Source organism: Candidatus Enterococcus huntleyi (assembly GCF_009933175.1).
GTDB classification, from domain to species: domain Bacteria; phylum Bacillota; class Bacilli; order Lactobacillales; family Enterococcaceae; genus Enterococcus_K; species Enterococcus_K huntleyi.
The window spans coordinates 173,015-225,017 of record NZ_MAEJ01000012.1; the positions used below are offsets into that span (position 1 = coordinate 173,015).

Below are 52,003 nucleotides of genomic sequence, written 5' to 3' on the forward strand. Positions count from 1 at the left end.
AGGCGATTCTTGATTTAGATAGTTAAGGAGACGATGATGTTAATTTCGGTAATCATACCAGTATATAATGCTGAAAAAACTTTGAGAAAAACATTAGAAAGTATTTTTAGACAGTCAGGAAAATTCGAAGTAGTCCTAGTAAATGATGGGAGTTCAGATGGTTCTGAGAGGCTCTGTATGGAATACTTAAATAAATACCCTGAAATAATCCGCTATAAGAAGACAAGAAATGCTGGAGCATCAAGTGCCAGAAATGCTGGGTTTTCAATGGTATCAAGTGAGAGTTCAATTATTACGTTTATTGATTCAGATGACGAGATAAGTGATAACTGCTTTCAAGAAGTCATTGCTTTTTTTGGCAAGCACAGAGAGATTTCCATGGCAGTTACTAAATTAATATATAAAACAGGTTCTTTAAAACGTGAGCATAATTTAAATTATCGTTTTACTGATAAACAGGAAGTCATCGATATTTTAAATCAGCCTGAAATGATTCATTTTCATATGGGGGGAGCTTTTTTCAGGAAACAACAACTGGATAAACAAAACTTGAGTTTTAAAAAAAATCTTCAATCATGGGAAGATGCTTATTTTATAAATGAATTATTACTAGATATTCGTTACTATGGTGTTGTTTCTAAAGCTGCCTATTATTATAATGTTATTGAGGGCTCTTTAACGAACCGTTCATGGCAAGAAAGCTATCGTTATGGCTTGCTTATAGAATATGGTTATCTTGCTCTGTGTGAACTGTCTAAAAAGATGTATGGAAAGGTAATTCCGTATATTCAGTATTTGGTAATCAACCACTACAGTTTATTTTTAACCAAGAATGCTTTGTGCGGTTTGGATAAATTATCAGAAGAAGAAAGAATTTATTTTTATGATAAATCAAATGAATTGTTCTCAGAAGTAGATGATAGTGCAATTACGACCCAACGGTTACCTGAGTTACGAGTAAATTATATGACGGCAATTAAAAAGTATAAAGTACCTTTTAAAACAAATTCCGGTTTGGAGAATAGCAAGGGGAATAAAGTAATAATTAAAGCCATTACTATTTCTGGATTGCAAATCAGACTTCAATTTGAACTATCCAATGATACGGGCTATTTGTATGAAGATACTGATATACAGGCGGCATCAAAATTGAATGGAAAACTAAAAATCATAGAGACAGTGGTTGTCAGAAACTTTTTTATCCAAGATGATAGGAGGATAAAGTTTGCTCAGTATAGTCTCACAACACCAGTGATTTTCCCGTTTTTTAAAATAAAAATCAGTGAAAAAAATCACAGTCACACTGAAAATATTCATTTATTGAAACGTATAGTTAAGCATCTACGCTGACTTGATTATCAAAATCGGAACTAAAAGTTTTTGTTTTATAACTAAATAAGAGAGGTGCTAAAGTATTACAAGCTATTTTATGATTCTTGTTCCCCTTTATTCGAGTTTCATGTATAATAGTTAAAGTTATAAACATGAAGGTAAGGAGGAGTTGTTTTGACTGATGAGCGAAAACAACATCCAGAAGAAGAATCATTTAAAGATAAAATTTTAAATTCTCTGCATGGCGCATATGAGCAATCACCTGAGGAGCCAGATGACTACGAAGAGAACGATTTTTCTAGATTTTCTACTGAAATAAATACACAAGATAATGGCGAACAGCCAATTGAAGAGCAGGACTCCGTTGGTTCACGGAGCCAACGGAATAATCTGAGAGCTCCGGAAGAGGATGCGTTTGTTCCATATGATCGTAAAGAAGAGGATATTTATCCCGTGGATACTAAAGTACGCCGACGCCAACAAAGAAAAAAAGAAGACAAGATTGTTAATAAGATTGTCTTGATCATTGTACTGGTTTTATTATTTGTAGGAGGCATCTTAGGATTTTCTGCCTACCGGTACGTTTCTAGCAGTTTGAAGCCGTTAAATGCGAAGAATGAACAATTAGTACAAGTTGAGATTCCAAGTGGCTCTTCAAACAAAGAGATTGGCGATGTTTTAGAAAAAAGTAAGATAATTAAGAGTGGCTTAGTGTTTAACTATTACACTAAATTTAAAAACTACACGGGATTTCAAGCAGGCTTTTATCAAATGGCACCGAATATGACGCTGGATGAGATTGGTAAGTTACTGGAGGAAGGTGGCTCACCAACGCCTGTTGATGTAGCGGATAAACGTTTAACCATTCCTGAAGGATATGATGTTGAGCAGGTCGCTAAGAAAGTTGCGAAGGTAACCGAATATAGTGAAAAAGAGTTTCTAGCATTAATGGAAGACGAAGCATTTTTTACTAAATTGAAAGAGCAGTACCCACAATTACTTGAGGGGGCAGCAAAAGCTGAGGGCGTTCGTTATCGACTAGAGGGTTATTTGTATCCAGCAACCTACGATTATTACAATAGCAACACACTTGAGGATATCGTCACTCAAATGGTTGATAAGAGTAACACAGTTCTCACTCCGTATTTGGAGCAAATTCAACAAAAGAATATGACTTTACATGAGGTCTTAACAATTGCCTCATTGGTTGAAAAAGAAGGCGTTAAAGAGGGCGATAGAAAGAATATTGCGCAGGTATTTGCTAATCGAGTAGCTGTTGATATGCCTTTACAATCGGATATTTCGATTCTTTATGCTTTAGGTGAACACAAGGAATTAGTGACTTATGAAGATACAGCTGTAGATTCACCGTACAATCTATATTTAAATACAGGATATGGTCCAGGACCGTTTGATAATCCTAGTGAAGAAGCGATTCAAGCTGTTTTAAATCCGACGGAAAATGATTATTACTATTTTGTAGCGGATATTGATACCGGTAAAGTTTATTTTGCAAAAACGTACGAAGAACACATGGAATATGTAGAAGAGTACGTCAATAAATAAAAGAAAATAAAATAAAGCATTTACATTTTGACGAAAGCATGGTAATCTTTTTTGGACAATTCCGTAAAAGATTACCTTTTGCGATTATTTTGAGACATATAAAAGGAGAAAATAACATGGTAGAAAAAGTATTTCCGATGACACTTGAAGGAAAAGAGAAATTAGAACAAGAATTAGAAGAATTAAAAACAGTCAAACGTGGCGAAATTATTGAGCGGATCAAAGTTGCTCGTAGTTTTGGAGACCTTTCCGAAAACTCAGAGTATGAGTCTGCAAAAGATGAACAAGCCTTTGTTGAAGGCCGTATCACTACTTTAGAAAATATGATTCGTTTTGCACAAATTATTAGTAATAATGGTGTCGCATCTGATGAAGTATCTATCGGTAAGACCGTTACATTCGTTGAATTACCTGATGATGAAGAAGAAAAATACACGATTGTAGGTAGTGCAGAAGCAGATCCGTTTTCTGGTAAAATCTCGAATGATTCACCAATTGCCCAAGCCTTGATTGGTAAAAAAGTTGGGGATGAAGTCACAATTGCTACTCCTGGTGGTGACATGCAGGTTAGAATTACAAAAGTTGAACAAGATTAATCTCTTGCTTTAAAAAATGAATCTACTTCTTTGTAAGATAGATAAATAGATGGAGGGTAGGACATTTGTTCTATTCTCCATTTTCTTAGGTTTAATGGGAGAAAAAATATTTTTTTTAATGAGAGATTTTTTTAGTGAATGATTATTCGGCCTTAAGACCTATAGTAATTTCATGCAGTAACCGTTAATATAAAGTGTACAATTAAATTTGATTATGCGAGGAGGAAGAACTATGAATAACCCATGGCGCTTATTTTTAGTAGGTGAAGCTTTATTATTCCTACTAGCATTGTGGCAAATTATGAGCAATCCGCCACTGCTTCTTCTACTCTTTTTTGGTATTTTTAATATAGTTTTAGTCGTATTGAAAAAGAAAAAAAGAACCCACTTCAATAATTTTCAGTTAGTTTTTGGAGGAGTCATTGTTTTTATCAGCTTACTTAGTAGTTCAGCTATGTGGATGATGCTTGTTTTAGCAATTGTTTTTATCGGCTTAAAAGGGGTTGAACTTTCAGGAATTGATTTGACCAAAAATACTTTTTGGCGGAAAAAACAGATGATTATGGTAGTCACAAAGGAAAATCAACCTCACAGTGGGGAACGGAAAAAGCATCATTGGTTTGGCAATGAGCGAATCGGTAACCAAGCGTATGAATGGGAAGATATTAATTTGGATTTAGTCTCAGGCGATACGATTGTCGATCTGGGAAATACCTTGCTACCTAAAAAAGATAGTGTCATTATTATTCGCAAAGGAATTGGTCGGACGAGAATATTGGTTCCTTTAGGAATAGCTGTTTCTTTAGATCACTCGGCACTTTTAGGAAATGTATTATTTGAAGGTGAAGAACAGATGCTAAAAAATGAACAAGTCAAGATGTATAGTAATGACTATGATGAGAATCCTCGTCGTCTGAAAATCATTACGAATACCTTGCTAGGAGACGTTGAGGTGATACGCATATGATGGGAAAAGTTTCTCGCCCGATGCTTGTCGCCTACTCTTTTCTAAGCACTTTTTTAGTAATTATCTTTACCCTATTTACGTATTTTTTTGGGAGTAACACAAAAAATTGGTGGGCTAAACTTTTTGAAATACGAATTTTCCATGTACCTATTCTTTTTCATATTTTTGTCCTTTCATTGGGGCTAAGTTTTATCACATTTTTACTTATTACAGTGATTCAAAAAGCTCAGTATGGAAAAATCGAAGAAAAACTTCGTTTGTTAGCGAATAATGATTATGAAAGTAAAAAATTGGAGCAACCAGTTCCTTACCCTAGTAATGATTTATATATTCAAGAAGTTGACAAAGATATTTTGAAAATAAAAGATAAGATGATGGAAATGTCTAAGGAATTGCAATTGTTAAATAGTCGTCCGCAAATTATGGATGGTGAAACAAAAGAAGAAATTCTGCAATTAGAACGACATCGATTAGCACGTGAGCTTCATGATTCTGTGTCTCAGCAATTATTTGCGGCTATGATGTTGATGTCTGCTCTTAATGAACAAGCCCAAAAATTGGATGCGTTAGAAGCCTATCGAAAACAATTGGCGATGGTAGCTGATATTATCAATGCTTCTCAATCAGAGATGCGGGCTCTCTTATTACATTTACGTCCGATTAGTTTAGAAGGAAAAAGCTTGAAACAAGGGATTGAACAACTTCTTGTCGAATTGAAGAGCAAAATTCAGATTAAGCTCAAATGGGACGTAGAAGATGTAACCTTAAATAGTTCAATGGAGGATCATTTATTCCGAGTGGTTCAAGAATTGCTGTCCAATACGTTGCGTCATGCGAAAGCGGATGAATTAGAAGTCTATCTCCATCAAGTCGATCAGAGTGTTTTATTACGCGCTGTTGATGATGGTGTCGGCTTTGATATGAATCAAAGTAAGACAGGTAGCTATGGCTTAACAAATATTCGAGAGCGTGTGACAGGGATGGGTGGTACGGTCAAGATTATTAGCTTTGTCGGAAAAGGAACCAGTGTTGAAATAAAGATTCCCCTGTTTAAGGAGGTAGAAAAAAATGATTAAAGTATTGTTAGTGGATGACCATGAGATGGTTCGTTTAGGTGTTTCTTCCTATCTTTCGATTCAAGATGATATTGAAGTGGTAGGCGAAGCTGAAAATGGGCGCATAGGGTATGAAAAAGCATTGGATTTACGTCCAGATGTTATTTTAATGGATTTAGTGATGGACGAAATGGATGGAATTGAATCAACGAAAGCTATTCTTACCGATTGGCCTGAAGCAAAAATTATTATTGTGACGAGTTTTATTGATGATGAAAAGGTCTATCCAGCGATTGAGGCTGGGGCAGCAGGCTATATGTTGAAAACATCGACAGCTCATGAAATTGCCGATGCGATTCGGGCAACGCAACGTGGAGAACGCGTGCTAGAACCTGAAGTAACTACCAAGATGATGGAAAAAATGAGCCGTCGGAATGAACCTATTCTTCACGATGAATTAACCAATCGTGAAAATGAAATTTTGATGCTAATTTCGCAAGGAAAGAGCAATCAAGAAATTGCGGATGAACTGTTTATTACATTGAAAACTGTGAAAACGCATGTCTCAAATATCCTTTCAAAACTTGAGGTAGAGGACCGAACGCAAGCAGCAATCTATGCTTTTAAACATGGATTAGTGAAATAAGAAGAAATGGTGCGCTTATTAAAGTAATAAGGCACTATTTTTTTTGAAATTTAAGTAAGAAAGATAGTCTGCTCTTATAGGGCTAAATTTGCTGTATGAGAGTGTACTTAAATAGGTTGCTCTTATTATTAATAATTTACTTGTAGCACTGTACATTCTGAATAAATAAGTGATAAAATTATCCTATTACGTGTTTAAAGCTTATTTGCTATACAAAATAATTATGCGAGTAGTCAAAAAGTAGAGTGAAAAGAGCAAAGTATCAAATCTGAATAGATATACTGATTGGCTTATGTTTTAGCGAGAGGAGTATATGGTAAATGGAATTAGTTGAGGAATATAAACAGCAAAAATTGGTAGGAACAAATAGAATAATAATCAATGACGCTGAAGGCGTAGATAGTGACCTAGTTTTAAAAAATACTAAAATAGCTTTTAAGGGAGAGCGGAATGTTGTTGTCGTCGACAAAGGAACTAATATAACAAATTCTTCAATCACTTTTGAAGGAAATGATTCTCTAGTATATATAAAAAAGTCTCGTAATCCAGTAAATATAAGAGCAAGTGTTTTTTCCGAAACTTGTTTATTTATTGACACAGGTGCTAGTTTTAATGGCGCCATTTCAATCAGTCTCTCTGAAAGAGAAAATGTCTTAATTGGAAAAGATTGTATGTTTTCGTTTGGTATTTGGCTAAGAACCTCTGATGTTCATTTAATCTATGACTTACAGGGCAATCGAATTAATAATTCTAAAGGAATCATTCTGGGAGATCATATATGGGTTGGTCAAGATGTCCACTTTACTAAAGGTTCTATGGTTGGTTCGGGGACTGTTGTAGGAGCAAAAAGTCTAGTTTCTGGAATATTATCGTCGAATTGTACATATGCTGGCATCCCCTGTAGAAAGATAAAAAGTGACACTTTTTGGGATAGACCTTCCACGCACAATTATTCGAGAGAACAAACGAAAGAATCACAGAAATACAAGGGAAATATAGCCAACTTCAACTTTGTGAAAAAAAATAAAGGGAATCTATCAGAAAAGATAGCCGTCTATAATGCCTTAAAAGAATTAAAATCTGTCCCAGAAAAGATTAAACTTATCGAAGAAAAAATAGTCAACGGGAAACCTTTAGTATGTGAGAACAAAGTAGATAAAATAACTAAAGTAAACAATATAGATAAAGTAAATGAAGCAACTAGCACAATTTATAAAAGGATTGGAAAAGTAGTGAAGAGGTATTTGAAAAAATAAATAATTATCTCATCTTATATTCAATAGAAGTCATAAATCTCTTTCGTAGTTATTTTTGGTTCCCTTTGTTATACTATATTTTGAACATGAGAATAGGAGAAGCGTATGAAACAAAATTTTGCAATAGTTGGTCTAGGGCGTTTTGGTGGGAGCATTTGTCGAACACTGATTGAAGCAGGACAAGAAGTGCTAGCAATAGATAATAATGAAGATCGTGTGAATGAATATATGAATATTGCGACCCATGCAGTTGTTGCTAATGCGCAAGATGAGATGACTTTGCGCTCGTTAGGTATTCGAAATTTCGATCATGTCATTGTGGCGATAGGTGAAGACATTCAGGCCAGTATTCTTGTAACCTTAATGGTTAAAGAGATGGGGGTCAAAAACGTTGTAGCTAAAGCCCAAAATTCGTATCATGCAAGAGTATTGGAGAAGATTGGTGCTGATCGTGTTGTCCATCCGGAAAGGGATATGGGCGTGAGAATCGCACATAACCTGGTCTCCAAAAATATTTTAGATTATCTAGAATTATCAGATGATTTTTCACTAGTAGAAATTCGAGTAGCTAATCCAAAATTCTTTAATAAATCATTATTAGAATTGAATTTCCGCCAGCGGTTTGGTTTGACAGTTGTCGCCATCAGACGTGCGAATGGAAAAGTGGTTGTTTCTCCTGATGCTAATGAATTCGTTCGTGAAAACGACAATTTATTAGTCATTGGTGAAACAGATGACGTGGATATTCTTGATGAAAAGATGAACATGTAGAAGGGGAGTATTAATATGCAATTAGAGATAACACCTAAAGCACAAAGCTGGTTTAAAGAAGAAATTTCTCTGGAACCTGGTATGGGTATCCGTTTCTATGGAAAGATTTATGGGAAGACTGATGTTCATGATGGCTTTTCAATAGGTATGTCAGCGGACAAACCTGTAGAACCTTTACTAAAGAAAGAAATCGATGGCGTTACTTATTTTATCGAAGAAACCGATGATTGGTTCTTTAAAGGCTATGACTTAACCGTTGATTTTGATGAGAAATTAGAGGAACCGAAGTATGTCTTTACTAAGAATCAAGAAGATGAAAAGCAATAATTTGTCGAGATTATTCAAAAATAATTGGTAGTAATATTTATTTTCTACTAAAGGAATTCAAAAGAATTCGATAAGGAAAATCGGTTTTTTTTGAATTTCTTTTTCCATAATGAAGGCTTTATGCTATAATTTTTATGTCATGATGGGAGTGAACGCAATGTTATCAATCGTAGTACCTTGTTACAATGAAGAAGAGTCTATTTTGCTCTTTTATAAAGAGATGGAACGTGTTCATCAAACGATTAATGAGGCATTTGAATATATATTTGTGAATGATGGCTCAACGGATCAGACGTTAAGTATCATACGCGAGTTAGCAAAAGATGATTCAGAACAAGTACGTTATATTTCTTTTTCGAGAAATTTTGGTAAGGAGGCAGGACTCTATGCGGGGCTTGAGGCTGCAAAGGGTGATTTGATTACTGTGATGGATGTTGACCTACAGGATCCACCAGAGTTGCTTCCTCAAATGATTGAACGAGTGCGCACAACTGATGCTGATTGTATCGGGACTAGAAGAATTAGCCGTGATGGTGAACCACCAATCAGGAGTTTTTTTGCACGTCTTTTTTATAAGCTTATTAACAAAATAGGGGATACCGAGATGGTGGAAGGTGCCCGAGATTTCCGTGTAATGAGTCGGCAGATGGTCGATGCTGTCTTGGAATTAAGTGAATACAATCGTTTTTCTAAAGGAATTTTTAGCTGGGTTGGTTTTAAGACGGAGTATTTAGAGTATGAAAATCGGGAGCGTGTCGCAGGCAATACTTCGTGGTCTTTTTGGAGCTTATTTAATTACTCAATTGATGGAATTGTTAATTTTTCGGACACTCCTTTGAATATCGCTTCTTTTGTGGGAGCATTTTCTTGTATTGCCTCAGGTATAGCATTAATCTTCATCGTTGTACGGGCCTTATTATTTGGTGATCCAACAAGCGGCTGGCCTTCACTAATTTCTGTTTTTCTTTTTGTGGGTGGTCTCCAATTATTATGTTTGGGTATCATTGGCAAATACATAGGAAAGATTTTTTTAGAGACCAAGAAACGGCCAATTTACATCGTCAAGGAAACTGAAGATACGAATAAATTAAATGTTTTAAGTTCCGATGACAAATAAAACAAAGGAGTAACTAATTGAGCTAATAATTAGTTACTCCTTTTTGTTCAAGTTAATAACCTTTATTTAAATTCACCTGATTAATAGCAATTTTTTGTTCTTTGTGATAACTTTTCAAATTTTCAAGAAATATCTGCATAAATTTTTCTTGGAAGTTCGGTGTCATCCCTGATAAATGTGGTGTGACTAACACATTGTCCATCATCCATAAGGGACTAGTATCAGGCAAGGGCTCCTCCTCAAAAACGTCAAGTGCGGCAAAACGAAATTGCTGTTTATTCAGCGCCGCAATCAAGTCTTCTGTGACGACTGACTTTCCTCTACCGACATTTATGAAAAGTGCCTCCGGATTCATTACTGAAAAAAGCTGAGCATTGAATAAACCAGTTGTTTCGGGAGTTAGAGGTAGGATATTGACGACAATATCCATATCAGGCAACACTTCATGTAGCTGTCCAATAGGATAGGTTTCTTTGAAATTCGGCAGCTTATGACCAGATGTATTAATACCAAAAATAGTTGGACCAAATGGTGTGGCTAATTCGGCCAAACGTTGACCAATTTTCCCAGTACCAATAATTAAGAGGTTGGCTTGTTCTAGCGTGCGATAAGTCATTGTAGAGTCTTTCCATAAATGCTGTTCTTGATTTAGAGCAGATTTATGAATTCCTCGATAATCACTAAGGATTACACCTAGAACATGCTGACTAATCGAATCGCGATGTAATCCACTAGCATTTGAGAGTAGCACATTATTCTTAGAAAGCTGCTCCAATGGCAGATAATCGACACCAGCAGAAATCGATTGTACCCACCGCAGATTAGAATCTTTTGTTAGCAATTCAGATTCTAATTCTCGATCCCAGCCAAGCATAATCTCAACATCTGATATTTGCGACTTTTTGAGAGTTGTTTGCCAGGAAAACTCAGGAGCGATAGTAGCAATTTGTGTAATAAATTCTTGACGAAAAGGTCTAGTTGAATAAATAATTTTTTTTGACATGGTCTCATCTCCTCATAATCAGTGTACCAAAAAAGAATAAAAACTCGAACGAAAGAGTCTTTCTATATATAATTACTATGAAAATATAATAAAAAGACCTAATCAGGCTGAAAAGGTCTAGTTTTTACGACTGGCTTACTTAATTTTAAAGAAATAACCTTAACGTAAAGGAGGCATTTCCTGTTTAGGGAAGCCTTTAGCTGCTTGTGTAAAGATGAATAGCGAGATAAAGGTAATGAGTAAGCTACTATCAAATGATGGAGAAAACACATAAATTAACGCTGAAAGAATGACTGGTAATGTTGCACAATAAATCATCGTTTTTAATGTTTCGAAAAAAGTAACCGTATAAAGTTTTAATTTAGCATAGAGGTTAGCACCGATTGTGGCAAAGAAAAGCGTAACTACTAAGCTAATAAAAGCTGGGTAAAGGGAAACAAGAAAAGCAATGACTTGTATCCACCAAGGAATATGTGAACTATCCAAAGAGGTTCGTAGATTTTCACCTGAAAGATTTTGTAGCACTTCATTCGTATACGGAATATTAAATTGATCATTTCCAAAAAGTGCAGTCATGACACCACCAGTGTTTGGCAGGCTCAACACTAATTCTTTCTCTAATAAACCGACACTTAGGAAATTACCAATCAGATCATTTGAGATATCATTTGGCTCACGTTTTCCAGTAGGGTCAAAAGTAAAAATAATTGAGTCAGTCTGATAAATGAAGCCTTCGACTTGAGCATCTGTTGATAATCGTCCCTCTTTAATGGTAAAATCAGGTATTTCAGCAGCAATGGCTTGACCATCCTGTTGAATATCTTGCATGACACCAAAGACTTTAAACGCGATTGGAATAGATAATAGAGCACTTAAAAAGAGTGTATATAAAATTGCTTTCCAAAACGGTGTTTGTTTTGCATCCTTCAATTTTTTGAAATGAAACAGTGAGCTGTAAAAAAGTTGCCAAGTTGTCATAGTCGTCTCCCTCGTATATCATATAAAGCATTGATAAAAGTATACTCTCAATTTTATAGGAGTAGTTAGTGAAATACAAGACATAGTTAAAGCAATCGTATAATAAGAATAATATTAAAAACAGATTGTTTACTCAGTTTGCCAATAGGTATCTGAAATATGTGTACTGATAGCATCACAAAAATTAGTCTGCAAAAATAATTTTAAATATTCTGGAAACTGTGTCTTTTTTTTGATAAAAAATGTAGGAGACTGGCAAATTAAATCGCCAGTTTCCTACATTTTATTTTTGTCAATTAATATACTTTATTTGTATAATTTACAAATATTATTTTTCTTTCCTTTGGAATATTAAATTGCTGTTTAAAGGTATTCTCTTGTACTGAATTTGGAAACGGTGATCCATGTTGAGTGTATTGTTCAAAAGGAAGTCTTTTAATAACTAAGGTATCATTGGATGCTGAATATTCAGCATCTTGTACACGGGTTAAACTAACTCTTAGATTTTTATACGAAATTATCGAATAACCTAAAAATAGAGTTAATATTACGGCAGAAAGTGCTAATTTTAGCCCATACATAAGAGCAGGACTGAACCTTCCTTCAATTTTAAGAGAAAGAGTATTATAGCTAGCCAGTTTACCACTCAACAAAATATAGTATATATAACTACTTAAGATACACCTAGGACCTAATGGTTCGAGTATTAAAAAAGGTAAGACACAGATAATTGCAGAAAAACCATAAAAAAGCAATTCTATTTTTGTCTCTTTTTTTTCAATACAAATAAATATTGCAATAGCGATAAGTAGCATGAACATAATAGCTGCTATAGATTCTAACAATAAGAAATATTTACCGAAAAATTCTGAATTTATACGTCCAACTGATTTAAAGAATGACCAAAAAGAAAAAACAAATAAAAATGAAGGAATAAAGATAAGATATTTTTTTTCGGTATATTTTTTGGTATATTTCAAAATAGTAATCGTAACAAGTATACTTAAGATTATATTGATTAACCAGTTATTTGTTATAACTAAATTCATCCAATTTTGAGTAATAGTATGATATACCTTTGAAAACAATGTTTCATTCGTTGTACCAATCGTTCGATAGCTATCTGTATGATTAATAATTGAAAGATACACACTATTGGAGAACATTGTTGCGGCACCTAGAATTGACGCTACTAGTAAGTTGTATTTTAATAATGACACTTTCTCTTTTTTAATTAACGTATAGACAACAACGAATCCAGCAAGGAGTACATTATAAAGTGTCATATGCTCCACGATTAATTGTTGTAAAAAAAATAAACAAAAGAAAAGCATTTGCATTAACGGCTGAACTTTATTATTTGTGTACTTCTTAAGTATTACAATTGTAAGTAATGTTGAAAAGATTGATACGTTGTAATTAGAAAATCCAGCAAACCAACCATACGTCTGCCTGTAAATATCTATAGGCATTGCTAGTATAAGTGCCATGATGCAAGCGTTGAATAAGAAAGATTTTTCGCCAATAATTTTTTTTATTAAAACGAATATGCCTGTATTAATTATTGTGTAAAAAATTACGCGTATAATCCAGAAACGTGTAATTAGCATTTCGATTATATTTCCTAAGTATCGACCATTATAATTATCGAACCATATAGATAAACGATCTAACCCTGTTTGTCCTGCCCAAGTCCAGTCATCACCGGATAGTGGGATTAACGCTCCAATTATAAAATAAAAAAAAGCAATGAAGATCACAAACATATTTTCTTTAACAATTTTTTTCATAAGACCTCCGTGTAATAGTCCAGTAGGGATAAACAACACCTGAACATTTAATTTATTAAAACTTATTGTCTTTTCGATATTAATAGCTAAAAGTAAACAACTAGTTTACAATTGAAATCCTTTCCTTAGTTATAATTTTTCACAAGATTAATTCATTCTCTATTCTTAAAATAATCACTATTAATTTTACCACAAATAACTAGCAAAACAATCACTATTTTTAGGGATTTATCCGAAAAGAAAATCAGTTCATTTTCACAAGAACATGCATTTAGAGACATATTTATAGGATGTATTTTTCTAATTGATGTCTACTGGACAAATCAGAAAATGTTGATAAGCCAGTGTTTTACTTCATATTTTGATGTAATAAGTGCAAGGGTTTTTCAGCTGACTCAGCGAAAATCGTGCACTTTTTATCTAAATGGAGGCTTCTGATGTATAAAACAAACACACATACCCAACTTTCTTTTGAAGATTTTGATCAACCAGTAGGTCTTAAGATGAACCCTGGAAATCGCTGGATAAAAAAAGCGGGAATCATTCCTTGGGTAGCGTTGGAAAAGGAGTATGCAAAAAATTTCCGTAACAAAAAAGGAAATTTTGCGAAACCCTTACGAATGGCCTTGGGTTCGTTGCTTATCCAAAAAGAATATAACTATTCGGATGAAGAAACTGTTCTACAAATCCAAGAAAATCCATATCTCCAATTCTTCATTGGCTTGCCTGGGTATCAGGACGAAAAGCCTTTTGATGCCTCTACGATGGTCTATTTCCGTAAACGATTGGATGAAGTGACCTTGATGGAAATTAACGAAAAAAATCTTAGATGCACAACAAAAACCTAAGAATAATGATGATGGCGATTCGACTGGTGGCACGCTTATTTTAGATGCACGTGTGCACCCCAACAGGTCAAATATTCAACTGAGACCGAATTACTCAACGATGCAAGAACGCATGCAGAAACCATTATTGATACAATTTGCGAAGCAACCAACGTGAAGAAATCGCGTATTTATCGTAAGAAAGCTTGTGGGGTTTATTTGTCTATCGTTCGTCGTAAAAAGAAATCACTTAGATTGCTGCGTCCAAAAATCCGCAAACTGTTAAATTTCCTAAAACGAGATATCCGAATCATCAAAGAATTCTGGAAAGCAAGCTATCTTCTAAATGAGCAAGAAAAACATCAGTGAGAAACCATCGAGCGCATCTATGGTCAACAACAACAGATGTATGAAAATCGCACGCATAGTGTACCCGACCGTATTATCAGCTTTCATCAGCCGTGGATTCGACCGATTGTTCGTGGAAAAACCAAGGCGGCAACGTAGTTCGGAGCCAAATTAGATTTAAGTTTGGACAATGGATTCACTCGATTAGAGAAAACAAGTTTTGATGCCTACAATGAGTCTGAGGTACTCGTCACAGCCGTTCGAAGATACTATGATCGTTATGGGTATTATCCGGAGAGCGTGCTCGCCGATAAAATTTATCGCAATCGAAACAACATCAATTACTGTATCGCACGAGGGATTCGTTTGTCTGGTCCGGCATTAGGTCGACCAAAGAAAAACGAAATTCGAGATAAGCAACTAGAATATAAAGATAACGCTGACTGTGTTGAGGTGGAACGTAGCTTCAGCCAATTAAAGCGCTGCTTCGCATGGGCTTACTCACAACGAAACGGCAAGATACAACATTAAGTAGCATAGCTTAAAGTCAATATTTTCTTCTAGGTAGGCAATAAGCTTTGTCATCGCTGGAATTTCTCTGCAAATCTCGTGAAAATTGAGCGGATAGTGGTATCATAATAGACAGTGATAAATATGACTACATGATAAGCTTTTTGAAAAAGCTAAATAAATCGACCGAAATCGATTGGAGAGAAAATTCTGACCTGTAGTACTTTTACGTCAAGAGTTGCTAAAATGTACAGGCCAAATAGAGTGGGTTGTTGTATAATAATCATAAGGAATCTCTCCATGTGAGTACGTCTTAGAAGACATAACTATTGTAATATAGGGGGAGGTCATTTTTTTTGCCGTTAAATTTCTTTTAGTAATAAAGGCCAATAATTATCAAATTTACTCAAATATAAAATAGATATTTTTCGTTAAATAAGTTACTATAGAATATATTGTGAAATGAGGTTATTGTTATGAATAAAATTAAGACATTAGTTAACAATATAGAAGCAAAAGGCTACTGGGAGGTTCTAACATATGTCTTTTTTGGTGGGTTAACCACTGTAGTAAATTTTATTGTTTACTTTATATTTAAAGATTTTTTGAATCTTGATATGGTCATTTCTAACACTGCATCCTGGGTTGCTGCAGTAATATTTGCATTTGTTACAAATAAATTATGGGTTTTCAAGTCCCATTCAAAAGATATCAAATCATGGGCATTCGAATTTTCTCAATTTGTATTTTATAGACTCTTATCATTTGGAATTGACATGGGCTCGATGTTTATTCTAATTAAAATTATCCATATTGACGATTTTGTATCAAAATTAATCACTCAAATTTTTATTGTAATTGCCAATTATATATTCAGTAAACTATTTATTTTTAAGAAAAAAGAAATTTAAATATAGGAGAATTTCAATGAAAAATATATTAATTTCAATACCTGCATATAATGAGTCAGAGAATATCTTTCCTTTATACGAAGCAATTACTACTGTCACAGAGCAATTAAAAAATGATTACTCATTTGAAATCCTTTTTATTAATGATGGAAGTACAGATGAAACTGTATCCACAGTACTCAAACTAGCTGAAAAGAATCAAGATATTTCTTTAATTGATTTATCTAGGAATTATGGGAAAGAGATTGCCATGTCAGCTGGTTTTGACTACTTTACGCATGATGCGATGGTTACAATCGATGCAGACTTACAGCATCCGCCTCTTGCAATACTAGAGATGATTAAATTGTGGGAACTTGGCTATGAAGATGTTTATGCACAAAGAAATGCTAGGAAAGGTGAGTCTTGGCTGAAGAAAACTACTTCTAAAATGTTTTATAGAGTGCTTTCGAAAATGTCTGATGTTTCCGTACTACCTGACGCTGGCGATTATCGTTTATTAGATAAAAAAGTTGTCGTTGCCCTTAATAAATTACGGGAAACACAAAGGTACACTAAAGGGCTATATAACTGGGTAGGGTTTAAAAAAATAGCAATAGAATTCGATGCTGAACCTAGACTACATGGTGAAACAAAATGGAACTTTGGCTCTCTAGTCAAATTAGCAGTGGAAGGAATTACTTCCTACACGACAGCACCACTAAAATTATCAATGTTTTTTGGGTTCATTATTTCAAGTCTTGCGTTTATATACATGATCTATGTTTTAATTAAAACTATGATCTATGGTGCTGATACATCAGGATTTCCTTCTCTCATGATTGTTATGCTATTTTTAGGTGGTTGCCAATTAATTTCAATTGGTATTATAGGTGAATATCTAGGTAGAATATTTATGGAGACAAAACAACGACCTCTTTATTTTATTGAAGATACGTACGACTGCAAAAAAGATAAAAATAATAAATCATAAAAGGAAAGTATGGCTTTGAGCATAAAAATTATGAAAATAATCTTATTCTTGATAATTTGAAGAATACAAAACTTCTCGAAATGTTTGTATATCAAATCAACGTTTTAAGAGCAGGTTTTTGCTCGTTTTGAGAACTATGTATTTTTTAATGAAACTAATCATGTAAAAAAACACAAAAAATCTTTACTTGTATAATTAGTGTAAAGAAAATTTTTAAAAATGGTTCCTCGCTAGTTGATTGCACCCTCTAGTGAGGATTTTTCATTTACCCGATTTGTTTGGTCTGAAAGAATCTTATAAGCGATTCTCAAAATCCTATGCACACAAGCAATAATCGCTTTTTCCTTACTTCTTTTTCGAGAAATTCGATTATACAGATCCGAAAACGTTGGACTCTTTGAGCATCCAGTAGTTCCACCACACTGATAAAGGATGGTTTTCAGATACTTATTTCCCGCTGTAATGTGAGCGGATTTACTCACGCCTCCACTCGTATAACTTCTCGGACAAAAGTCCTGCCCACGAAGCGAGTTGTTTTGTACTAACGAACTGTTCAACGGTCGGTCCTACTTCTGCTAAAATAATCTCTGCCCCTCTTTTTTCACATCAGGGATTGTTTGTAAGGCATCCATCGCTTCAACGTATTCCTAGGTAATTTCCTCAATTGCTTTATCAAGCACGTGAATTTCTTCGTCAATTTGCTCTGATGAACGAGAGTGACTTTCTAAAAGGATACGTTGTGTTTTGGAAAATGTCCCTTCCATTGCTTGAGCAATATCTAATGGTGAAAGTTTACCGCGTTTAGAGATGGTTTTGTGAATAAGCTTTTCCGTAGTTTTTCGCCGTCAAGCAGTAATTCTAAGCATCTTCTCCCAGAACCATTACAAATATCCGTAATAAAGTCTGCGAGTTTGATATTAGCGTGTTGCAGCACATTCTGAACTCGATTTTGATGTTGAAGCTGTTTTAAATTCAGCTTTCAAATTATCGCAAAACTACCAAAGGCAGCATCAATCGCTTCTTTGATTACGCCTGTTGGTTCGCCACCGGCATTCGGCGCTAACATTCCTATTGCTTGATTATCAGCAATTCAATAAATATAGAAGGTATTACGGATGCAGCACCTATAGTATCGGATAAATGAAAAGTTATTAAAAGCCTTTAATCGCTTTTTTTAAATCCCTTTAATTTTCAAAAAAAATGTAAGAGAATTTTTTTGAAAATTTATCTTGCACCTCTAATTTAATGGTACAATACTTGAAGTATCATCAATTTTTTAGAACGGAGACAAGAATGACATGCATACAGAAAAAAATCAAAATATATCGAAATCAGATAATAGGAACATCAAACTGTTGCTCTATCGCCTAAGAAAATATAAATTCATTATTTTCTCACTATTAATTTATTCGATCATCCATATGTTACTTACCACAAAGTCTTCTCCTTTATTTTGGCTAAATGACTGGGTGGATATGAATTCATTTTATACTGTTGGAAAGTCATGGTTGGAAGGTCTCATTCCCTACAAAGATCTATTTGAGCAAAAAGGACCTTTGTTATATTTTATTTATGCAATAGCACACTTATTGAGTCCAAATTCTTATCTTGGTATATTTATTATTGAGACACTCGCTTTCTTTAGTTCTTTGCTATTATTTTTTTCAATTGCTCAGAAGTATCTCTCACGAAATAAAGCTTTTTGGTCAACTTTCATTTTTTCAATATTTTTAACCCTATCTCCATTCTTCAATCGTGGTGGTGGTGTCGAAGAGATATCTGCTCCGTTCACAATGCTTTTATTATACTTCATTGCGCAATTAGACAAAGATACCATTTCAGTTCCTCTAAGGTATTCAATAGTATCTGGGTTCTCAATTGCTTGTTTATTTTGGATGAAATATACAATGATTGGTGGATGGCTAGCCTTCTTTCTATGTTTAAGCTTCATTTTTTTATTGAAAAAAAACTGGCTTGAAATTATCCGTCTAATTTTAGGATATGGTATTGGCTTTTGTATAGTAACTTTGCCGATTATTCTGTATTTTACTTTAAACAATGCATTAAATGATTTATACTATGCTTATTTTTATGCAAACTTGAAATTATATCCGGCAGTTTTCAATTCCTTTATCGAGCAATTATTAAATAGTATAAACAAATTTTCAAATGTATTTACGCCTTATCCGATACTCTATATGTTCCTTATCGTTGGAACTCTTTTAATCATAATTGATACGAAAGTTTTGAAAGAAATTAGTAGTAAATTTATGTTTGTAAGTGTTTATCTAGCTACGGCTATTTCAACTCTCTTTGGTGGCTATTCTGGACCTTACTATTATCTGATATTACTCCCATATATTGCCTTTACCATAATCATTATCGGGAGGCGTTTATTTCCAGAAGAAAAAAGTTCGATAAATATTTTCTTAATTAAGACTTTATTTATTGCCTGCTTTAGTCTAATAATAGTTTTGGGAACAAATGAGAATTTTAAAGAGGCAAAATTATTCACAAATAACCCATCAGTTTCCATCTCGAAAGATGGTGAGAAAACTGATAGAACAAGACCTGCTCAATTAGTCTTTGCAGATATAATAAATAAAGAGAAAAAGCCAACCCTCCTAAATTATGGATTCTTGGATATGGGACTCTATAGGGCAGCAGACATCACTCCAACAAGCTATTTCTTTATGAGACAAAATATTAGTCATGATAGAATGCCAAGATTGATGGATGAGAAGAACGAAATTGTCAATAAGAAGAAAGTCATGTTTGTTGTCACTCGTGGAGAATATGATTTACCTGAAGAAGTTGCCGTTCCAAAAAATATCAGAGACAATTACACTCTTGTTGCACAACACAGTCAAGTCTTTGAACGTAAATTTACTTACAGATTGTATAAAGTAAAGCAGTAATTTTTATTTTTATTTTAGATTTGGGCGGCTAAAATAAAATATTAATTTCCACTTCTGGCATAGAATCAGAAAGACAATGTGTTTCCTTTAAAGTTATCTAATTTTCCAGACTTTATTATCTCTTCTTGCTTGGTCTTTGCGTAGATGGTTTATGTTTTTTATTAAAACAGTATTGATACTTCTGTCTTCCTTTCACCCATGCTTGTCATGTTATTCTTAAGCGTCTGCCAGTTAACTTCAATGGGAAATATTTAAAACATATGTTTATACCTGAATAATTCATAGTAACTCAAAGATATGTTGAAAAGTAACGTTGTTTAACCGATCTACGAGTTTTTTGTTTTCACCAGTTTGGTGCACAAAAAGAGCCTTCCTGTGTTATTGTTAAATCGACTAAAACCTCACAATAAAAGGAGTGCTCTTCATGTTGACTTTACATCAAAATCATTTAAATTCCAATCTCAAATTACTAATTTCTAGTACTGGTGGACAGTTATCTTCCGATTCTGGTCTGTTACTTGTACAAGAATTCTTACATCAGATTAACTTTGATGACTCTATCCAAGAGTATTGTCATTTTTCTGATCCTAGAAAGTATTGCACACATACGACGAAAGACTTATTCAAACAATTACCCTTACAAGTAATTGCTGGATACAAATCTGAATCTGCCAGTGATTTTCTTATGAACGACCCTATCCTCACTTTGGCATTGAACAAAAAATCTTTAGCCTCACAACCCACGATGTCGCGTTTTATCAGTTGGTGAGATACAGACACGGTTGATTGCTTTCAAACGCTCAATGACCAACTGAGTGGACTATTCATTCACCAATTGAATCGACAAGAAATGATCATTGATCTAGATTCGACGCATGCCGATACCTTTGGCTGCCAAGAAAAAACATCCTACAACGGATATTACGGTACGACAGGTTATCACCCACTAGTGGCTTTTGATGGCTTGAGTCGGTTGTTTCTTGGCGCACAGCTACGTCCAGGGAATGTTTATACTTCCAATGGTACAGCGGATTTTCTACGCCCAATTCTTGAACGATTCCATGGTGATTCCTGTTATCGGCAATTGTTGGTTCGTGGCGATAGTGGGTTTGCGATATTTGTGACGAGTACCAAGTGAATTTTCTGATTCGTTTAAAAGGCAATACAAAATTACAACGACTAGCAGAAGGATGTATGCTTTATTCAGATACGACAGATTTTACGCGACACGAAGTACAATGGAATGAGTTGTCTTATCATGTCAGCTCTTGGGAACGTGCGCACTGTGTCATTGTAAAATCGACTCGCCTTGCGGGAGAATATCTCTTCTGCCATGAGTTTCTCGTGACTAATCTAGAGGAACTGTCCCCAAAAATGATTTTTCCTATGTACCAACATCGTGGCGTGATGGAAAATGATATCAAGGAAATAAAAGAAGATTTTTTCTTTGATAAAATGGATCATAGTAGCTTTGTTCAAAAGGAAGGCCGAATGATGTTGAGCTGGATAGCCTATAATCTTTTTCAATTCGTGAAGTAGCTGACTTTCCCTGAAGCAGAGCGCAAGGAAACCGTGGCAACGATTCGCTTCAAACTTTTTCGAGTCGCCTCAAAAGTAACTCCCCACGCACGAAAAATCCGCGTACAACTCGCGAGTTCCAATGTTTTTGACACGTTGTTCTGGCAAGTCCTTCATCGAATTCAAACACTTCAGCTATATTGACCAGTAAAAAATTCGTTTTTTTCCATCAAGGGATTTTTGCGGCTATTTTTCCGAATTTAATCCGTTTTTACGCTGTTAACTTCACAATAAGATTAGCTAATCAGGAATGAGCAAGAAAACTTAAGTTTCACTTCTTATTTATGGGGTGAAAACTTATTATATTTAAAAATATGAATCATTCAGGTTATAAAAGCATAAGATATATTTTATCGAAGTCAAACAGGAATGTACAAGCAAAGACTTACCTGAACAAGCTGAATCATTTGCTTTTGAGCATAAAAATTGTGAAAACAATGAGAGTCTGATAATCTTAATTATGGAAACATAACTATGACTTTTTTTAGGAGGAAATTTATTATGACTTATACTTTACCAGATTTACCTTACGCTTACGACGCATTGGAACCTTATATTGATGTTGAAACGATGCATTTGCATCATGACAAACACCATAACACTTACGTAACTAACCTAAATGCTGCGATTGAAAAACATCCTGAATTAGGTGAAAAATCAGTTGAAGAATTAATCTCTGATATGGATAGTATTCCTGAAGATATTCGTACAGCCGTTCGTAACAATGGTGGTGGTCATGCAAACCATACTTTCTTCTGGGAAGTGTTAGCACCTAATGCAGGTGGCGAACCAACGGGCGCAATTAAAGAAGCAATTGATGCTGCGTTTGGTAGCTTTGACAATTTGAAGGCTGAATTTAAGACAGCAGCAACTGGACGTTTCGGTTCTGGCTGGGCTTGGTTAGTCTTAAATAATGGCAAGTTAGAAGTAACTTCAACAGCTAATCAAGATTCACCTTTAATGGACGGTCAAACGCCAGTTTTAGGTTTGGATGTTTGGGAACATGCTTATTATTTGAAATATAAAAATGTTCGTCCTGACTATATTGAAGCATTTTGGAATTTAGTAAATTGGGAACAAGTAAATAAAAACTTTGCTAAGTAATTTTTTATACGAATCGCGGTTCATCAATGAATTTGATGAGCTGCGATTTTTTTCTTTATAGTAGTTCATTTCATCCTACATTTGCTGTTCTCTTCTGCTTATATAAGTTTAAAAAAATTAATTTTTCTTCTGATAATAATTTATGTTAGAATGGATGTTGCTAGTTATTCTAGTTTACATAGACTGATTTATTATGAATGGAGAGAGCAATGAAAAAAGGGAAATTAATGAAAAGAGTCATCTTATCTAGTGTCGTATTGGGTAGTTTCTTTGGACTGAGCAAAGTTGGTCTTGCTGATACAAATTATGGAATTCAATCCGTTTTGGATGAGGAAACGATTGCCCAAACAATTGAACAAAATAACGCTACTATGGGAAGTAGTATTAAAAATAATAATAGCATGAGTACGTTTGGCATGAGCCTATTCTCGAGTGCGACGGATACTTCACTACCAAATAAAGATTTTATTGATGTCTCCTCTTGGAATGGAGCAATCACGGTTGATCAATATAAAAAAATGAAATCATATGGAGTCAAAGGCGTGGTAGTCAAGTTAAGCGAGGGTACGTACTACTTGAATCCACAACGATTTGTCCAAATTAAAAATGCACAGGCAGCGGGCTTAACAGTTTCTGCCTATCACTATAGCAAGTTTGCGACAGCAACAGCAGCTAAGAACGAAGCGAACTATTTTGCAAACGCGGCTGCAAATACTGGATTAGCAAAAAGTGCGATTTTTGTTAATGATGCGGAAGATAGTGCAATGGCTAGTGGAAATGTCACGAATAATTCGGTTATCTTTGCGAATACTTTAAAAGCACGCGGCTATTCGAATGTGGTTCATTATTCTATGGCGGATTGGGTTACCACTGCCAAGCCTAAGTTAAATCCAAATGTTTTAGGTAAATCAAATATTTGGGTTGCACAATATCCTTACAAGCCTAGTAAGAATAAATTATTGCATACTGATTATGCTGCATGGCAATGGGCTTCTGATATGAAATTTCCAGGTGTTGCGACGCCAATTGGTGGAAGTTTTGATATTAATATTGACTATATTGGTAAGTTTACAGATGGAACCTATGAGAAAGTGAAATCTCAAAAAGCAACAAAATTTAAAGCAAAAGTGAATGAAGCTGCTGTTTCTAGTAAGCATGGTGTTTGGAATGGTGTTCCTCACACTGGGAATGGAATCAAATACCTAAGGAACGCATCTAAGTATGCTGGCAATACTGTGACTGTTTTAGAAATGGCTCAAACAAGCAGAGCAACTTATTGGAGATTCTCTTTGAATGGACAATCACTTTGGATTGATAAAGCAGCTTTTACACCTATCTTAGATACAGTTGTAGAAGATAAGAAAGTGAATGTTACTACAATGATTAAGAATACGACTAGCTATAATGTCTATTCAAATCCAGAAAATACATCAGTTGACACAAGCTATGTTGGAGCGACTGCAACTTACTCTAAAGTAAAAGCGACAATTGTTCGAGAAGTAAAATTAAGTACGAATCAAGTATTTTATCAATTTTCTCAAAATGGCAAAGTAATTGGTTGGTTAAATTCGAAGGCCTTTTACGATCCAATATTGGAACAAAAAAAATTGAACGTTAGAGTTCAAGTGAAAAAAGATGCAGCAAGACACGGTGTGTGGAGTGCAGTACCTAATACTTCTTCTGAAGCAAAATATATTCGTAACGGAAGTATTTATGCTGGGAAAAATGGAGTTGTTTCAGCTAGTGTGCGTACTGCAAAATCAACTTATTACAAATTTACTATAGAAGGTAAAACTTACTGGATGGATCAAGCAGCATTTGATTTCAAATTAGCAAAAATAATCGAGGATCAAGCAGTTCATTACAAGGTAACACTGAAAAAAGCAGCTGATGCGAAAAAAGAAGGTATTTGGAACAATATTCCGCATGTCTCAATGGCTGCACAATATTTAGGTAATGGTCAACCATATCATTCTCAACAGGTGATTATTAAACGCATAGTTAAGACAAGCGAAGGACACACATATTATCAATTTGAAAAAAATGGTAAAGTAGTTGGCTGGCTGGATAAAAAGGCTTTCCATGACCCTATAGTTGAAGAGAAAAATTTAACAATCAAAGTACAAGTCAAAAAGGATGCATCTAAGCATGGTGTATGGAGTGCGGTACCGAATTCTAATCCGACTGCAAAATATATTGGAAGTGGTAGTAAGTATGCTGGAAAACAAGGTACTGTTTCAGTAAGTATCCGCACAGCAAAATCTACTTACTATAAATTTACTATAGCTGGAGAGACTTACTGGATGGATCAAGCTGCATTTAATCTTGTAAAAACGCCAAAAACTATTGAAGTAGTAGAATCTACGGAGTCGACCACTTTTTCTGAAAATTCTAGCACAGAAGGTACTTTAACCACTGAATCTGCTGGAAATATAGATGAAAGTTCTACGTCAAATGAAATTACTACACCTGAAACTAGTGAAACAAGTACTAGTGAGACTATTATTTTTGACACCACGGTAAACGAGTCTGAGGAGAAAATGACTGATGAAAGAAGTGTTACTAATGAAGTTGCTTCATCACATAATTCTAATGATTAAATTATGAAAATAATTTTAGAGAAATCACCTAAAGATTAGAGGGAAATCATAGTTTCAATTAGTCGGTTCATTTATTAAATCTAGTGGAATATAGCAGCACGTTCTCAAGTTGACTAACGTATTAAGTAAAACCATATATTACAAAATTGTTTTTCCAATTTTGTTGATATATGGTTTTTTTCAATAGATCTCCTGATATAAAAAATTTTAAAAGTGAATATAATTGAAAACGGCAGTTTTATATGTTGTAATTTAATATGATACAGGTGGTTTAACTATTTTCCATGGGATTGTAAATTAAAACTATTTATCGAGGATTTATAGTAACTTAAGTAATTTTTCCTTCAATCCCCAATTTTATCTGTAGGAATACTCAGATTTTTAGTAAAAAAACCTGTCAAATTCTCTTGATTTTTAGTAAATCGAGATGTACGATTTGAAGTAATTGTGATTGAATCAAAGAGAGAGTTTAGAAAAGATGGATAGTCTACTGCGTTTATTTATAAAGAAAGAAGTGAAGTTATGAAAATTCAAAAAGTGCATGGATCGGAGAATGATTTTTTCTTATTGGATCAAATGGAGGATGTAGAAGTTAAACTTTCTGCTGCCGAAATCGATAAACTGAGAGCTAGTATTTGTTCTAGGGAATCTGGGTTACTTGGTGGTGCAGATGGTCTATTAGTGGTAGAAGAATCTGAACAGAATGCAGCTATAGGGAAAATGCGTGTTATAAATAGTGATGGCAGCGAAGCCAGCATGTGTGGGAATGGTTTAAGAACGGTAGCCCGTTATTTAGCAGAAAAAAACAAGCAGGATTCGTTCAAAGTAGAGACGATGTTTGCTGACTTGAAAGTGCGGAAAACAAGTGAATTAGATACGAACGTCAAAACTTATCAAGTCGAAATTTCACCCGTTAGTTTAGATCCGCAGACAATTCCTGTACGTGCTGAAGAGGCTATTATCAATCAAATTTTGCCTGAATTATCTTCTACTATTCACTTTTCCGCAGTTGCTGTGCCCAATCCACATTTGATTGCTTTCGTTGCACATGATTTATTAATAAGCGAAGAATTTGAGAGGATTGCTCGTTTAGTGAATGAAGAAAATCAACTATTTCCTGACGGCGTGAATGTCAGTTTTGTAGAGATATTAGATAAAAATGAATTGTTTGTAAGAACTTTTGAACGTGGTGTAGGTTTTACTAGCGCGTGTGGCACAGCTATGTGCGCGAGTAGCTTGATGTATGATTTACTTCATGGAGGCGAATTTTACGAAACAATCACTGTTCGAAATGTGGGTGGCTTAGTGAAAACAGTGGTCCATGAAGAAGAAGGAACCTATTGGATGGAACTGATTGGAAATGCGACAGTGACTCATGATATTGAGGGAGAATTAGACGTATTTTTAGCAAGAAGGTTTTCTGATTTGGTTATTAGAGAAACGCAAGAGCAGCTAGCTTATCAAAACATGATAAATAGAATGGTTAGGTAAAGCGTAAACTATTTTTTGAAAAACGGTTGCTAGCGTTTTCATTCTTAGGTATAATAAGTGTCGACGATCACAGAATTCGTCAAAAATCTTTGGAGGCTAGATATACATGGAACATGGAGTAGTAAAATGGTTTAACAATGAAAAAGGTTTCGGATTTATTACAGTTGATGGTGGCGATGATGTATTTGTACATTTCTCAGCCATTCAAGGTGACGGTTTCAAATCACTCGAGGAAGGGCAAGAAGTTGAATTTTCGATTGTTGAAGGAAATCGTGGACCACAAGCTGCGGAAGTCACTAAATTATAATTATTATCTTTAACGGGTGCTTAGCACCTGTTTTTTTATATGGAAAATACTTGCTTGGAGGTCAATTCATAGTTATACTGTGTAAAGTGAAGTTAGGAAAATTTTTGAAGTACAATGAAATGAGTGACGTTTATTGATTGAAGATAAAGATGATTCTATGGATAATTCTGTAGTCTATCCGAAACCGAACACTCTTTTTCTCTTTTTTAAAAGAGTATTCGATGTGATTGGGGCCTGCTGTGGTATGGTTCTTTTTTTCCTGACTGCGATAATTTTATCAATTATTTATTTTTTCAGTAAGAAGAATAAAGGGCCATTGATTTTTAGTCAAACGAGGATTGGAAAAGATGGAAAAGAATTTGAAATTTATAAATTCCGCTCAATGGTGATGGATGCAGAAGAAGTCTTAAAAAAGAATAAAGAATTATATGAAGAATATATTAATGGTGGCTATAAATTAGATGAGGGAAGAGATCCGCGTGTGACTGGGTTGGGTTCCTTCATTCGAAAAACAAGTATTGATGAATTGCCACAATTTTGGAATGTTTTAAAAGGGGATATGGCATTAGTGGGTCCACGTCCGGTTGTTGAAGAAGAACTTGCTGAATACGATCAGAGGGTAACCGATTTTTTATCTGTTAAACCAGGTTTAACAGGTGTCTGGACTGTTTCAGGCAGAAGTGATGTGCCATACCCAGAAAGAACTGATTTAGAGCTATCGTATTTGAACAATCTTAGCTTGCGGAATGATTTCAAAATTTTAGTGAAAACATGTATTGTTGTCCTAAAAAAAGAAGGTGCGCATTAGTGAATACAAAGATTTTAGTAGCCACACATAAAAAATATTGGATGCCAGAGGAAAAGATTTATTTTCCCGTTCAAGTTGGACGGAAGCTGCATCCTGATTTGGGTTATACAGGTGATGATGAGGGCGAGAATATTTCGGAGAAAAATCCTCATTTTAATGAGCTGACAGCAATGTATTGGGCATGGAAAAACCTAGATGCAGAAGTTGTTGGCTTAGTTCATTATCGGCGTTATTTTGTTAAAAGAAAAAAAGGACGAACGTTAGAAAAAAAACGTGCAAGCCTTCTTTCCAAAAATGAAATTTTGGAGTTATTACAAGAGGCTGATATGATCTTACCGCAACCAAGAAATTACTATATCGAAAGTTCATATTCACACTATGCACATGCACATAATGTGAATGATTTGGATGAAACAAAACGAATTATTCAAGAAAAATTCCCTACTTATATTCCAGCTTTCGAAGTAGCCATGAGCAGCTCAAAAGCGCATATGTTTAATATGTTTATTATGAAGCGAGCGGATTTCGATGCCTACAGCGACTGGTTATTTGAAATATTATTCGAATTGGAAAAAAGAATTGATATTTCTGCGTACTCTAGTTATGAAGCAAGAGTCTATGGGTTTATTAGTGAGCGCTTGTTGGATGTCTGGGTGATGACAAATCAAAAGACATATAAAGAGCTACCTGTTCTTTTTATGGAACCTCAGAATTGGGTTAAAAAAGGAAGCAGCTTCTTAAAAAGGAAATTCTTTCGTTCAACAAAGAAATGAGGCAAGTTAATGAATTTTAAAGAACAAATACGTAAGTTTAGTTATCCTATCAATCAACTGCTCTTTATGGTTGCATTATTTAGTTGGGTCGTCTATTTGGAGCTACAAACAATTACCATGTTCCAACTATATTTACCCTCATTCGGCTTTGTTTCGATTCGTTTATTTTGTTATGTTTTGTTAGTGTTGAAAGGGATGAGTGAGCTAGTTGAATTTATAAAAGAAAAGGAATATAAGCAGCTTAAGATAAGCACATTAATTCCCTTTTTTTGTGGGGCTTTATTTGTAGTTTTAGGACTTAGTATTGCCGTAATAACCAAAAATACAGTGATTTTTGATACTTGTTTCCTGATTTTCTCAGCAAGAAACCAGGATTTACAAAAAGTAATGAAGGCCTTCATTCTTATGCAAATTATTATCATGTTTGCCTGTATTATTGGGAATTTACTAGGAATTTTACCTGAACGAACCTCAGCAAGACCAGGGATGATTAGGCGGTATGCATTAGGCTATTCATGGACTAATTTTCCTGCGCAGATGTTCTTTTACTTGACGCTCATGTTATTCTTTGTTCGAGGCTTATCTTTTAAATGGTGGGATGTTTTACTAACAATTAGTGGCGCTATCTTTTGGTATGTGATTACTGATACTAAAAATCCTTTTGCTTTAGGCATACTATTTATTTTGCTTAGTTTACTTATAAGAAAGTGGTCTGCTTTTTTTGAGCGTTCTTTTATGAGAGGTTTAGCGACCGCATTCACCCCAGTATTATCGACGGTCTTTTTAGCTTTAAATTATTTTTACCAATCAGATTCAGTATTTCTAAAGCGGCTGAACCTTTTATTGTCTAATCGTCTTTTTTTAGGATCATCAGGGATAAACAATTATGGAATTTCCCTAGCTGGACAAGAAATCGAGTTTATCGATAATATAACAAAGTTTGAGCGCAGAAATGACGATTTACCTTATAACTTTATAGATAGTTCATTTATCAATATTTTAGTGTCAAAAGGAATTATATTGTATCTTGTTGTAGTGACTTGTTTTACTCTGATAATTTATCGGTTGATGAAGGCTAAACATATTATTGGTGCTTTAGCAGTTGTTTTTGTTGTGATTCATAGTACCTTCGATCCGCAACTTTTGGATTTGTGGTTCAGCCCATTTCCCTTATTTATTGGAAAATTATTTTCGCGAAAGAATACAGATAAAAAAATGAATTGGTGGCAGGCAACAAGTCGTTCACTATAGATTTGAGGAATAAAAGTGGAAAAAGTATTTATCAAAACAGAAAATGGGAAAAATCCCCATGCGGGTAGTAAAGCACGAGACGATGTGGACAAGCTCTTGAAAGACCGTGGCTATAGAGCAATCACTGTAAGTAATTATGAGCCAAGAGAAGATCGCCGTGAAAATTATTTTGAAAAATTCCATCGACATATGACGTCTATGCTTAATGCTTTCCGATTGTTTTTCCTGTTGCCAAAGAATTCTCTCGTTGTCATGCAACACCCGATGACAGGGTTTGTATATTTCAATTGGGTGATGAATCCACTTATAAATAAAAAACATGTTAAATTTGTTGCTCTCGTTCATGATCTAGATTCATTAAGGAATTTACATGCAGAAAAACAAAAGCGCGATCAGTTAGCAGATTTGAAGATGCTACGAAAATGTGAAGCAATTATTTGCCATAATTTAATGATGAAAAAGTATTTAGTAAGTCAAGGTTTTATGGAAAATAAATTGGTGACATTAGAATTATTTGATTATCTTATACCGCGAGAAGTAAACGCCTATGATGCGACAAAAGGAATTGTTATTGCGGGAAACTTGAATGAAGAGAAGTCTGGCTATTTACGAAAATTAAATCAACTATCTACTCATCTTGATTTTGAGCTGTATGGTCCAAATTATACCGAGTCGGATGAGGCTTCGGTTCATTATCATGGTTCATTTGCACCTGATGAACTGTTGTCTGCGCTTAAAGGTAGTTATGGTCTTGTTTGGGATGGTCCGTCAGTCTCTTCATGCGCAGGTAGTTTTGGTGAATATTTGCGTTACAATAATTCGCATAAAGCCTCACTTTATTTAGCTGTTGGTCTTCCTGTGATTGTTTGGCAGGAATCCGCTTTGAGTAAATTTGTTGAAGAACAAGCAATTGGTTTTTCTATAGCAAATTTGGCAGAAATAGAAGAGCGAATCAATCAGCAAGACGAAGCAAAATTAAGAGAAAATGTCGAAAAAATAAATGGAAAGATCACAACTGGCTATTTTTTGAATTCTGCTATGAGTCAGGTTGAGGAAAAGATGAAGGAGGTCTAAACAATGAAGCCGCTGATTAGTTTTATCTTGCCAATATATAATACAGATGAGCTAGTACTCCGGTCTTGTTTGGATTGCCTAACTGGATTCACATCATCTCAGTTTGAATTTATTTTGATTGATGACGGCTCGCAAGCGTATGTGAAGGCGGTAGTTGAAGACTACTGTCAGAAAGATTCACGATTCATATACCTGTATCAAGTGAACGCGGGTGTTTCTTCCGCTCGAAATTCCGGTCTTACCCATGCTCATGCAGAATGGGTTTTCTTTATAGATTCAGACGATTTACTGACAAAAAATGCGGAAGCAATCTTATTGGAAAGCATAAAAAAATTTGAAAATTCAGAAGTTGTTCTTTTCAATTATGGTGAAATAAACAGCCAAACAGGTAAAGTATCTGAGGCTAAAGATCCGATAACCATTGATTCTGTTTATTGGCAAGACTTGGATGCAGAGGAACTTCTATTGGCGGTCTTTAGAACGCCAGAGACTGGAGGAAATTATTCTGGTTATTATCTAGGGATGCCTTGGGCAAAGTTAGTGAAGAGAGAGATTTTAAATAAAAATGCACTCAGATTTCCAGATGATATTACGAAACGCGAAGATGCACTGTTTGCAGTTCAGTTATACAGTAGTCAGCCTAAAGTTTCCTATGTAGCGGATGTTGTCTATTTATATAAAACAGATAATACTGATTCTCTATCCAAAAAGTATGATCCAGAACTGCCTGTAATGTTTGTAAAGTTACTGAACCGATTATCTTCTTTTCAGAAGGCGGTTAGAAATAAAGAAGCCTTCAATGACTCTTTTTCAATCTATTGTTTTGATTTAACTAAAGAGTTAGTTAATTTATGTTATTGTAATCAAAATAATTCAGCTACGTATCAAGAGAGACGACAGGCTTTTCTAAACTTTAGGAAACGTGAAGAGCTTGTTACTTATTTTACCTATATACCAAAATTTAATGGTCCAATATGGAAAAAAGTTCTTTTTAAAGCTATTCAGCAAGAGTCATTTATCTTTTTAAACGGTATCTATATTGTGAGAAAAGCCCAAAATATTTTAAGGAAGAGGGAAAGTAAATGATGAATGTCGATTTATTAATTCCTCGCTATTCTGGAAAAGGTGGAACTGAGACAGTCGTAAAAAAGGTAGCTGAGTACTTCGAGCATACTACGAATATTCGTTTCCATCTGGTTCTGTCACAAGGTATGGATTCACTAGACTGGTTAGAAGGATTTCGGGACTATCAACTAAATAAGTATCAGTTTTCGAATAAAAAGCTCCAATACATTTCTGGGATTCTATATCTTGCACATTACTTCAAAAAAACAGACGCACAAGTGATTATTTGTTTAAATACGACGATGTTACGTATTGCAGCTTTTTTTAAAAAATGTTATAAAAAGGAATTCAAGTTAGTTTCCTGGATTCATTTCTCGATTTTTGATGAACCAGCCATTAGACCTGAATATTTGCCATTAGCCGATTACCATCTAGCGATTAGTAGTGGTATCAAGAAACAACTTAGTTCAGTGGGAATCCCTAATGAAAGAATATTTTTAATCTATAATCCAATTGACTACAAAGAGAGAACGATTGTTCCAGTATTGGATGAATTAAAACTAATTTATATTGGTCGTTTAATGTTAAAAGGACAAAAAAATCTTTCTGAATTATTTTATGCTTTAGCAGAATTAAAGACAAAATGGTCTTTAGCAATTTATGGCGATGGAGCAGATCGTGTGGCTCTACAAGAGCTAGCAGCGGAACTAGGAATCTCTGATAAAATCATATTTTTTGGGTGGGTGGTCAATCCATGGGAACGTATAGAAGCAGCAAGTGCTTTAGTGTTAACGTCACAATTTGAAGGGTTTCCGATGGTATTATTAGAAGCTGCTTCTTATGGGCTGCCATGTGTTTCATCTAATTGTCCGACTGGACCGGTAGATATTATTACTGTTGAGAACGGCTTGATCTATCCGACAAATGATATTGCTGCTCTTCGCCAAGCTTTAAGTAAAATCAATGAAAAAGAATTTTCATCACAATTGATTAAAAAGTCAATCAATCAATTTTATCCGGAAACATATTTTACAGTTTTAGAACAGTTTCTTTACAAAATTATTTCTTAAGTTACAAAAGGTTTAAAAAAGTCTTGTGGATGTCTCGGAAATCTTGCATGTGATTGAAAATTTTGCTTTCTTTTGGTATGGTTTGTAAGTGGAAAAAAAGAATAGAAGAGGAAAACTTATGAAACGTGTAATAACATATGGCACATTCGATCTATTGCACTATGGACATATAAATTTATTGAGGCGTGCAAGAGAGCAAGGGGACTATTTAGTTGTTGTTCTCTCAACTGATGAATTTAATTGGGAAGAGAAACAAAAGAAATGTTACTTTTCTTATGAAAAACGAAAAGAATTGTTAGAAGCAATTCGCTACGTGGATTTAGTGATTCCTGAAAATAGCTGGGAACAGAAGATTACTGATATAAGAGAGTATCATATTGATACCTTCGTAATGGGTGACGACTGGGCTGGTAAATTTGATTTCATTCAAGATGAGACAAAGGCAGAGGTTATCTATTTAGCTAGAACTCCTGAAATCTCAACCACTCAAATTAAAAAAGATTTGAAATTGAACTAATGTTTTGGGAGAAGGAGTGACTTCGTTTTATGAAAGTCTGGCAAAAAACAGTTATCGGATTTTTGATGTTTATTTTAGTCGTTTTAATTGGCGCTGTAGCAGTGGGCGCAGTATTTTATAATGATGCAAAGAAAGTGGCGGATGATGCCTATGAGCCTATTGAACGTGAAATACCTAGTTTAAGAACAGAGGCGTTGGATTATTCGAATGCAGAACCATTTTCTGTCCTACTTTTAGGGATTGATACAGATGCCGTTCGAGGTAGTCAAACAGAAGGCCGTTCTGATTCAATTATGGTAGCAACGGTCAATCCACAAAAAAAACAAACTACGTTAGTTAGTATCCCTCGTGATACGTATACAGAGCTTGTAGGAAATGGGACGTCAGACAAATTAAATCATGCCTATGCTTATGGTGGGGTTTCAATGGCGATGGCTAGTGTTGAGAATTTATTAGATATTCCTATTGATCATTATGCCTTAGTTAATATGGATGGCATGACTGATTTAATTGATGAGGTCGGTGGAATCGATATTGATAATCACCTAGCTTTTGATTATGAAGGAGCGAGTTTCCCTTTAGGTAATATCCATCTGAACGGTTGGGAAGCAGTGAAGTATTCTAGAATGCGTTATGATGATCCAGAAGGCGATTATGGTCGCCAGAGACGACAAAGAATCGTGCTTGAAGCACTATTTCATGATTTAGCTTCAATCGATTCTATTTCTAATTATAAAGGCTTATTAGATGTTTTAGGTAATAACGCCAAAACTGATTTATCTTGGGATACGTTAATGACCTTGTTAAAAAAATATACCCCTGCGTTGAGTTCGATGGAGACGGATCAATTACAAGGAACTAGTTTTGATGGCGATGGTGTATATGGTGAGTACATGATTAATTATCAAGGAATCGAGCCAGATGAATTGTTACGTGTACAGACGCTACTTAAAGATCAGCTGGAAAATTAGCCAACCTGTAAAATAAGGAATTATCTACTTACAAATAGACGAATGAATTTAGGGTTGAGAGATGCGTTAGCAGAAAATTCTCAACCCTAGTATTAGTTTTTAGAGACTTTAAGAAAAAAGAACTGTATTAAAAGAAATTTTCTAAGTTTCTTTTTTTTGACAAGAAATGAGGAATGAATGAATGCTTGATTATTTAATTGTTGGTTCGGGGTTATATGGCTCTGTATTTGCCAATGAAGCTGCAAAAAAGGGTAAAAAAGTAAAAGTGATCGAGAAACGTGACCATGTAGCTGGAAATATCTATACAAAAGAGACGGCTGGCATTAATGTTCATCAATATGGTGCCCATATTTTCCATACCAGTGATCGAGCTGTTTGGGAATATATTCAGCAGTTTGCTGAATTCAATCGTTATACGAATGCGCCAATAGCAAATTTTCATGGTGAAATATATAATTTACCCTTTAATATGAATACCTTTAACAAGTTGTGGGGAGTTATTACACCTGATGAAGCAAAGCAGAAGATTGAAGAGCAACGGGCCGTGTTAAATGGGAAAACACCTGGGAATTTAGAAGAACAAGCTATTTCATTGGTAGGGACAGATATCTATGAAAAACTAATTAAGTCTTATACTGAAAAACAGTGGGGTAGAGCTTGTCAGGAGTTACCTGCATTCATCATAAAACGACTACCCGTTCGGTTTACTTACGACAACAATTATTTTAATGATATTTATCAAGGAATTCCCATTGGCGGTTATACACAAATTGTCGAAAAATTGTTAGATCACCCGAATATTGAGGTAGAGTTAAATGTTGATTTTTTTGAAAATCGTTCTCATTATGAAGCGATAGCTGAAAAGATTGTTTATACAGGTATGATTGATCAATTCTTTGATTATGAATACGGTGTCTTGGAATATCGTTCTTTACGTTTTGAAACAGAAATCTTAAATCAAGAGAATTTTCAAGGAAATGCCGTGGTAAATTATACGGATGGCGAGACGCCTTATACCCGGATTATCGAGCATAAGCACTTCGAATTTGGTACACAAGAAAAGACGGTTATTACTAAAGAGTATTCTAAAGAGTGGCAAAAAGGTGATGAGCCTTACTACCCAGTCAATGATCAAAAGAATTCTGACCTTTATCGTAAGTATTTTAAACTAGCACAGACAGAAAAAAATGTGATTTTTGGTGGACGTTTAGGCTTATATCAATACTTTGATATGCATCAAGTGATTAAAGCAGCCTTGCATGCTGCTAAAAAAGAGTTGAAAGATTAAGGAGGCGGCTGTCCTGTGAAAATCATCAAGAATTATTTGTACAACGTGGGTTATCAAGTTCTCGTGATGATTTTGCCACTGATTACTGTGCCCTATATTGCTCGTGTAATTGGTGCGCAGGGAGTCGGTATCAACGCCTATACGAATTCGATTATTCAATATTTTATCTTGTTTGGAAGTATAGGTGTGAATCTTTATGGTAATCGCTCGATTGCTTACGTGCGGGATAATAAAAAAGAGATGAGTAAAGTATTTTGGGAAATAACTATTCTAAAGCTAATTACTGTGACGATAGCCTATCTCGCTTTCCTAATTTTTTTATTTTTTTCACATGAATATCAGCAATATTTTCTTTATCAGTCCGTTCTGATTCTAGCTGCTGGTCTTGATATATCATGGTTGTTTATGGGGATTGAAGATTTCCAAAAACCAGTCATTCGAAATATGCTCGTCAAAATTGCGTCAGTGATTTTGATCTTTAGCCTAGTCAAGACGGAAAATGACTTAGGACTTTATATTTTGATTACGGCGGGCTCAATCTTTATTGGAAACTTAACTTTATGGCCGTATCTAAGAAAAACGGTTCGACCCATTAGACTACGTAAATTGCAGATATGGAAGCACCTACGTCCATCGATTAGCTTATTCATTCCCCAAATTGCGATTCAGATTTATTTAGTGCTCAACAAGACGATGTTGGGGGCATTGGTATCTGTTACAGCGGCTGGTTATTTTGATAATGCAGATAAGCTGGTTAAAGTCATTTTAGCAGTTGTTACAGCAACGGGAACGGTGATGTTACCACGTGTCGCCCATACATTTGCTAAAGGAAATAATGAGAAAGTCAATGAGTATCTCTATACATCTTTTGATATGGTCAGCCTAATCGCAACACCCATGATGTTTGGACTAATGGCGATTGCCCCGAGGTTTGCCCCTTGGTTCTTTGGAAATAACTTTATCGGAATCGAACAGCTAGTCATGGTTCTTTCTCCGGTCATCTTATTTATCGGTTGGAGTAATGTGACAGGGCAGCAATATTTGATGCCAACACATAAAATGAAATATTTCACCTATTCTGTGACAGTCGGTGCTGTCGTAAATCTAGCATTGAATATTATTATGATTCCATTATGGGGAGCTGTTGGTGCATGTGTAGCAACAGTAGTTTCTGAAGGGTTAGTCTGTCTAGTCCAGTTCTATGCTGTGAAAAAATTTATTCCAATTCAAAAAATGCTTGTAAATGTATGGAAATATCTTCTTTCTGGCTCCCTGATGTTTTGTGTCGTTTACTATTTGAATGTTACTTGGGAATTTAGTATGGCGACTTTATTTGCTGAAGTAATGATTGGAATCATCCTCTACCTTGGTCTTATTTTCTTCTTACGACCAACTTGTTTAAATGTTTTAAGAAAACTTATTAAACGATAGTTTTTTATTGATGATTAGGTTTTCTGCGCTAAATCTAGCTAAATATCTAAATTTCTCTGGTTAAGTAAACTATTTGACTAGAGACTTTTTTTGATTAGTCTATAAGAAATTGGTAGAGACTTTTTTCTCAAAGGTTTTTGTGCTATTATATATGTTGTCTCAAAATCCAGGCAAAATTGTCTAGAAAAACAAGAGATAGGATGAACACGATGGAAAACAATCAAGTAAAAGTAAGAAGTACTTTAGTTACTAAAGAGTACGACTTATATAAGAAAAAAGCGGATAAAGTCAAGGCTTTATTTAAGTTTTATCGAAAAGATATCCCGAATTTTTGGGCTCTAAAAGGAGTTAGTTTTGAGGTTAGTGCAGGCGAATCTGTCGGAATTATCGGAATTAACGGCTCAGGAAAATCAACGCTATCGAATATAATTAGCGGTATTATTCCACCGACATCAGGTACTATGGAAGTTAATGGAGATACGTCAATCATTGCAATCGGTGCGGGCTTAAAGGTCCAATTGACAGGTATCGAGAATATTCGACTAAAGGCTTTAATGTCTGGTATGACAAATAAGGAAATTGATCAAAAAATGGAAGAGATTGTTTCTTTTGCAGATTTGGGCGATTTTATCAATCAACCAGTTAAAAGCTATTCAAGTGGGATGAGATCACGTCTTGGTTTTGCCATAGCCGTGCATAACAATCCAGATATTCTAGTTATTGATGAGGCTTTGTCTGTTGGTGATGATACATTTTATCAAAAATGTGTTGATAAAATTATGGAATTTAAGGAGCAAGGGAAAACCATCTTTTTCGTCAGTCATGCTTTAAATCAAGTCGAAAAATTGTGTGATAAAACGATTTGGATGCACTATGGTGACTTGAAAATGTACGGACCAACTGAGACAGTTATGGCAGCGTACAAAGAATTTATAGAGGATTTTAAGAAACTACCTAAAAATGAACAAAAAGAGTATCAAGAAGATAAAAAAAATGATCAAAAAGTATTTGATTTAGACGTACTGGCTGGAACTATTTCAGAAGATGAACAATTGGCTGAGCAGAAATTATCGGATAAAGAGAAGCAAGCTAATCTAAGAAGGACACCTTTAGGTGAAAAAATGAGTTTTGTTACTAGAGGGATACTATTACTTTCTGTGTTAGCTTTTCTATTTTTAACTTTAGTTAGTTTTAGCGGAAGGTCACTCACGTTTGCCATTACAGACCCTGTTACAATGCTGCAACAATCAAAAAACGGTGGCCAAGCTGCTCGAGATCGACTTGCGCGTCAAGAGGAGAAAGCAAAGATTATTCAAGTGGGCGGCGAATATAATGCAACTTCTGGCGAATCGCTTAAAGATATCGCAGATAAGCATAACAGACCATTAGAGAGAGTAGCGAAGTTAAATCAATTATCAGAGGATACGATATTAGATAAAGATATGGTAATAAAAATACCTCTGAACTAGTATACAGGTAGAAGGAGAAACAACGTGAAAGAAATCATTGAGGTTATCAAAGAGCAATTTTCCCATGTTGGAATGATTTATCGAATGTCTCGATATGAGGATAAAGCGACGTACCAAAGTCATTATTTAGGCCTAGCATGGCAAATTCTAAATCCGGCGATTCAGATTGGGATTTATTATTTGATATTCGGTGTTGGGGTGAATGGTAATAATAAGATTGATGGTGTTCCGTTCTTGGTTTGGATGCTAACGGGGATTATTGCTTGGTTTTATATTAATTCTTCAGTTTTAGGTGCATCAAACAGTATCCACCGACAAGTGGGAATGGTAGCAAAAATGAAATTTCCTGTAAGTATTTTACCAACTATTAATATAGTTAGTAACTTATCGTCTTATATACCTATGATGGGGATTTTGTTGCTGGTTTTATTTAGTTACGGGATGTCACCAACCATTTATTGGTTACAATTTTTTTATTACTTTATCTGCATGTTTGTCTTTTTATTTGCCTATGGGATATTAAATGCAACCATTACTGTGTTAGTACGTGATTACCACATCTTTTTACAATCTGTCTTTAGATTACTTTTTTATGTCTCTGGACCAATTTGGGATATAAATAATCGGAATTTACCAGATAAATTAGTGAATGTTTTAAAATTAAATCCATTTTATTACATTATTGAAGGTTTTCGAGATGCCTTCTTATCACGTGGTTGGTTCTGGGAAAAAGGGACTTATGGCTTAATTTTTTGGTGTATGGTTTTAATTCTGCTAATTCTCGGGAGCCATTTGCACATGAAATTTAGAGCTAGATTTGTTGATTATGTTTAAAAAATAAATAATAAATAATGAGCTACGAAATCATTTTAGATTTCGTAGCTCATTTTTATGGAGTTTATTTTCTAGTCAGTTTGACGACGACTTCACAACGTGCGGTTTGTGGAAACATATCGACTGATTGCAAATAGTTTACCTGAAAGACGTTAGCAAGTTCTTTGAGGTCTCTTGCTAATGTGGAGACGTTACAAGAAATATAAACCATCTTTTTAGGTGGCTGTTTTTTTAGTGCAACGAGGAGCTTATTATCTAATCCTGTGCGGGGTGGATCGACGATAATGGCATCTGGTCTGAAGCCTTCATTCAACCATTTGGGTAGCAGTTCTTCTGCTGTTCCTACTTCATAATGAGTGTTTGTATAGCCTAGACGTGTGGCGTTGATTTGCGCGTTAGAGATGGCCTGAGAGATTGTATCCATTCCACGCACTTCTTTGGCTAAATGGGCGATACTTAAGCCAATCGTCCCGACACCGCAATAAGCGTCAACGACGGTTTCATTCTGTTTTAAATCCAGAGCTTTAATTCCTTCTTCATATAAGACGCTGGTCTGCTGCGGATTTAATTGGAAAAAGGCTCGAGCGGACAAATCGAAAACGACTTGATTTATCTGTTCTTCGATAGCTTCTTTACCCCAAATATGGATCGTGTCATCGCCCATAACTAAGGAAGTTTTTTTATTTTGAACATTTTGCATGATGGAAACAACTTTTGGCAAACGTTGGTTGATTTCTCGAACGAGCGCCATCTTTTGTGGGAATTTTTGTGTCGAGGTGATAAAGACGACTTGAATTTCTCCTGTTTGAATGCCGATACGCACCATAATTGTTCGGAAAATCCCACTGTTTTTACGTTCATCATAGATTGGCAGTTCATATTTATTTAATAGTTGAACAACTGTATTCATCACGTGCGTCGTGTTTTCTTCTTGTACTAGACAATCATCTATGGCAACTAATTCATGAGAATCGGCACGATACAGACCTGCTTCAACACGATTAGTTAATGGGTTTTGTCTTAACTGAAATTGCGCCTTGTTCCGATAATGCCAAGGATCAGCCATTCCTATAGTCGGTCGTAATTCATATGATTGATAATTAGTCGGTTTGAATTTTTCTAAAGACTGCTTTAGTAAATCTCGCTTGAAATCTAATTGTGCAGGATAGGCAAGATGTTGCAGTTGGCAGCCACCACAAGTGTCATAGACCGGACAAGGGGGAACGACGCGCGATTTGCTCTTTTTGATTATTTTAATGAGTGCGGCTTCCGCAAATTTTGGCGTTGCCTTAGTTATTTTTACTTGGACGTCCTCGGTGGGTAAAGCGTTAGGGACAAAGATAATCAGGCGTTTGTAATAACCAATCCCTTCCCCATTAATTCCTAGACGCTTGATTTTTAAGGGAATCGTTTGCCCTAATTTTACGATTGTTGTCATAAGCTCTCCTTCGTGTATGAAATGAACTAAGGATAGTTTACCATAGTTTTTTCGATTTGTAAGAGATTCTGTGGTATAGTAGAATGTACGTTCGATGAGGAGTGGTACAATGAATAATGAAGAAATAGAAGGTGTCATCACCGTTACCAAAATTGCTAAAGGCAAGGGACCATTTTATAATATTCAGTTATCTGAAGGAGAAGGGTTACGTGTCTCAGAAGATATTTTAGTGCGCTATCGTTTATTAAAAGGACAAGAAATTTCTCAGCAAATAATCGATGAGATTAGACAAAGTGGTGGCTATGATTATGGGCTACAGATGGCAATGAATTATTTGAGCTATCAGTTGAGAACAGAAAAAGAAATTCGCACTTATTTGAAAGATAAAGAAATTGAACGAGAAGATCGTGATAAAATAGTCGCTAAGCTAAAAGAATTGACCTTAATAGATGACTTAATCTATGCGGAAAGTTATGTACGTACACAAGTTAGAATTAGTGATAAAGGACCACAGACGATCACACAACAACTGAGACAAAAAGGCGTAAAAGCTGATGAAATCGAGCAAGCATTGAGTCTATATCCGAAAGATTCACAAGTTGAAATAGCTCTTCGGACTGCTGAAAAAGCACTGAAAAAAATTCATGGGAAAAGCCAAAGAGAGACGGTTCAAAAAGTACGTCAAACGCTGATGCAAAAAGGCTTTTCTAGTGAAGTGATTACTGGGGCGATGGAAAGTATCGAGTTTGAAAAAGACGAAGATGAAGAGTATGCTATCTTGGTTCAGCAAGGAGATAAGTTATGGCGACGTCATGCGCGCTTGAATGCGTCAAAAAGAAATCAAAAGATTAAGCAGTCTTTGTATCAAAAAGGCTATAGTTTTGATGATATACAACGATATTTAGATGAAAAGGAAGAAAGTGATGACTAGGGATAAGATTTGGGCTGATTGGGATAAGGAAAAAAAGGAGGCATTTCAGGAAACATTTATAGATTGGTATAAGCGGGAGCATCGGAATCTTCCTTGGCGTGTCAATCAGGACCCATATAGAATTTGGATTTCAGAGATTATGTTACAACAGACAAGAGTCGAGACGGTGATTGATTATTTTTACCGATTCATGGAGTGGTTTCCAACGATTGAAGTTTTGGCAGATGCGCCAGAAGAAAAACTTTTGAAAGCATGGGAAGGTCTGGGCTATTACTCACGTGTCAGAAATATTCAAGCTGCGGCTAAGCAAATCGTAGCAGAATATGATGGTAAGATGCCGAATACAATCGAAGAAATTCATCAATTAAAAGGAATCGGTCCCTATACGGCTGGCGCAATCGGTAGTATTGCATTTGGTTTACCGGAGCCAGCAATTGATGGAAATGTTATGCGTGTTGTCAGTCGCCTATTTTGTATTGAAGACGATATTGCCAAAGCAAGTAGTAGGAAAGTTTTTGATGAGGCGATGCGCGCAATTATTGATGAAAAGCATCCAGGAGAATTTAATCAAGCGTTAATGGACTTAGGTTCAGGAACATGCAAACCAACCTCACCCAAATGTGAGAGTTGCCCAATTCAAGAGTATTGCCTGGCCTATGAAAAAGGCATTCAGACGGAATTCCCGGTGAAATCAAAAAAAGCCAAACCCAAAAATGTGTATTATTTGGCAGCTGCTATTGAAAATGCCGAGGGCGAGTTTTATTTAAAACAACGAGATGAGACGGGATTACTGGCTAACATGTGGACGTTTCCGCTGATTGAAGTTACTGAATTAGAATATCGAGCGTATCAGAAAAAGTGGGCCAAAGAAGAAGTCGAGATGTCGTTATTTGATTTAGTAGCAGAAGAAGAGGATTTGACTATTTTCGAAGAATATCCTGTGATTTGGCAAAAAAGACATCTTGGAGAAGTCACACATATCTTTAGTCATTTAAAATGGCATATTCTATTATTTTATGGTCGCTCAAAAAAAGAATTTCCAACAGAAGAAAGAAGTCAATGGGCGACGCAAAGCAGTTTTTCATCAATAGTATTTCCTAAACCGCAGATGAAATTAGTTGAGGAATTACAGAAATATCAAACTCTCGGAAATCATTAGTAGGCAAAGCAAGAAATTATTGTTATAATAATTTACGATGTCGGTGTACTAAACACCCAAACAAAAAACAGGTATCTGTTGAGGGAAGGGTTACTATGCGAGTTCCAAGAGAAGGCGAGTTTGTAACAATTCAAAGTTACAAGCACGATGGCAATTTGCATCGGACGTGGCGAGATACCATGGTATTAAAAACAAGCGAGTATTCTATGATTGGTGTCAATGATCACACCTTGGTGACGGAGTCTGATGGACGACGTTGGGTAACTCGTGAACCAGCAATTGTGTATTTTCACAAAAAATACTGGTTCAATGTAATAGCAATGATCAGAGAAAAGGGGGTTTCTTATTACTGCAATCTTGCTTCTCCCTATTTATTAGATGAAGAAGCCTTGAAATATATTGATTATGATTTAGATATCAAAGTATTTCCTGATGGAGAGAAACGTTTACTAGATGTGGATGAATATGAGTTCCACAGCAAAATAATGGAATATCCAAATGATATAGACTTTATTTTAAAAGAAAACGTCAAGATCTTAGTAGATTGGATTAATAATGAAAAAGGCCCATTCTCAGAAGGCTATGTTGATATTTGGTACGATCGCTACAAGCAATTGTCGCGTAAATAAGAAAGTAACTGTCAAGATAAAAATCTTGGCAGTCTTTTTTGCCAGTTGCCAGTTCCACTAACCAAGTTTCATAGTAGTGGAATGGTATGCGTAGGGCAATAGTGTAAAATGGAACATTTTACTTCAATACATGCCTCTAGCGCCAGACACGTTTATATAGTAACGTTTAGTTCGTAATCCTACTCACCAGGTTCAAAAGTAATAGACGAGGAATGGTATGCGTGGTGACGATAAAGAAAATGGAACATTTTCCTCATTTATAAGTCAGTAGCGCCAGTCCGACTAATTTTAGTACGCTAGTGGAATGGTATGCGTAGGCCAATATTGTAAAATGGAACATTTTACTTCATCACCCGGCCCTAGCGCCAGACTTGTTTATACCGCAACATTTAGTTCATGATCCTCCTTACGTTAGTATTAGTCGGATGGTATGCGAAGAGCGATAGAAGTGAGATAATCCATTTACCAAATTTCAGAGTCGATTGCCCTTAGTCGGATGGCATAACCGAGGTTAATTCATTGGAATAGGATACTTTCCTATTTTTGTGAGTATTATAGAGTCCAAAATAAAGGTCGAATCATTCATCAAAATATTGAATGATTCGACCTTTATTATTTGGAGAAACTAATGACTATAAATTCTTTTCCATACTGACATGTTCAATTCCTGCATCTATAAATGGTTCACCGTAGCTTTGATAGCCGATTGATTCGTAAAAACCTATGGCGGATTTCTGAGAACCTAATTTGATTTTTTTGAAGCCTTGCCCTTTGGCAAAATTTTCAGCTGCTGCAATAATTACTTTGCCGAAACCATGATTACGGAAATCTATTTTCACAGCCATTCGCTGTAGCTTCAACTGATTATCGTCCAGAGGAAGTAGACGTACGGTTGCCATGGCTTCATCGGTATCGGAATACAAAACAAAGTGGATAGCATTTGCCTCGTCTTTATCAATTTCTCTTGTGAGAGGCACGCCTTGTTCCTCCACAAAAACTTGATTTCGAATGCGTAATGCATCAAGGTAGATATTATTTAAGGTATCTTTCGTTTTAGCAACTTTCATTCTTTTGTCCCCCTTTTCTCTTCTTAGTATATAGGAAAGTTTTTTGTTGGCAATAAGGAAATTAGGACAAACTTCGTCTCGAGCTCTTCAATTAAATAACTTAACTAGCTAAAAGGAAGCTTTTTATTTGAAGATGCTTTATACTGTACAGTAAGAAGAGAGGGGGAACTTTTTTGTTTGAAAAACTTCGAAAATCAAAATTAATGTTTTGGTCCTTAGAGCTTTTGATTATTTCAGCTTTTGTTTTTGTCCTGACCAAAATCAATTTTTTATTTGCACCAGTAGGAACATTTTTCTCGACCTTATTTGCGCCGGTCTTAATCGCTGGCTTCCTCTATTATTTGTTAAATCCTATGGTCAACTTATTGATGAAACTTAAGCTTAAGAGGATTTATTCCATTCTTATCGTTTTTATATTGTTAATTTTAGCGATTGTCTGGTTATCTTTGAGTTTTATTCCTAGTTTAGTTAATCAAATTTCAGCTTTGGCGACTAACATGCCAACCTTAGTGAAAAATACGCAGGCCTGGCTGACGGATATTAGTAATTTACCGATGTTTAAGGATTTAGATATCACTAAATATATTGAACAACTAAATTTATCATATGGAGACATTATTCAACAATTTTTGAGTGGTCTTTCAAGTGGTTTGGGTTCAGTGGTGGGGACTATTGCTTCCACAACGATGACGATTTTTACTGTACCGTTTATTTTGTTTTATATGTTAAAGGATTCTGATAAATTAGTTCCGAATATCAAACGGTTTTTCCCAGAAGGTAGGCGGGCACAGATTGTCGAACTTCTAGGACAGATGAATCAAACCTTAGCGAATTATATTAGTGGTCAGGCGATAGAATGTGTTTTTGTGGGGACGTTCACATTTTTAGGTTATTTAATAATCGGTGTAGATTATGCTTTCCTTTTCGGAGTGATTGCAGGCTTAACTAATTTGATTCCATATTTGGGACCATATTTAGGTTTAGCGCCAGCTTTTCTAGTGACCGTTTTTGATTCACCTTTTCAAGCGCTGTTGTGTGGTGTTGTCGTGTTAGTTGTTCAGCAACTGGATGGCAATATTATTTACCCAAATGTGATTGGAAAATCCCTTCAAATTCATCCATTGACGATTATTTTGGTCTTATTGGTAGCAGGAAATATTTCTGGATTATTAGGGATTTTCTTAGGAATTCCTTTGTACGCTGTTTGTAAGACTATCGTAGCCTTTGTTGTAAAAGTAGTTCGGGAAGATTATGCTCATCAAAATGATCAGAATGATCAAGATGATAAGTTTAAGGTTACTTTTGATGAGCAGTCAGAGAACCATCTGAAAAATGACTGAGATGGAATCTAGGCAAGAGAGTAGAATAACAATATAAGATATGAAACATGGTAAGGTTAATTAGAAAATGTGAAGCCGACTTACTGAATCTCTAAACAGGGTGGGATAGCATATTTTTAAAGGTTCAGGCAGTGTTCAGAAATATGTCCACGATTCTATAAAAGACTGACAAAAGGTTAGTTTTTGGAGTTTATATTGCAATGGAATGCGCTTTATGATAACATTTTAACGTGGCTACTATTAGCCACGTTTTTTTCTATAAAAAAACAAATGAAAAATATAAGGAGAGAATGCTATTATGAATGCTGACCCTGACAGTCAGTCGCTTTTAGCGCAAGTTTTACTATTAGTTGTTTTAACATTGATTAACGCCTTTTTGGCTGCTTCGGAGATTGCGGTTGTTTCCATTAATAAAAGCCGTATCGAGCAAAAAGCTGGGGAAGGAGACGTAAAATCACAAAAACTACTAAAAATACTGCAAGACCCAAATAATTTCTTATCCACTATCCAAGTGGGCATTACTTTGGTTAATATTTTATCGGGTGCTTCATTAGCTGACACATTATCTACTAGGTTAGCCCCTTTACTAGGTGGCGGTAGTGCCGGAAAAAATATTGCGAACATCATTGTTTTGGCTATTTTGACCTATGTATCGATTGTTTTCGGAGAACTTTATCCCAAAAGAATCGCATTAAATAGATCTGAAGAAGTGGCAAAAGCGACATCTGGATTAATAAGAGGAATTGGTATCATAGCTAAACCATTTGTTTGGCTATTATCGGCTTCAACCAACTTATTGTCCCGCTTAACCCCAATGGACTTTGATGATGCAGATTCCAAGATGACGCGTGATGAGATGCGTTATATGTTGGAAACGGAAGGTGTCTTGGATAATGATGAATTAGAAATGTTACAAGGTGTCTTTTCTCTTGATACAAAGGTTGCCCGTGAAGTGATGGTTCCACGTACGGATGCGTTTATGATTGATATCAATGACACAATTGATGAGAATATTAATGAAGTTCTATCAGAAAACTATTCAAGAATTCCCGTTTACGACGAAGATAAAGATAAGGTTGTAGGCGTTCTTCATACGAAAAACTTACTTAAAGAAGCACATAAAAACGGCTTTGATAAATTAGATTTACGAGAAATTATTCAAGAACCGCTTTTCGTGCCAGAAACGATTTTTATCGATGATCTTCTTTATGAATTAAAGAAAACCCAAAATCAGATGGCTATTTTATTAGATGAATATGGTGGCCTGGTTGGTTTAGCAACGTTAGAAGACTTATTAGAGGAAATCGTCGGCGAGATTGACGATGAATCTGATGAGGTAGAAAAACTGTATGAAAAAGTTGGTGAATGTGAATTTTTAGTTCAGGGACGAATGCTGATTGAAGAGTTTAATGAAGTCTTTGAAACTGATTTACACATGAGTGATGTCGATACGATGGCAGGTTATTTAATCACAGCTTTAGGAACGATTCCTGATGAAGGGGAAAAACTTTCCTTTGATGTTGATAACGTGACTTTGATATCTGAAGAGATGGAAGGTTCGCGTGTACTTGTCTTACGAGTGAAATTTCATGATTCTGAAGACATAGATGTCGAGCCTGAAGAGGAACGTCGTTTGTTTCGAAAAGAGTTTGATGAAGAGGAACCAAGAAGATAGAGATGAAGAAAAGATTGGCGGTTGACTACAAAGTTTTGTGGTCAACTTGCTAGTCTTTTTTGCTTAATGTTTTTAAGCTCAACTAACGAAAATTAGGGAAATCCGTAACTTCCAGATGACAACTATTTATTTTTCTATAGGTTCCATGATATACTTGGCTAGTTGGAAAAGTAGTGTTTGGCTATTATAACTAATAAGTAGTCTTTAAGAGGGGAAATCCCTCATCTAATAAAGTAACAGAAATGGAGTCGAAAATGAATAATCCTAAATTAAATGAACAGGTAGATGCTCGTCGGACATTTGCCATTATCTCCCATCCGGATGCCGGGAAAACAACGATAACAGAACAACTGCTTCTATTTGGTGGAGCGATTCGTCAAGCTGGTACGGTTAAAGGAAAGAAGACCGGTAACTTTGCAAAATCTGACTGGATGGAAATTGAAAAACAACGGGGAATCTCCGTGACAAGTTCAGTTATGCAGTTTGATTATGACGGAAAACGTGTCAATATTTTAGATACCCCTGGACATGAGGACTTCTCTGAAGATACTTACCGGACCTTGATGGCTGTCGATAGTGCTGTGATGGTGATTGATAGTGCCAAAGGGATTGAAGCACAGACAAAGAAATTATTCCAAGTTGTAAAAAAACGAGGAATCCCTATTTTTACCTTTATCAATAAGCTGGATCGTGATGGTCGTGAGCCTTTGGAATTATTGGAAGAGCTGGAGGAATTACTATCTATTGAGTCGTATCCAATGAACTGGCCGATTGGTATGGGGAAAGGGTTAGAAGGCTTATATGATATTCATAATAAGCGCGTGGAACTTTACCGACCAGAAAATTATGATGGCGAGCGATTGATTCCTTTAAACGAAGAGGGACAGATTCCGGAAGGCCATAAATTGTATGAGAATGGCGTGTATCAGCAGGTTCTAGAAGAGGTTGAATTATTGCAAGAAGCTGGCGATGAATTTGATACCGAAAAGATTGCAGCTGGAAATCAAACGCCTGTATTCTTTGGGTCAGCATTAACTAATTTTGGTGTTCAAACAATGCTAGAGACCTTTTTACAATTTGCACCTAAGCCACATGCACATAAAACAGAGGAAGGGCAAGCCGTGAGTCCTTACGAAGAAGAATTTTCTGGGTTTGTCTTCAAAATCCAAGCAAATATGAATCCTGCTCATAGAGATAGAATCGCCTTTGTACGGATTTGTTCCGGAACCTTCGAAAGAGGAATGGATGTTACTTTAGGCAGAACGAGTAAAAAAATGAAATTGAGTAATGTGACGCAGTTCATGGCGGATACTCGGGAAAATGTTCAAGAAGCAGTTGCCGGCGATATTATCGGAATCTATGATACGGGGAATTATCAGATTGGTGACACAATTTATGAAGGCAAACTTAAAGTTGCTTACGAAGAACTGCCATCATTTACACCTGAACTCTTTATGAAAGTTAGCGCAAAAAATGTGATGAAACAAAAATCTTTCCATAAAGGAATCTACCAATTGGTTCAAGAAGGCGCTATTCAATTATATAAAACTTATTTAACAGAAGAATATATTATTGGTGCCGTGGGCCAACTCCAATTTGAAGTATTCCAATATCGGATGTTAAATGAGTACAATGCGGAAGTGATTATGACGCCGATGGGCAACAAAATTGCGCGTTGGATTAAACCAGAAGACTTGGATGAGCGCATGAGTTCAAGTCGGAATATTTTGGCGAAAGATCGTTTTGATCAACCCTTATTCTTATTTGAGAATCAATTTGCAATGCGTTGGTTTGCTGACAAGTATCCAGACGTCGAATTGAAATCTCTATTATAGAAGATTGCTTTTTGCCAATTTTTCTTTATGACAGCTAAAAAAAACTATTTCCTTATGAGTATGACGCTTGGTCGCTCATGGGAAATAGTTTTTTTTTATCTTCTATGATGCGTAAAAGAAAGCTCAGTGATGTAGCGTTTTTCTAGTATCTCGTGAGTAATAATTTACATATTTTCTTCTTTTGACACACATATAGGTCTTTTTTGGATAATTATTTTTTATTAGAAAATCAAAATTTGATGTTATTATGTGAAGTGGGTTACGAATAGAGGAGGAGACAAATGATCTATGATAAGTTATTAACGGAAGAGGGAAGAAGTAAATTAAAAATTTTAAGCCGATTAGGTGAATTAGGTAAAGGAATCTATTCCATCCATTTATTTGAAAAAGAACTACGTGTTTCCTACGTCAAAGCCTCTCATTTAATCCACACGATGGCTAGTGAACTGAGCTTAATTGATCCCCAATTTTGCCTTTTAAATGCTAGAGACAAAATAGAGATTGTCGAGGACCTTCCACCGTTTGAAGACTATCAACGTTTACTCTGTAAACGTAGCTTACCTTATCATTATTTACTATATATCTTATTGTACCCAACTAAAAATATATCAGATTTTTGTCTAGCAGAAAATATAAGTCTTTCTACTGTAGTTCGGAAGCTGCCGCAGTTGATTGCTTACTTTAATGAAAATAAGCTCCATTTGAATCGTCAGCAAATGAAATTGACTGGGAAAGAAAGTGTGATTCGCTTAATTTTTAATCAGTTTATTTGGTCAGTTTCGACTGGCGAAGAAGTGATTGCTCACTTTAAAGAAACAGAAGATTTCGATATGACTCATTTATTTTCCCAAGAGGATCGGCGCTGGTTGACTTATGGGGATGAAAGAGAGTGGAATTTACATCAGGCAATTGCTTACCTAAGAGTTCGACAGGGTTATCGTTTAGAGGGAAATGATTATGTAAAGGCTAACTTGCCAGGAATTAATCAAAAATTTCGAGAGTGCTTAGAAAATCTAAGTCAAAGTGACACAGTAATTAAAAGAGAAAGCTATTTGATTGGCTTTTTCATGTTTTATCGGACACAATATTTTACTTTAAGTGATCCGAGAGTCAGTTATATCAGAAAATATTCTGCTAAAAATCTGACGGTTAGTCAGCACACGAAAAATTTTTATAATTTTTGCAAACAGGAAATTTTTTCTAAGTCTATGACAGCTGAACAAGAAAAACTACTTTGGATAGATTTATTTACAGTATTTTTACAGAATGATTATTTCCCAGAGGTTACATTTAGTGATAATCTATCGACAGGTCCATTAATGGTTCATTATCATCCAGCCGTGATAAAATTAAAGGAAATTATCTCTACCTTTTTAGATAAGGAATACCGAGCTGAGCCAGGGAAACTGTGGAATAAGGAAGGCTTACTTGTTCTTCTATCAGCCTTGGTTTTACCTTATATTGAAAAAGATGTAGTGAGACAGACGATTCGCATAGGTGTTATTGGTGTACAGGACACAGGTTTGCTACACTTTTTATTCTATCAGCTCCAACAAGTTGAAGGACTTGATATGGAGGTTTGTGGCAATGTAGTTAAGAAAGACTACGATTTACTTTTAAGTTCCGCTACTAGCTACTTACCAAAGGATTCGAGAATCCCGTATTATATTTTAGATCCAGACAATGTAGAGATGGTTGCCCATATCCAAACGAAGATTGAGGGATTAAGTCAGAAGAAACGAATGAATTACTAGAGCGAGCTTGAACGTAAGATAGAAACCAATAAAAAAAGCCTACAGTTGTAGGCTTTTTTTGTAGCTAAATAGCAATTCCGTTTTGTTGGCTGACTTTAGGAATCGAAATTTCGACTGTTCCCTCCATCTCAACTGTTGTAATCTTATCTAATTGGTAAGAACCAGCGGGCAATTTTTTTAAGAAATGTGCTTTAATCTCTTCTATTTCTGAAGGTTTAAGATTACGTTTTTTGTTTACGATTAAAATCTCATTATGGGCTAATGCTGAAGTATAGACCACTGTAGTATTTCCGGCCGTATAAACCTTAACCATCTCAGCATCTGTATTTTCTAATTGACTCATAACCAATCTCGAATGACTATTTGTAACGTTTACGAGTTTCATATTGCTCACCTCACTTAGTAAATTTGACTTGTGATACTATCTTTCTCTATTATAATTTTTTTTTGGGAAAATAGGAAGAACTTCGACTTAGATTTCGGAAAAAAATCCCAAAATAACTAAGTATTGTTATAGAAAAATTAACAATCTAATGGATTTTTTATGTTTTAAGCATCATTAAAATGTGCCAAGATACGCTGTTATACTTATGAATAAAGAATAATTAGTCAGAGAAAAGGCTTATTAATCTATGGTTCTATAATATTTAGTG

The 52,003-nt window shown here is 35.3% G+C and carries 47 protein-coding genes and 2 pseudogenes (1 of these 49 only partly in view); 41 read left to right on the forward strand and 8 right to left on the reverse strand.

The genetic code is table 11. The features are described 5' to 3' along the window. From BAU15_RS08855 to BAU15_RS08905, 11 genes are all read left to right on the forward strand, one after another. A protein-coding gene (locus tag BAU15_RS08855; protein ID WP_161842381.1) for a bifunctional glycosyltransferase/CDP-glycerol:glycerophosphate glycerophosphotransferase crosses the window boundary here: on the forward strand, positions 1-26 show its final stretch. Its footprint begins 2,632 nt before the window's first position; the window shows 26 of its 2,658 coding nt (coding positions 2,633-2,658); its start codon lies beyond the left edge, outside the window; the stop codon is at positions 24-26. A gap of 10 nt (positions 27-36) precedes the next feature. Continuing rightward, complete coding sequence (locus BAU15_RS08860) at positions 37-1,350, forward strand: glycosyltransferase family 2 protein (protein ID WP_161842382.1); 1,314 nt, start codon at positions 37-39, stop codon at positions 1,348-1,350. A gap of 156 nt (positions 1,351-1,506) precedes the next feature. After that, entirely contained in the window at positions 1,507-2,898 is a 1,392-nt protein-coding gene (gene mltG / locus BAU15_RS08865; RefSeq protein ID WP_161842383.1) for an endolytic transglycosylase MltG, read from the forward strand. A gap of 116 nt (positions 2,899-3,014) precedes the next feature. Then, entirely contained in the window at positions 3,015-3,494 is a 480-nt protein-coding gene (gene greA, locus BAU15_RS08870) for a transcription elongation factor GreA (protein WP_161842384.1), read from the forward strand. Between the two features lie 232 nt (positions 3,495-3,726). Beyond that, positions 3,727-4,461 carry a cell wall-active antibiotics response protein LiaF gene (gene liaF / locus BAU15_RS08875; RefSeq protein ID WP_161842385.1) on the forward strand — a complete coding sequence of 245 codons (735 nt, stop codon included), beginning with the start codon at positions 3,727-3,729 and terminating at the stop codon, positions 4,459-4,461. Then, positions 4,458-5,537, forward strand: a complete 1,080-nt coding sequence (locus tag BAU15_RS08880; RefSeq protein ID WP_161842386.1) for a sensor histidine kinase — start codon at positions 4,458-4,460, stop codon at positions 5,535-5,537. Before liaF ends, BAU15_RS08880 begins: the two co-directional genes overlap by 4 nt. Next, positions 5,530-6,162: a response regulator transcription factor gene (locus tag BAU15_RS08885; RefSeq protein ID WP_161842387.1), complete on the forward strand. Its 633-nt coding sequence runs from the start codon at positions 5,530-5,532 to the stop codon at positions 6,160-6,162. The genes BAU15_RS08880 and BAU15_RS08885 overlap by 8 nt, the downstream gene beginning before the upstream one ends. Positions 6,163-6,482: 320 nt before the next feature. After that, complete coding sequence (locus BAU15_RS08890; protein WP_161842388.1) at positions 6,483-7,418, forward strand: acyltransferase; 936 nt, start codon at positions 6,483-6,485, stop codon at positions 7,416-7,418. Between the two features lie 105 nt (positions 7,419-7,523). Next, on the forward strand, positions 7,524-8,189 hold the full coding sequence (locus tag BAU15_RS08895) for a potassium channel family protein (protein WP_161842389.1): 666 nt from the start codon (positions 7,524-7,526) through the stop codon (positions 8,187-8,189). A gap of 15 nt (positions 8,190-8,204) precedes the next feature. Beyond that, entirely contained in the window at positions 8,205-8,516 is a 312-nt protein-coding gene (locus BAU15_RS08900) for a HesB/YadR/YfhF family protein (protein ID WP_161842390.1), read from the forward strand. Positions 8,517-8,673: 157 nt separating this feature from the next. Continuing rightward, the gene (locus tag BAU15_RS08905) at positions 8,674-9,633 is read left to right on the forward strand and encodes a glycosyltransferase family 2 protein (protein ID WP_161842391.1); all 960 of its coding nucleotides are present in this window, start codon (positions 8,674-8,676) and stop codon (positions 9,631-9,633) included. A 52-nt stretch (positions 9,634-9,685) separates the two neighbouring features. Here the strand turns inward: BAU15_RS08905 and BAU15_RS08910 are convergent, their stop codons facing one another. The 3 genes from BAU15_RS08910 to BAU15_RS08920 all read right to left on the reverse strand — a co-directional run bounded on the left by BAU15_RS08910 (position 9,686) and on the right by BAU15_RS08920 (position 13,404). Continuing rightward, a complete protein-coding gene (locus tag BAU15_RS08910) occupies positions 9,686-10,636 on the reverse strand; it encodes a phosphoglycerate dehydrogenase (protein WP_161842392.1) in 951 nt (316 codons plus the stop codon). A 159-nt stretch (positions 10,637-10,795) separates the two neighbouring features. Further along, on the reverse strand, positions 10,796-11,614 hold the full coding sequence (locus tag BAU15_RS08915; RefSeq protein WP_161842393.1) for a DUF1189 domain-containing protein: 819 nt from the start codon (positions 11,612-11,614) through the stop codon (positions 10,796-10,798). Positions 11,615-11,910: 296 nt separating this feature from the next. Further along, positions 11,911-13,404, reverse strand: coding sequence for a hypothetical protein (locus BAU15_RS08920; protein ID WP_161842394.1), 1,494 nt, complete (start codon positions 13,402-13,404; stop codon positions 11,911-11,913). Between the two features lie 437 nt (positions 13,405-13,841). Here BAU15_RS08920 and BAU15_RS15740 point away from each other — a divergent pair, with 437 nt between their 5' ends. The 5 genes from BAU15_RS15740 (at position 13,842) to BAU15_RS08935 (ending at position 16,973) form a co-directional block, all read left to right on the forward strand. Next, positions 13,842-14,252 (forward strand): transposase, encoded by a 411-nt coding sequence (locus BAU15_RS15740; protein ID WP_237580166.1) that lies wholly within the window; start codon positions 13,842-13,844, stop codon positions 14,250-14,252. 153 nt (positions 14,253-14,405) lie between these two features. Further along, positions 14,406-14,600: a hypothetical protein gene (locus tag BAU15_RS15745; protein ID WP_237580167.1), complete on the forward strand. Its 195-nt coding sequence runs from the start codon at positions 14,406-14,408 to the stop codon at positions 14,598-14,600. Between the two features lie 162 nt (positions 14,601-14,762). Then, on the forward strand, positions 14,763-15,110 hold the full coding sequence (locus BAU15_RS15750) for a transposase (protein ID WP_237580168.1): 348 nt from the start codon (positions 14,763-14,765) through the stop codon (positions 15,108-15,110). A gap of 455 nt (positions 15,111-15,565) precedes the next feature. After that, positions 15,566-16,000, forward strand: coding sequence for a GtrA family protein (locus BAU15_RS08930; RefSeq protein ID WP_161842395.1), 435 nt, complete (start codon positions 15,566-15,568; stop codon positions 15,998-16,000). 16 nt (positions 16,001-16,016) lie between these two features. Then, on the forward strand, positions 16,017-16,973 hold the full coding sequence (locus BAU15_RS08935) for a glycosyltransferase family 2 protein (protein WP_161842396.1): 957 nt from the start codon (positions 16,017-16,019) through the stop codon (positions 16,971-16,973). Positions 16,974-17,203: 230 nt separating this feature from the next. On the opposite strand, the gene BAU15_RS15930 is transcribed toward BAU15_RS08935, so the two are convergent. After that, a complete protein-coding gene (locus tag BAU15_RS15930; RefSeq protein WP_161842397.1) occupies positions 17,204-17,530 on the reverse strand; it encodes a transposase in 327 nt (108 codons plus the stop codon). Positions 17,531-17,911: 381 nt separating this feature from the next. Continuing rightward, positions 17,912-18,039: pseudogene (locus tag BAU15_RS15755) on the reverse strand (Fe-Mn family superoxide dismutase); the annotation flags it as partial. A gap of 232 nt (positions 18,040-18,271) precedes the next feature. On the opposite strand from BAU15_RS15755, the gene BAU15_RS08950 reads away from it, so the two are divergent. The 18 genes and pseudogenes from BAU15_RS08950 to BAU15_RS09050 all read left to right on the forward strand — a co-directional run bounded on the left by BAU15_RS08950 (position 18,272) and on the right by BAU15_RS09050 (position 39,522). Further along, positions 18,272-19,891, forward strand: coding sequence for a glycosyltransferase family protein (locus BAU15_RS08950; RefSeq protein WP_161842398.1), 1,620 nt, complete (start codon positions 18,272-18,274; stop codon positions 19,889-19,891). 424 nt (positions 19,892-20,315) lie between these two features. Then, positions 20,316-21,613 (forward strand): annotated as a pseudogene (locus tag BAU15_RS15570) (IS1380 family transposase). A 357-nt stretch (positions 21,614-21,970) separates the two neighbouring features. Then, positions 21,971-22,573, forward strand: a complete 603-nt coding sequence (locus BAU15_RS08975) for a superoxide dismutase (RefSeq protein WP_161842402.1) — start codon at positions 21,971-21,973, stop codon at positions 22,571-22,573. A 209-nt stretch (positions 22,574-22,782) separates the two neighbouring features. Further along, on the forward strand, positions 22,783-25,173 hold the full coding sequence (locus BAU15_RS08980) for a GW dipeptide domain-containing protein (protein ID WP_161842403.1): 2,391 nt from the start codon (positions 22,783-22,785) through the stop codon (positions 25,171-25,173). Positions 25,174-25,695: 522 nt separating this feature from the next. Next, the gene (gene dapF / locus BAU15_RS08985; RefSeq protein WP_161842404.1) at positions 25,696-26,664 is read left to right on the forward strand and encodes a diaminopimelate epimerase; all 969 of its coding nucleotides are present in this window, start codon (positions 25,696-25,698) and stop codon (positions 26,662-26,664) included. 106 nt (positions 26,665-26,770) lie between these two features. After that, positions 26,771-26,971: a cold-shock protein CspD gene (cspD, locus tag BAU15_RS08990; protein WP_161842405.1), complete on the forward strand. Its 201-nt coding sequence runs from the start codon at positions 26,771-26,773 to the stop codon at positions 26,969-26,971. 157 nt (positions 26,972-27,128) lie between these two features. After that, positions 27,129-27,779, forward strand: a complete 651-nt coding sequence (locus BAU15_RS08995) for a sugar transferase (protein ID WP_161842406.1) — start codon at positions 27,129-27,131, stop codon at positions 27,777-27,779. Then, entirely contained in the window at positions 27,779-28,552 is a 774-nt protein-coding gene (locus BAU15_RS09000) for a DUF4422 domain-containing protein (protein ID WP_161842407.1), read from the forward strand. The genes BAU15_RS08995 and BAU15_RS09000 overlap by 1 nt, the downstream gene beginning before the upstream one ends. A 9-nt stretch (positions 28,553-28,561) precedes the next feature. After that, a complete protein-coding gene (locus BAU15_RS09005) occupies positions 28,562-29,803 on the forward strand; it encodes a hypothetical protein (RefSeq protein WP_161842408.1) in 1,242 nt (413 codons plus the stop codon). A 15-nt stretch (positions 29,804-29,818) separates the two neighbouring features. Continuing rightward, the gene (locus BAU15_RS09010) at positions 29,819-30,877 is read left to right on the forward strand and encodes a glycosyltransferase (protein WP_161842409.1); all 1,059 of its coding nucleotides are present in this window, start codon (positions 29,819-29,821) and stop codon (positions 30,875-30,877) included. 3 nt (positions 30,878-30,880) lie between these two features. Continuing rightward, entirely contained in the window at positions 30,881-31,963 is a 1,083-nt protein-coding gene (locus tag BAU15_RS09015; protein WP_161842410.1) for a glycosyltransferase family 2 protein, read from the forward strand. Next, on the forward strand, positions 31,960-33,012 hold the full coding sequence (locus BAU15_RS09020; RefSeq protein ID WP_161842411.1) for a glycosyltransferase: 1,053 nt from the start codon (positions 31,960-31,962) through the stop codon (positions 33,010-33,012). Before BAU15_RS09015 ends, BAU15_RS09020 begins: the two co-directional genes overlap by 4 nt. Positions 33,013-33,130: 118 nt before the next feature. Further along, on the forward strand, positions 33,131-33,529 hold the full coding sequence (tagD, locus tag BAU15_RS09025; RefSeq protein ID WP_161842412.1) for a glycerol-3-phosphate cytidylyltransferase: 399 nt from the start codon (positions 33,131-33,133) through the stop codon (positions 33,527-33,529). Between the two features lie 29 nt (positions 33,530-33,558). Beyond that, positions 33,559-34,500, forward strand: coding sequence for an LCP family glycopolymer transferase (locus tag BAU15_RS09030; protein ID WP_161842413.1), 942 nt, complete (start codon positions 33,559-33,561; stop codon positions 34,498-34,500). Positions 34,501-34,681: 181 nt separating this feature from the next. Then, positions 34,682-35,788: a UDP-galactopyranose mutase gene (gene glf, locus BAU15_RS09035; protein WP_161842414.1), complete on the forward strand. Its 1,107-nt coding sequence runs from the start codon at positions 34,682-34,684 to the stop codon at positions 35,786-35,788. 15 nt (positions 35,789-35,803) lie between these two features. Beyond that, on the forward strand, positions 35,804-37,219 hold the full coding sequence (locus tag BAU15_RS09040; RefSeq protein ID WP_161842415.1) for a flippase: 1,416 nt from the start codon (positions 35,804-35,806) through the stop codon (positions 37,217-37,219). Positions 37,220-37,428: 209 nt separating this feature from the next. Beyond that, positions 37,429-38,688, forward strand: a complete 1,260-nt coding sequence (gene tagH / locus BAU15_RS09045) for a teichoic acids export ABC transporter ATP-binding subunit TagH (RefSeq protein WP_474117451.1) — start codon at positions 37,429-37,431, stop codon at positions 38,686-38,688. Between the two features lie 24 nt (positions 38,689-38,712). Continuing rightward, on the forward strand, positions 38,713-39,522 hold the full coding sequence (locus BAU15_RS09050; RefSeq protein ID WP_161842417.1) for an ABC transporter permease: 810 nt from the start codon (positions 38,713-38,715) through the stop codon (positions 39,520-39,522). Between the two features lie 64 nt (positions 39,523-39,586). On the opposite strand, the gene rlmD is transcribed toward BAU15_RS09050, so the two are convergent. Beyond that, positions 39,587-40,960 (reverse strand): 23S rRNA (uracil(1939)-C(5))-methyltransferase RlmD, encoded by a 1,374-nt coding sequence (rlmD, locus tag BAU15_RS09055; RefSeq protein ID WP_161842418.1) that lies wholly within the window; start codon positions 40,958-40,960, stop codon positions 39,587-39,589. Between the two features lie 109 nt (positions 40,961-41,069). On the opposite strand from rlmD, the gene recX reads away from it, so the two are divergent. The 3 genes from recX to ntdP all read left to right on the forward strand — a co-directional run bounded on the left by recX (position 41,070) and on the right by ntdP (position 43,679). Next, complete coding sequence (gene recX, locus BAU15_RS09060) at positions 41,070-41,891, forward strand: recombination regulator RecX (RefSeq protein WP_161842419.1); 822 nt, start codon at positions 41,070-41,072, stop codon at positions 41,889-41,891. Beyond that, a complete protein-coding gene (mutY, locus tag BAU15_RS09065) occupies positions 41,884-43,050 on the forward strand; it encodes an A/G-specific adenine glycosylase (protein ID WP_161842420.1) in 1,167 nt (388 codons plus the stop codon). The genes recX and mutY overlap by 8 nt, the downstream gene beginning before the upstream one ends. A 95-nt stretch (positions 43,051-43,145) precedes the next feature. Further along, entirely contained in the window at positions 43,146-43,679 is a 534-nt protein-coding gene (gene ntdP / locus BAU15_RS09070; protein WP_161842421.1) for a nucleoside tri-diphosphate phosphatase, read from the forward strand. 632 nt (positions 43,680-44,311) lie between these two features. On the opposite strand, the gene BAU15_RS09075 is transcribed toward ntdP, so the two are convergent. Next, positions 44,312-44,746: a GNAT family N-acetyltransferase gene (locus BAU15_RS09075; protein ID WP_161842422.1), complete on the reverse strand. Its 435-nt coding sequence runs from the start codon at positions 44,744-44,746 to the stop codon at positions 44,312-44,314. Between the two features lie 173 nt (positions 44,747-44,919). On the opposite strand from BAU15_RS09075, the gene BAU15_RS09080 reads away from it, so the two are divergent. From BAU15_RS09080 to BAU15_RS09095, 4 genes are all read left to right on the forward strand, one after another. Then, positions 44,920-46,086: an AI-2E family transporter gene (locus BAU15_RS09080; protein WP_161842423.1), complete on the forward strand. Its 1,167-nt coding sequence runs from the start codon at positions 44,920-44,922 to the stop codon at positions 46,084-46,086. Positions 46,087-46,384: 298 nt separating this feature from the next. Beyond that, positions 46,385-47,761, forward strand: coding sequence for a hemolysin family protein (locus BAU15_RS09085; RefSeq protein ID WP_161842424.1), 1,377 nt, complete (start codon positions 46,385-46,387; stop codon positions 47,759-47,761). A 254-nt stretch (positions 47,762-48,015) separates the two neighbouring features. Then, positions 48,016-49,596, forward strand: coding sequence for a peptide chain release factor 3 (locus BAU15_RS09090; RefSeq protein ID WP_161842425.1), 1,581 nt, complete (start codon positions 48,016-48,018; stop codon positions 49,594-49,596). A gap of 281 nt (positions 49,597-49,877) precedes the next feature. Beyond that, on the forward strand, positions 49,878-51,350 hold the full coding sequence (locus tag BAU15_RS09095; RefSeq protein ID WP_161842426.1) for a helix-turn-helix domain-containing protein: 1,473 nt from the start codon (positions 49,878-49,880) through the stop codon (positions 51,348-51,350). A 64-nt stretch (positions 51,351-51,414) separates the two neighbouring features. Here BAU15_RS09095 and BAU15_RS09100 read toward each other — a convergent pair whose 3' ends face one another. Continuing rightward, positions 51,415-51,735 (reverse strand): DUF1827 family protein, encoded by a 321-nt coding sequence (locus BAU15_RS09100; RefSeq protein ID WP_161842427.1) that lies wholly within the window; start codon positions 51,733-51,735, stop codon positions 51,415-51,417. Positions 51,736-52,003 lie beyond the last annotated feature (268 nt).

Bases quoted from the DNA above. Each gene is read 5' to 3' on its own strand.
- BAU15_RS08860 (WP_161842382.1), top strand. From the start codon at position 37: ATGTTAATTTCGGTAATCATACCAGTATATAATGCTGAAAAAACTTTG.
- greA (WP_161842384.1), top strand. From the start codon at position 3,015: ATGGTAGAAAAAGTATTTCCGATGACACTTGAAGGAAAAGAGAAATTA.
- liaF (WP_161842385.1), top strand. From the start codon at position 3,727: ATGAATAACCCATGGCGCTTATTTTTAGTAGGTGAAGCTTTATTATTC.
- BAU15_RS08880 (WP_161842386.1), top strand. From the start codon at position 4,458: ATGATGGGAAAAGTTTCTCGCCCGATGCTTGTCGCCTACTCTTTTCTA.
- BAU15_RS08885 (WP_161842387.1), top strand. From the start codon at position 5,530: ATGATTAAAGTATTGTTAGTGGATGACCATGAGATGGTTCGTTTAGGT.
- BAU15_RS08890 (WP_161842388.1), top strand. From the start codon at position 6,483: ATGGAATTAGTTGAGGAATATAAACAGCAAAAATTGGTAGGAACAAAT.
- BAU15_RS08895 (WP_161842389.1), top strand. From the start codon at position 7,524: ATGAAACAAAATTTTGCAATAGTTGGTCTAGGGCGTTTTGGTGGGAGC.
- BAU15_RS08900 (WP_161842390.1), top strand. From the start codon at position 8,205: ATGCAATTAGAGATAACACCTAAAGCACAAAGCTGGTTTAAAGAAGAA.
- BAU15_RS08905 (WP_161842391.1), top strand. From the start codon at position 8,674: ATGTTATCAATCGTAGTACCTTGTTACAATGAAGAAGAGTCTATTTTG.
- BAU15_RS08910 (WP_161842392.1), bottom strand. From the start codon at position 10,636: ATGTCAAAAAAAATTATTTATTCAACTAGACCTTTTCGTCAAGAATTT.
- BAU15_RS08915 (WP_161842393.1), bottom strand. From the start codon at position 11,614: ATGACAACTTGGCAACTTTTTTACAGCTCACTGTTTCATTTCAAAAAA.
- BAU15_RS08920 (WP_161842394.1), bottom strand. From the start codon at position 13,404: ATGAAAAAAATTGTTAAAGAAAATATGTTTGTGATCTTCATTGCTTTT.
- BAU15_RS15740 (WP_237580166.1), top strand. From the start codon at position 13,842: ATGTATAAAACAAACACACATACCCAACTTTCTTTTGAAGATTTTGAT.
- BAU15_RS08930 (WP_161842395.1), top strand. From the start codon at position 15,566: ATGAATAAAATTAAGACATTAGTTAACAATATAGAAGCAAAAGGCTAC.
- BAU15_RS08935 (WP_161842396.1), top strand. From the start codon at position 16,017: ATGAAAAATATATTAATTTCAATACCTGCATATAATGAGTCAGAGAAT.
- BAU15_RS08950 (WP_161842398.1), top strand. From the start codon at position 18,272: ATGCATACAGAAAAAAATCAAAATATATCGAAATCAGATAATAGGAAC.
- BAU15_RS08975 (WP_161842402.1), top strand. From the start codon at position 21,971: ATGACTTATACTTTACCAGATTTACCTTACGCTTACGACGCATTGGAA.
- BAU15_RS08980 (WP_161842403.1), top strand. From the start codon at position 22,783: ATGAAAAAAGGGAAATTAATGAAAAGAGTCATCTTATCTAGTGTCGTA.
- dapF (WP_161842404.1), top strand. From the start codon at position 25,696: ATGAAAATTCAAAAAGTGCATGGATCGGAGAATGATTTTTTCTTATTG.
- cspD (WP_161842405.1), top strand. From the start codon at position 26,771: ATGGAACATGGAGTAGTAAAATGGTTTAACAATGAAAAAGGTTTCGGA.
- BAU15_RS08995 (WP_161842406.1), top strand. From the start codon at position 27,129: ATGGATAATTCTGTAGTCTATCCGAAACCGAACACTCTTTTTCTCTTT.
- BAU15_RS09005 (WP_161842408.1), top strand. From the start codon at position 28,562: ATGAATTTTAAAGAACAAATACGTAAGTTTAGTTATCCTATCAATCAA.
- BAU15_RS09015 (WP_161842410.1), top strand. From the start codon at position 30,881: ATGAAGCCGCTGATTAGTTTTATCTTGCCAATATATAATACAGATGAG.
- BAU15_RS09020 (WP_161842411.1), top strand. From the start codon at position 31,960: ATGATGAATGTCGATTTATTAATTCCTCGCTATTCTGGAAAAGGTGGA.
- tagD (WP_161842412.1), top strand. From the start codon at position 33,131: ATGAAACGTGTAATAACATATGGCACATTCGATCTATTGCACTATGGA.
- BAU15_RS09030 (WP_161842413.1), top strand. From the start codon at position 33,559: ATGAAAGTCTGGCAAAAAACAGTTATCGGATTTTTGATGTTTATTTTA.
- glf (WP_161842414.1), top strand. From the start codon at position 34,682: ATGCTTGATTATTTAATTGTTGGTTCGGGGTTATATGGCTCTGTATTT.
- tagH (WP_474117451.1), top strand. From the start codon at position 37,429: ATGGAAAACAATCAAGTAAAAGTAAGAAGTACTTTAGTTACTAAAGAG.
- rlmD (WP_161842418.1), bottom strand. From the start codon at position 40,960: ATGACAACAATCGTAAAATTAGGGCAAACGATTCCCTTAAAAATCAAG.
- recX (WP_161842419.1), top strand. From the start codon at position 41,070: ATGAATAATGAAGAAATAGAAGGTGTCATCACCGTTACCAAAATTGCT.
- mutY (WP_161842420.1), top strand. From the start codon at position 41,884: ATGACTAGGGATAAGATTTGGGCTGATTGGGATAAGGAAAAAAAGGAG.
- ntdP (WP_161842421.1), top strand. From the start codon at position 43,146: ATGCGAGTTCCAAGAGAAGGCGAGTTTGTAACAATTCAAAGTTACAAG.
- BAU15_RS09075 (WP_161842422.1), bottom strand. From the start codon at position 44,746: ATGAAAGTTGCTAAAACGAAAGATACCTTAAATAATATCTACCTTGAT.
- BAU15_RS09085 (WP_161842424.1), top strand. From the start codon at position 46,385: ATGAATGCTGACCCTGACAGTCAGTCGCTTTTAGCGCAAGTTTTACTA.
- BAU15_RS09090 (WP_161842425.1), top strand. From the start codon at position 48,016: ATGAATAATCCTAAATTAAATGAACAGGTAGATGCTCGTCGGACATTT.
- BAU15_RS09095 (WP_161842426.1), top strand. From the start codon at position 49,878: ATGATCTATGATAAGTTATTAACGGAAGAGGGAAGAAGTAAATTAAAA.
- BAU15_RS09100 (WP_161842427.1), bottom strand. From the start codon at position 51,735: ATGAAACTCGTAAACGTTACAAATAGTCATTCGAGATTGGTTATGAGT.